The following is a 41,824-nucleotide window of genomic DNA, read 5'->3' on the forward strand; positions in this document are numbered from 1 at the left end:
AGGCCGCCGCTCCTGCGCCGACTGCTGACCCGGCCACCCACGGCTGGGATGCCGTGCGTCCCGGTTCGGGCGGTTCGCCGTCCGGTGCCGCGGCCGCGCCTGCCCCTGAGCCTGCGCCCCAGGCGCAGGCAGAGCCCGTCGCAGCGTCCGCGCCGCCTGCCCCCGCGCAGCCAGCGCCGCCCGCGCCGGCCGCGCCCGCAGCCCCGGCTTCTGCCGCACCTGCTGCCGCGCCTGCGCCGTCCGGCTCCCGCTTCGGTCTGCCCGACGTGCGCGGCCTGTGGCCGACGATGATCAACGAGATCAAGGGCATGCGCCGCCTGACCTGGATGCTGCTCACCAACAACGCGCAGGTGGTCGGCGTCGACGACACCACCCTGACCCTCGGGTTCGACAGCGCGGGCGCGCGCGACAGCTTCACGCGCGGTGACCACGCGGACCTGGTCAGCAAGGCCGGCGTCAAGGTCGTGGGCCACGCCTGGCGCGTCGAGGCGATCGTGTCGCAGGGCGGCCCGACCGCCCCGGCGAGCGCGGCACCGGTGCAGAGCGTCCCCGAGCCGCCCAGCGACGAGCCCGACGACGAGGACGGCGAGGACCGCCGTGCGCTCGGTGCGGAGCAGGCCGCGGGGTCCGTTGCCGCCGGCGAGCGTCCGACCGCCCACGTCGCCCGCGAGGCGCTGCGTCAGGCGTCGTCCGACCCGGGCGCCCCGGTGGACCGCCCCGATCCGTTCGCGGCCGATGCCGAGGCGCACCCCGACGATCCGGACGTCGAGTCCGTCGGGCTCAGCGGCGCCGAGCTGCTCCAGCGCGAGCTGGGCGCCACCATCATCGACGAGATCCGCCACGACGGGTAGGAGCAGAGGACACATGGCTGACGAGATTCAGGGGAACCCGTTCGGGGCCGAGGGCGGCTTCGACATGGCAGCGCTGCTCCAGCAGGCGCAGCAGATGAAGGACGACCTCGCGATCGCGCAGGAGGCACTGGCCAACGCGCAGTTCGAGGGCACGGTCGCGGGCGGAGCGGTCACCGCGACCGTCAACGGCCACGGTGACCTGCTCGGCGTCCAGATCAAGGCCGGCGAGGTCGACGGCTCCAACCCCGACGAGCTGGCCGATCTCGGCGACATGATCGTCGCGGCGTACCGCGATGCGAAGGCGAAGGCCGACGCCACCTCCGAGGAGTCCATCGGCATGATCACCGGCGGACTCTCACGCGGCATGGGCTTCTGAGTTGTACGAAGGCATCGTCCAGGACCTGATCGACGAGCTCGGGCGCCTGCCCGGCGTGGGTCCCAAGAGCGCGCAACGCATCGCGTTCCACCTCCTGCAGGCCGAGCCCGAGGACGTACGCCGGCTGGCCGAGGTCCTGATCCAGGTCAAGCAGCGCGTGAAGTTCTGCACCGTCTGCTTCAACGTCTCCGAAGAGGAGCAGTGCCGGATCTGCCGCGACCCGCGGCGCGACCCGAGCGTCATCTGCGTCGTCGAGGAGTACAAGGACGTCGCCGCCATCGAGCGGACACGTGAGTTCAAGGGTCGCTATCACGTGCTCGGCGGCGCGATCAGCCCGATCGACGGCATCGGGCCGGACCAGCTCCGGATCCGCGAGCTGATCATGCGGCTGGCCGACGGCACGGTCCAGGAGGTCATCCTGGCGACCGATCCCAACCTCGAGGGCGAGGCCACCGCGACGTTCCTCACCCGCAACTTGAAGCCGCTGGGGTTGCGCGTGACCCGACTTGCCAGTGGACTACCGGTGGGAGGCGACCTCGAGTACGCCGACGAAGTGACCCTGGGACGTGCATTCGCTGGACGGAGGTCCGCAGATGGCTGATTCGAACGACGCACAGCACCTCGCGCCGCTGGAGGGTGAGCACGGCGAGTTCGCCGCGCAGATCGCCGACCAGGTCGAGAGCTTCCTGATCGCGGTCAACGCGATCGCCCGCGAGGAGTCGGCCGGTGTGGCGGTGCCGCTGCTCCTCCTGGAGGTCTCGCAGATCCTGCTCGCCGGAGCCCGCCTCGGCGTTCAGCAGGACTTCGCCCCGGTGCAGGAGTTCCAGCCCGACGTCGGTCCCGAGCCCGAGGGCATCGACGACCTGCGCATCTCGCTGGCCAAGCTGCTCGACAACCTCGACACCTACAGCTTCGTCTTCGACCCGTACCTCCCGGACGTCGTGGAGAGCCAGCTCTCCGATGACATGGTGAGCATCGCGGCCGACCTCGACAACGGCCTGCGGCACTACCGCAGCGGCAACGTCGCGGAGGCGCTGTGGTGGTGGCAGTTCTCCTACGTCTCCAACTGGGGCAACCTCGCCGGTGCTGCGCTCAACGCGCTGCTCGCCGTGGTCACGCACGACCGTCTCGACGCGGAGTTCACGGGTGAGGACGAGGAGATCGCGGCGGCCGAGCAGCTGCTCGCCGACTGAGCCCGGCCAAACTGTCAGGCTGACAGTTTCGCGCTGCGTGACAGTTCCGAACTGTCAGTCGGTGCCAAAGTGTCAGGCTGACAGTTTGGCGCCGGGCCCCGCCGTACGTGACTGAGATATCAGGCGGGGCTGCGGTGTGCCGCCGGTAGACTCACGGCCCGTGGGCCGCGCCGTCGCGCGCCCGGGATTCGTCCAGCAGTGGAGTGAGGGAACAACCGTGGGCATTGTCGTGCAGAAGTACGGCGGCTCCTCCGTGGCCGATGCGGCCGGCGTCAAGCGCGTCGCGCAGCGCATCATCGCGACCAAGAAGGCCGGTCATGACGTCGTCGTGGTCGTCTCCGCGATGGGTGACACGACCGACGAGCTGATCGACCTCGCCAACGAGGTCACGCCGCTCCCGCCCGCCCGGGAGCTCGACATGCTGCTCACCGCCGGCGAGCGGATCTCGATGGCCGTCCTGGCGATGGCGATCCAGAGCATCGGCTTCGACGCGCGTTCGTTCACCGGCTCGCAGGCCGGCGTCATCACCGACGCCGAGCACGGCCGGGCGAAGATCATCGACGTCACCCCGGGCCGGATCCAGGCGGCACTCAGCGAGGGCGCGATCGCGATCGTCGCTGGCTTCCAGGGCGTCTCGCAGACCACCAAGGACATCACCACGCTGGGCCGCGGCGGCTCCGACACGACCGCTGTCGCGCTCGCGGTCGCGCTGAAGGCCGACGTCTGCGAGATCTACTCCGACGTCGACGGCATCTTCACCGCCGACCCGCGCATCGAGCCCCGGGCCCGCAAGGTCCCGCGGATCTCCTACGAGGAGACGCTCGAGATGGCCGCGCAGGGCGCCAAGATCCTGCACCTGCGCTGCGTCGAGTACGCGCGCCGCTATGACATGCCGATCCACGTGCGCTCGTCCTTCTCGGACAAGGAAGGCACCTGGGTCGTGAAGGCTGAAGACGTCACCGAGGGAGAGACCATGGAAGCCGCCATCATCACCGGCGTTGCGCACGACCGCAGCCAGGCCAAGATCACGGTCGTCGGTGTGCCCGACAAGGTCGGCGAGGCCGCCGCGATCTTCCGCGCCGTTGCCGAGGCGCAGACGAACATCGACATGATCGTCCAGAACGTCTCCGCTGCCGCCACCGGCCGCACCGACATCTCCTTCACGCTTCCGCGTGCCGAGGGCCAGGCCGCCATGGCCGCGCTGTCGAAGCTCCAGGGCGAGGTCGGCTACGAGCGCCTGCAGTACGACGACTCGGTCGGCAAGGTCTCCGTCGTCGGCGCCGGCATGAGTACGGCGCCTGGCATCACCGCCACGTTCTTCGCCGCCCTCGCGGACGCGGGCGTCAACATCGAGATGATCTCCACCTCGGAGATCCGCGTCTCGGTCGTCGTCGCCGAGTCCCAGGTCGAGGCGGCCGTCAACGCCGCCCACGCGGCGTATAACCTCGGCTCGGACGAGATCGAGGCCGTCGTCTACGGAGGTACCGGCCGATGAGCCCCCGTCCCGTCAACATCGGTGTCGTCGGCGCGACCGGCCAGGTCGGCGTCGCGATGCGCCAGATCCTGCTCGAGCGGAACTTCCCGGTCGACAACGTGCGCTTCTTCGCCTCGGCCCGCTCGGCCGGCAAGGTGATCCCGTTCGGTGACCGCGAGGTCGTCGTCGAGGACCTCGAGACCGCCGACCCGACCGGTCTCGACATCGCGCTCTTCTCGGCCGGTGGCGCGACGTCCAAGGCGCACGCCCAGCGCTTCGTCGACGCCGGCGTGATCGTCGTTGACAACTCCTCGGCGTTCCGCAAGATCGACGAGATCCCGCTGGTCGTCGCCGAGGTCAACCCCGACGCCATGGCGTCGGTGATCGAGGCCCGCCGCGGCATCATCGCCAACCCCAACTGCACCACGATGGCCGCGATGCCGATCCTCAAGCCGCTCCACGACGAGGCCGGTCTCGAGCGCCTCATCGTGTCGTCGTACCAGGCTGTCTCGGGCTCCGGCGTCGCCGGCGTTTCCGAGCTCGCCAACGCTGTGGCTGCTGCTGGCGACAAGGCCACCGAGCTGGCGTACGACGGCTCGGCCGTCGACTTCGGCGAGCCCGGCGTCTACAAGAAGAACATCGCCTTCAACGTCATCCCGTTCGCGGGTGGCCTCGTCGAGGACGGCCTCAACGAGACCGACGAGGAGCAGAAGCTCCGCAACGAGTCGCGCAAGATCCTGGGCATCCCGGAGCTCCGCGTCTCGGGTCTCTGCGTCCGCGTCCCGGTCTTCACGGGTCACTCGCTCGCGGTCAACGCCGAGTTCGCGAACGCCATGACCCCGGCCCGCGCGGCCGAGCTGCTGGCCGACGCCCCGGGCGTCGCGCTCGTCGACATCCCGAACCCGCTCGAGGCGGCCGGCAAGGACCCGTCGTACGTCGGTCGCCTGCGCCAGGACCCGGGCGTCGACGGCGACCGTGGTCTCGCGCTGTTCATCTCCAACGACAACCTGCGCAAGGGCGCCGCGCTCAACACGGTGCAGCTCGCGGAGATCATCGCCGCGCAGATCTGACGCCGAGACGGGCCTCGTGCCGCAACGAGACGGGCCTTGTGCCGTGGACACCCACGGCACAAGGCCCGTCTCGGCGTATCGAGCGGTTTACGGGATGCGGCCCCACTCGTCGGAGGACTGACGCGTCACCCACTGGGAGAGGACGTAGCAGCCCGCGGCGAGCGGCGGGATGACCAGCACCATCCACCAGTTGAAGATCCACGGCGTGAGCACGAGCAGCGTCAGCATGGAGAGCAGGCCGACCGCGAGAAGGCTGGTGCTCGGCGGCTGCGGCACCTGCAGCAGGCGCAGCAGGCCGATGCCCGCGAAGACCAGTGCGACCAGGATCGCCACGAGCACGAGGAAGCCGGGGCCGCCGCAGGAGCTGGTGCCGCGGATCGACTTGCAGCCCTGGAGACTCAGCCAGGTGCCGACGCAGGCGAGCAGGCCGACGAGCGCCCCGCTGAGTGCCGACGCCTTGACCGGGTCGAGCTGGGGGATCGGGATGCGCGGCGCGCGGTCCTTCGGGGGCTTCGGCACCGCGGGTGGCTTGGGCGCCTTCTCCCGGGGTGCCTTCGGCTCCTTCGGCGGTCGCCCGCCGACGCGCTCCTCGACGTACATCGGGCGCTCCTCGGCCTGCGGCTCCGGCGTTGCGGCCGTCGGGGCGACGTACGCCGGTGCCGGCGGTGCCACGGGTGCGGCCGGGGCAACAGGCGCCGCGGGTGCAACGGGCACGGCGGGGGCCGCGGGAGCCGCGGGTGCGGGATCGGTGGCCGCGGGCAGCACCGTCGTGGCCTCCACGTCCGGCTGGGGAGCCGGCGGAGCGACCGGCGTCGGGGCGGGCGCGATCGGGGCTGCCTCGATCGGGGCTGCCTCGGCCGGGGCGACCGCGATCGGGGCGACGGGCGCGGCCTCTGCAGGCGCGGCGGATCGCTGGCCGAAGGTGAACGGTGCCGCGGGTGCGGGTGCCGGCGCGACCGGGGCCTCGGGGACATCGGCGGGAGCGGGCGCCGCGGGAACGCTGGCTTCCGGCGCCGGTGCGGGCGGCGCAACGGGGGCCGCCGGCGCAACCGGCGCGGCGGGCGGCGGTGCGAAGCGCGAACCGGTCTCCGCCGCCGCAGGAGCGGGGGCAACAGGCGCGGGCGGCGCTACCGGGGTCTCGGCCGCAGGCGGCGCGACTGGCGGAGCAGCAGGCGCCACGACCGGCGGTACGACGGCCGCAGGGGCCGCCGGAGCAGGATCAGGCACGGCGGCGGTCGGCGCGGTCGGCTCAGCCGCCTCCGTCACGTTTTCAGCCGGAGCCGCATCGCGGTCCTTGCGCTTGCGGCGCAGTCCGAACGAGGGGAGCTCGAGGTTCACCTCGAGCGGCTTGCCCCCGTCATCTCCCATGTCAGGCTTCTCTCCCATGGCCGCGAGTCTGCCAGATCACACCATTCCGGCAGGATGTTCCGCATGACAACGCCGTTCCGCTGCTCCGTTGCGGCGCTCGACCTGCCGATGGCGGGCACGGCAGCCACCGACACCGGCTTCCTGCTCATCGAGCACCCGGGCCCGTGGGGCAACAAGGCGCTTGCCGAGAGCCGGCTGGTCCCCGAGGCGGCGCGTGACGCGCTGGCCCTAGCAGCAGCCGCACGGGGGATCAGGGTGCAGCTCATCCGTCGCCCCGGCGAGCGGGCTCCGGCGGGCACGACGTTCCGGGTCTTCCTGGCCCATCCGGCAGCCGGTCGCCTCGATGTCCAGGACCTCAACGACCGTGCGGCTCTCGCGGACCTGGACCTCGACCTGGCCACCCGAGGACCCGGCTGGCAGCCGTACGCCGGGTCGCTGCTGCTGATCTGCACCAACGGCCGTCGCGACATCTGCTGTGCGGAGTTCGGCCGTCCGGTGGCGCAGGCGGCAGCGGCGGCGCTGCCCGAGGAGACGTGGGAGACCACCCACCTCGGCGGGCACCGCTTCGCCGTTGCTGCGCTGACCCTGCCCGACGGCATGTCCTACGGACGTGTCGATGCCGACGCTGCGCGCGTGATCGGCGAGGCGGCCGGTGCCGGTGCCGTCGTCCCGGCGTACCTCCGCGGGCGGTCGTCGTATCCGCCGCAGGTGCAGGCGGCCGAGATCGCGCTCTACGCCGCGCTGGGCGTGACGGCGGTCGACGCCTTCACGCTGGTCGACGACACCACCGCGGACGGCGCCGGTGTCGTGACGTTCCGGCTCGGCGAGGTCGAGCACGAGGTCGCCGTGACGGCGTACGAGCAGGCTCCGGCGCGCCAGAGCTGCGCGGATCTTGCCGAGAAGCCCTCGACGACCTGGCGCGTCGAGTCGGTCAGAGCTCGGGCCGGTAGCGACTCAGGATCTCGGTGAACTTCTTCGCCGGCACCATCGTCCCGTCGAGGGCGAACGTCGTGCCGTCCGGGTTGCGCAGGATCACGCGCCACGTGCCCCGCCCCGGCTTGCCGCGCACGTGGTCGACGGGGGAGTAGACACTCGCCAGGTCCCAGACGTAGCGGCGGCTGCCCTGCCGGACCTCGAGGTGCGGCCCCAGCAGCGAGACGTACGTCGGGACGGTCACGACCCGCAGGAACCAGAGCCCCGCGCTGAGTGCGCCGAGGATCAGGGCGATGCCTCCGAGGGTCGCGTCGCGCGTCGTCCAGGCGGCCCATCCGGTGAGGGCAGCAGCCGGCAGGGACACCAGCAGCGCCGCGCCGGCGAGGCGCTTGGCCGTGCGGCGCGGACGGGTCTCGATCCGCTCGAGCGGCGCAGTGCCGGTCCCGGTAGCGGCGTCGGCCGCTGCCGCGCGGGACGTCACGACAGGGCTATGCGTCGTCGCGGCGCTCGGCAGCGCCGTGCTCGGCGTTGCTTCCGGCGCGACGGCCGGTCCTCCGTGCAGTGCCGCGAGCACGTCCATCCCTGCCCGGGCATGGTTCACCTGGTTGTCCATCGGGCCTCCCCTCCCTGCTGACACTGTACGTCCGATCCGTGGCGGCCGGGGGTGCTGTGCGACGATGGCCCGGCATCTGACCCGAGATCTGGAGCAGCAGCGTGGATGAAGAGAACGACAGCCCGGTCGTCAACGGCCTGGTGGCGCTGATCGCGGTCGCCCTCGTCATCGGACTGCTCGCCGCGATCATCGCGATGCTCGGCACCCGTCTGGTGGGGCTGACCGGAGGCAGCGGAGCTTCGACCGACGGCGTGGCCGTCGGTGACTCGCTCGCCCTCCCGCCCCTCGAGCCCACCGAGCTCGACTCCGGCCTGCTCATCACTCTGGCGCCGACGCAGACCCCCACGGCATCCGCGTCGTCGAGCGCCCCACTGGGCATCGGTGAGTCCGCCACGCCGTCCGGCGGCGCGAGCGAGAGCCCGAGCGAGACGCCCGACTCCGACCCCGCGATCCTGCTGCAGGCCAGCGACAACACGGTCAAGACCGGTGACGACCTGATGCTCAGCGGCACGTACAAGGGAGGCGAGGGCGCCGTCCTCGGCATCTGGTACGACTTCGGCCAGGGCTGGCAGGCGTTCAACCTGAACGCCAACGTCTACGGCGGCGTCTTCCAGGCGTTCGTGTCGACGTACAAGACCGGCACCGTCGAGTGGCAGGTCCGCGACCCGGAGACGGACAAGAAGTCCAACGTCGTCACCGTCCACTACGAGGACTGACCGACGCCCCATCGCGACGCGAGCGCCCCGCCGGACCAGGTCCGGCGGGGCGCTCTGCGCATGACCGAAAAAAGTCGAGGCGACCGGGAATCACCCCGATCGACCTTGCGTTGAGCCACACAAGCAAAGTTGAGTTGCAAACACTCAACTTGTTTGCCAGACTGGCGCTACGGCGGCAGGATGGCCGCAACCCACAACTTTCCCGGACCACACGGCTCCGGGTCCGCAACCACGGAGGGATCCAACATGGCCCGCGCAGTCGGCATTGACCTCGGCACGACGAACTCCGTCGTCGCCGTCCTCGAGGGTGGCGAGCCCACCGTCATCGCGAACGCCGAGGGCGCTCGCACCACCCCGTCCATCGTGGCGTTCGCCAAGTCCGGCGAGGTCCTCGTCGGCGAGGTCGCCAAGCGTCAGGCGGTCACCAACGTCGACCGCACGATCCGCTCGGTGAAGCGCCACATGGGCGAGAGCTGGTCCGTCGAGATCGACGACAAGACCTTCAACCCGCAGCAGATCAGCGCCTTCATCCTGCAGAAGCTGAAGCGCGACGCCGAGGCGTACCTGGGCGAGCCGGTGACCGACGCGGTCATCACCGTCCCGGCGTACTTCTCCGACGCGCAGCGCCAGGCGACCAAGGAGGCCGGCGAGATCGCGGGCCTCAACGTCGCGCGCATCGTCAACGAGCCGACCGCCGCTGCGCTGGCGTACGGCCTGGACAAGGGCGACGACCAGACCATCCTCGTCTTCGACCTCGGTGGCGGCACGTTCGACGTGTCCCTGCTCGAGATCGGTGAGGGCGTCGTCGAGGTCAAGGCGACCTCGGGTGACAACCACCTCGGTGGCGACGACTGGGACAACCGCGTCGTCGAGTGGATGGTCGACAAGTTCAAGGCCGCCCACGGTGTCGACCTCGGCGCCGACAAGATGGCCAAGCAGCGCCTGCAGGAGGCCGCGGAGAAGGCGAAGATCGAGCTCTCCTCCTCGTCCGAGTCGCAGATCCACCTGCCGTACATCACGGTCGGTGCCGAGGGCCCGCTCCACTTCGAGGAGAAGCTCACCCGCGCCGAGTTCCAGAAGATCACCGCCGACCTGCTCGAGCGCACCAAGGTGCCGTTCCAGAACGTCCTCAAGGACGCTGGCGTTCCGGTCGCCGAGATCGACCACGTCGTCCTCGTCGGCGGCTCGACCCGCATGCCCGCCGTCAGCGACGTCGTCCGCGACCTGCTCGGTGGCAAGGAGCCCAACAAGGGCGTCAACCCGGACGAGGTCGTCGCTGTCGGCGCCGCGCTCCAGGCCGGTGTCCTCAAGGGCGAGGTCAAGGACGTCCTGCTCCTCGACGTCACCCCGCTGTCGCTCGGCATCGAGACCAAGGGCGGCGTCATGACCACCCTCATCGAGCGCAACACCACGATCCCGACCAAGCGCTCCGAGATCTTCACGACCGCTGACGACAACCAGCCGTCGGTCGAGATCAAGGTCGCCCAGGGCGAGCGCCAGATGTGGTCGCAGAACCAGCAGCTCGGCAACTTCGAGCTGACCGGCCTCCCGCCGGCTCCGCGCGGCGTGCCGAAGATCGAGGTCACCTTCGACATCGACGCCAACGGCATCGTCCACGTCTCCGCCAAGGACCACGCGTCCGGCCGCGAGCAGTCGATGACGATCTCCGGTGGCTCGGCGCTCAGCAAGGACGAGATCGACCGCATGGTCAAGGAGGCGGAGCAGTTCGCCGAGGAGGACGCCAAGCGTCGCGAGGCCGTCGAGGTCCGCAACCAGGCCGACACCCTCGTCTACTCCACGGAGAAGTTCCTCTCCGAGAACGGCGAGAAGGTCCCGGACGAGGTCAAGACCGAGGTCCAGGCCGACGTCGACGCCCTCAAGGCGATCCTCGCCAACGAGGCCGCCACGTCGGAGGAGCTCACCGCCGGCGTGACCAAGCTCGGTGAGTCCTCGCAGAAGATGGGCGCCGCGATGTACGCCGCCGCGGAGGCCGACCAGGCCGCTGCCGGTGGTGCCAGCGAGGCGACCGGCGACGCCGACGACGACGTCGTCGAGGCCGAGATCGTCGACGAGGACGAGTCCAAGTGACCGATCAGCCGATCAACCCCGAGGGGGAGCCGCAGGAGACGGCGGCTCCCTCCCCGGGGGGTGATGCGGTCGCGGCCGACGCAGGTGCGGCTGCGCCGCACAGCTTCGGCGACGAGGCGGCGGAGATGGCCAACGAGACCGAGGTCGAGACCCCGGTCGAGCGGGCCGCCGCTGACGAGCTCGTCGTCGCGAAGATGGCGCTGGAGGAGCGGACGCTCGACCTGCAGCGCCTCCAGGCGGAGTACGTCAACTACAAGAAGCGCGTCGACCGTGACCGTGAGGTAGTGGCCGAGAACGCCCGGTTCAAGGTGCTCAGCCCGATCATCGACGTGCTCGACACGATTGACCGGGCGCGCGAGCACGGTGAGCTCGAGGGTGGCTTCAAGGCCGTCGCCGACCAGCTCGACCGGGTCGTGACGAACCTCGGCCTGACCCGCTTCGGCGAGCCGGGCGACGCGTTCGACCCGCAGTTCCACGAGGCGCTCACGCACCTCGGCACGGATGCGGCGGTGTCGGTGACGACGTGCCAGCACGTTGCCAAGACCGGCTACAAGATCGGTGACCGCGTCGTTCGCGCGGCACAGGTCCTCGTGGTCGACCCGGTGGAGTAAGAACATCTCGACACGCTCGATGAACCGCAAGGGAAGGGAGGTGCGCGCATGAGCGCAAAGGCAGATTGGGCGTCCAAGGACTTCTACGCCCAGCTGGGCGTGAAGAAGGACGCCACGCAGGACGAGATCAAGAAGGCCTACCGCAAGCTGGCGCGCGCCAACCACCCCGACTCCAACCCGGGCGACACGGCCAAGCACGAGAAGTTCAAGGCCGTGGCAGAGGCCTACGACGTCGTCGGCGACGCCGAGAAGCGCAAGGAGTACGACGAGTTCCGCTCCATGCCGGCGGGCTTCTCCGGCGGCGGTTACCCGGGCGGCTTCAGCTCGGGCGGCTTCGACCTGAACGACCTGCTGCGCGATCGCGCCGCGGGCGGCGGGGGCGGTGGCTTCGGCGACATGTTCGGCGACCTCTTCGGTGGTGGCGGGCGGTCCCGTCAGCAGCCACGGCCGCGCAAGGGCGCCGACGCCGAGACCACGGCGACGATCTCGTTCACCGACGCGATCGAGGGCGTGACGATCTCGCTGCGCCTGGCGAGCGACGGTGCGTGCACCACGTGCCACGGCACCGGCGGCAAGCCCGGCACCCGGCCCCACGTCTGCCCGACCTGTGAGGGCACGGGCTATGTCGCGGTCAGCGCGGGCGGCGGTTTCTCCATGAACGAGACCTGCCCGACCTGCCACGGCAGCCGCATGGCGTACGACGAGGCCTGCCCCGTCTGCCACGGCACCGGACGAGGCACCTCCGCGCGGACCATCCAGGCCCGCATCCCGGCAGGGGTCAAGGACGGGCAGCGGATCAAGCTGCGCGGCAAGGGCTCTCCGGGCGACAACGGCGGACCTGCGGGTGACCTCTTCGTCACCGTCAAGGTCCGTCCGCACGCGGTGTTCGGCCGCAAGGACGACAACCTGACGCTCGAGGTCCCGGTGGGCTTCGACGAGGCCGCCTTGGGTGCCGAGATCAAGGTCCCGACGCTCGGGGGCGCTCCGGTCACGCTGCGGCTGCCCGCGGGCACGCCCAATGGACGCACCTTCCGTGTCCGGGGCAAGGGTGTGAAGAAGGCCGACGGCACGCAGGGCGACCTGCTGGTCACGGTCGAGGTCCACGTGCCGGCAGTGCTCGACGCCGCGGCGCGTGAGGCGATCGAGGCCTATCGCTCGGCGACGAGCGACAAGCCGTTGCGCACCAAGCTCTTCGAGGACGCGTGATGGCGGCCGCGCACGGGCGAGGTCCCCAGGGTCCGGCCCCGGACGCGGCCGTCTACGTCATCAGCGTCGCGGCCGAGCTGACCGGGCTGCATCCGCAGACGCTCCGCACCTGGGAGCGCCTCGGCCTGATCACTCCGGGTCGCACGGGCGGTGGTGGGCGTCGTTACTCGGGCCACGACATCGACCTGCTGCGCCAGATCTCCGACCTCACCGCCTCCGGCATCGGTCTGGAGGGCGTGCGTCGAATCCTTGACCTCGAGCATCGTGCCGCTGCGCTCGTGCAGCGCAACGCCGAGCTCCAGGCCGAGCTGGAGCAGACCCGCGAGGCGCTGCGGCAGGTGCTCAACCGTGCCGCAGCCACGCCGGCGGCTCCCGCACCGCCGACGCCAGGTCGGCTGCCGGTGTTGCGGCCCGACACCTCGGCGTCCGTCGTCGTGTGGCGCCGCGACCGCGGCTGAGGAGTCCTACGGCTTCGCGCCCGCGGTCGCGATGTGCTGCGGAATGACGCAACCCTCGGCCGTGTCGGGGCAGGCGGTGACGCTGCGCACCCAGTGGTCGACCACGTCGGTCAGGTCCTTCCCGCTGGCCGGCGGGGCGTAGGAGACGACGTCGAAGCCGGCCCACCACGTCGTGTGGTGCTTCTCCTGACGGGCGTCCGTGAAGACCTTCGGGTGCGAGCGGATCCAGTGGTCGGAGTCGACCGGCGTCTGGAACCAGACCAGGTAGATCGCCCCGTGCGCGGCGACGGCGGCCGGGTCGTCGGCGTTCGTGAGCACGCCCATCACGCGGTAGTCGCGCGGATCCGGAATCGTGACGGCCTTCGCGAGCTGGCGCTGGAAGGCGACGCCGCGCAGCCACGAGCCGTCGCCCCGGCCGGGCCGCCAGTCCTGGCGCACGGTGAGCCCGAGGTCCTCGCCGGCCTGCTGTTCGAGCCGTCGCGCCCACTCGTCGGGGACGGTGCTCGGCGGCAGCTGGCGGTGCACGATCGTCACCCCGGCGTACGGGTCGTCGCCGGCGTCGAGGCCGACCTTGAGGTGCTGGGTCACCCAGCCGTAGGCGAACGGGGCGGCCACCGCAACGGCGACGAGGCCGATGACGGCGAGCAGGACCTTCACGCGGGCAGACACGTCGGCCATCCTGACGGATCCGTGCTGGTCACCGTGTCGTCCGATCGGTCAGTTCTTGGCAGCAACGAGCCGCGCCGGGTTCGGCACGGACCCGAAGGCTCCGAGGGGCTGCAGCCGGAAGTTGAGGACCCCGCCGACGTCGGCCTTCTTCACGAATCCGTAGGTCCGGCTGTCGTCGGAGCCGCCCCAGTTGTCGCCGAGCAGCCAGTACGAATCAGCCGGTACGACGACCTCGGTCGCCGCGGTGCCTGCCGTGCCGTCGGCGTTGCAGCACGGGGCGATCCGGTCGCCGACCTGCTCGCTCCAGCGCGGGTTCACCACGACGTACGCCGTCGAGGAGCCGGCCGGCATGACCGTGACGACGGGCTTGCCGTCCTTGAACCGGATCGCGACGGTGTCGCCCGGCAGGCCGATCACGCGCTTCACGACCGGCGTCTTCGCGACCCCGGCACGCGCCTCGACGAGATCGAACCGCTTCAGGTCGCCGCGCTTCCAGAACTGGACCAGCAGCCGGTCGCCCTGGTGGACCGTCGGCTCCATCGAGTGGCCCTTCACGTGCACCGAGAAGGCGAGGGCGGCCACGATCCCCAGCAGGGCAAGGAGAAACGAGACCAGGGCGGCCCAGCCGACGACGTGGGTGGCCGAGCCGCGCTCGTCGCGAAGAGGGCGCTTCATGGGGATGTCGGCTCCTCGAGCAAGACGAAAGTAGGGGTTTCCGTGCGACGCAGGTCACTTGGACGGTGCGCGAACTGTGTCGTACGTTACCCAGAGCAGCCGAGGTCCGGTTCGTCTGGGGAGAGACGAATGAGCGGATCCGGCCGGGTAGGGAGCCCGGTCGACACCAACGGCTCGGGAGGAAATCGCGACCGCGTGTGCGGCTGCTGTCACCTGCCTGCGCGAGCGCGTGGGCGGGCATGTTCCTGGGAGGGAAACATGAAGGAAAAGGGTATGGGTCGCGTGCGGCTCGGCCGCTTCGCTGCTGTCACGGTGCCTGCCACCGTGGTGTCGGTCGGCCTGGGTGTCGCCATGCTCCAGGGCGCGGTCTCCGCGTCGCTGAGCTCGACGAACCCGTTCAAGGTGACCGCCGCCTCCGGCAGTGGTTCCGGCGTGGAGCTCTCGCTCCGTGCGGCCCAGGCCGCGGCGTCGCAGTCGGACAGCACGGCTGCTGACAAGCAGTCCGCGTTCGTCACGCTGACCGACGGCACGGTCAACCAGGTGTGTCTCGCGGCGAACCAGCCGACGGGCCTGCCGATCATTCCGAACATCGGGCTGAAGATCCAGCTTCCGGGTTCGGTCGCGCTGGGCGACTCCGTCGACCTCAACGCGCAGGGTGTCACCACCGACGCCACGCTGAAGAACGTCAGCGTCGGTGTCGCGCAGCAGGAGCTGAACCACCAGTCGACCGTCACCAACGGTGCGAACCTGGGCGGCTTCGGCATCGAGTCCGGCCAGTCGGCCGGCGGTGCCGCGGGCGACACCAGCAACGTCGCGCTGAACAACGTCGACGCGGACGTCTTCCAGGTCAACCTGGCGTCCATCGGCCTGAGCGGCGTCACGCTCACGCCGACCACCGGTACGGCAACCTGCTGATCCGGATCTGACCGCGTCGGCGTCGGGGTTCCGTCAAGCCCCCTTGCGCCCCGGCGCCGGCGTGGTCGCCATCCGTCCCCGGGAGGGGGACACGTCCTTGGGAGGGGACACCATGAACCAGACCCGACCCTCGCGGATCGCGGCGCTCCGGCACGCGACGTACCGCTACCTGAAGACCCGCCCCACGGCGGGCAGCCTGATCCTCGCTGCGGGCGCCTACTTCGTGCTCCGGCCCGTGGTGGACAGCACGTTCCAGTTCCTCGCCTACCTCGGCACGGGCGGTGCCCAGATCTACATCCTCGGTGGCGGCATGCTCGCGGCCGCCCTGGTGGCGTTCTTCGCACCCACGCAGCGGCACTTCCCGGCGCTGATGGCGATGGCGTTCTCGATCGCGTCGCTGCCGCTTGCCAACCTCGGCGGCTGGCTGATCGGCATGGTGCTCGGCATCGCCGGCAGCGGCATGATCTTCGCCTGGACGCCGTACTCCGAGACCCAGCTGGCGAAGATCGAGGAGAAGGGCCAGCGCCGCCTCGACCGCAAGCAGGCCAAGTCGGCGAAGGACCCGGTCGCGGCATGAAGCGCAAGACCATCCGGATGCGCCTCGCTGACGCCGTACGCCGGCGGCGCGAGGCTGCGGCCGCCCGGCTGCGGGGTCTTCGCGACACCTCCGACGCGATGCTCGTGCGCGCCGAGGAAGGCCCGCGCCGCGGCACGCGCAAGCAGTCGGCGGCGCTCGCCCTGACGGCGTTCGCCGGCCTGGCCGGCATGTTCGTGGCGGTGAGCCAGGACGTGCTCGCGGTGAACTTCACGACCGCCAACACGGCGTACAAGGTCTACACGGACAAGGTCTCCGGCCTGAACGCCGCCGGCTACATCAACGTCCAGGACCTCTATGGCGCGACCGACAAGGCCGTGGCGCAGCTCGGTTTCAAGACCGCCACCCTCAACGGCCTGTGCGCGATCGCGAAGCAGAACCTGCCCGTGCTCGGCGACGTCTCGCTGCTGGTGACGGCTGGTGAGCCCGTCGACGGCACGCTCACCAACCCGGCCGGCCAGGCGATCAACGCCCAGCAGCTCTATCTCTCCTCGGACAACCTCTCGGGCACCGGCGACCAGATCGCCAAGCTCACGCTCGGGCAGTCCGCGGACACTCTGATGATGGACACCGTGCCCTTCTCCGGCACGCCCGGTGCCTTCGGCCTGCAGGCCCAGACCCTCAACGTCTCCAACCTCGACGCCGACTCCTACGGCATCGACCTGCAGGGCCAGATCAACCTGCCCAACCTGAAGATCCGGGTCCTCCCGGGCGCCAAGACGAAGGCGGACTGCGGATCATGATCGCGTCGACTGACCAGCTCGGCCCCAATCGTCGGATCCCGGGCACGGAGGCGGTCCGCTGGTTCCGCGCCTACCGGCGGACGCGTCCCTTCTGGGGTGGGCTCTGGCTCGCCATCGGCGGCCTCGTCGTCATGAAGCTCAACAGCTACTCGCTCGGCATGGCGCTGACCGGTGGCTTCAACCGCAGCGCCGGCTACATCCTCGGCGGCGCGATGGTGCTCTTCGCGATCGTGGCCTGGGCCTCCCCGCTCTACGCGCGCCTCGTCGGCTTCCTGGGCGTGCTCGCGGCGATGGCGGCGTTCGTCGGCTCGAACTTCGGCGGCTTCCTCGTCGGCTCGATCCTCGGCATCATCGGCGGCTCGATGATCTTCGGCTGGGGCGAGCTGCGTCCCCGTCGTCGGGGAGCGCGACGCGGCGCTGCCGGACCGGAGGCGTGACCGGTACGACGCGACGGTGGCAGCGTGCGTGGGTCTTCCTCGCGGTGCTGGCTGTCGTCGTGACCCTCGGGCTCTGGCCGGACTCGCCCCGCGAGGCCGCGCACGCGGCGCAGGCGTGCGGCGCGGGCGACGCCAACCGGGCGACGCTGACCACCAAGGGCGGCGTGACGCTGCACCCGTGCCTGTCGAAGGTCACCACGGTCATGAACATCCCGCGGACCCAGACCTCGAGCCTCGGCTGCGGCACGCTCTTCCTCCAGCCGTGCTACCAGACCAAGTGGCAGATCACCGCGGTCAGCAAGACCAGCGGCCAGACCCTCAAGTACGCCGACGGCTCGACCGAGTCGGGTCTCTACCGGCTCACCTTCCAGCAGTTCCAGGTCAGCAGCTCCGCAACGCTGTCGACGACGGGCGGCGCGGGCTACACGACCACCCTCGCGCCGGACTCTGCTGCGAAGCTGGGCAACGCGAGCGGTCAGACGATCTACACCGACCTCTGGGTGACGGCCGACAGCACGATCAACCTGAGCTTCCTCACCTTCAGCTGCAACGACAACGTCCGTCCGGACAACGGGTTGTGGACCCTCGCCGACCTCTTCATCGATGTGAGCGCAGGCGGCTGCGGGATGAACCTCAAGATCCGGTACGCCGTCACCACCTCGTCCGGCGCGAACGGCGAGATCAGCGGTGCCTACTCGGTCAACCTCCCCAACACCCTGCTGACGGTGTCGTGATGCGGGCGCGGGCGGCCGATGCGGCGGCGTACGGGACGAGGTGGCGGCAGACCGCGCCGCTGCTGCTGCTGGCGTTCCTGATGATGGCGGCAGCCCTGACGCTCCTGCGGCAGAACGTCCTGGCGGCCGTGGTGACCTACCAGGGGAGCACCGCGAAGTTCAGCAGCGGGCGGGTGACCGGCCAGGACGTCGGCTTCGGCATGGCCCAGGTCAACGTGGCCGGTGCCGGGACGAAGACGGTGCTCGCGGCGGGCTTCGCGACCGGAACCCTGGACGGGCTGTGCGTGTCCCAGGTGCAGACGCTCCCCGTCATCGGTGACGTCGTGATCAAGCTGACGTCGGGTGACGGCAACAGCTCGACGCGCGAGATCGAGGCGACCAACGTGCAGCTCGACATCACCCAGCTGCGTGGCTCGGGCACCGGCATCAACCTCGACGGCCGGGTGCAGATCGGCATGGCCAGCCAGGACATCACCACCCTGGCCGGCGTCGACAACCCGCTCTCTGCCCCGACGGGGACGGGCTGGTGGGGGATCGACGCGACGGCCGGCGACATCTTCAGTGCCAAGGGCTATCTGTACGACGCCGAGATCGGTGGACCGATGACCCTGCCCGGGCTCCGGATCAGCGTCACCCCGAAGTCTGCCGGCGGCACCGAGTGCTGGAGCACGCCGGGCGACGCGACGCCCCTTCCGCACTGATAACGGCAGGTCACCGTCGGGGAGTGTCTCTTTCCGCCCGATATCCGGATGCGTATCGGTGGGCGGGTGTCAGCCGCTACCCTCAGCCCAGTGACGGAAACCACAGGGCAGTCGACAGCCCTGGACGTCAGGGGCTAGGTGGTAATTGTGTCGCTCGAAGGCTTCTGGGACTGGCTGTCCCAGCGTGACTGGCTGCTGAGCCATCTCAACACTCCGATGGAGTGGTTCGCCTTCGCGTCCATCCCGTTGTTCACGGCGGTGATCGGCTGGCTGATCAACTGGACCGGCCTGATCATGCTCTTCTACCCGGTCAACTTCCACGGGTTCAAGATCCCGGGCATGCAGGAGATCGCGCGCCTGCTCCCGCACAAGCTGCAGGAAGTCCCCGGCATCCTGCAGGGCGGACTCGGCTGGCAGGGCATCGTCCCCGCGCGTGCCGCGAAGATGGGCTCGATCGCCGTCGACAAGGCGATCGCCAAGCTCGGCACGCCCGCGGAGTTCTACCAGCAGCTCGAGCCGGAGAAGATCGCCGAGCACATCGTCACGATGTTCGAGCAGGACATCCCGACGATCGTCGACAACGTCATGCGGGAGAACAACCCGGCGTTCTGGCGCGACCTGCCGGCGGCCGGCAAGCGCGCGATCATCGCCCGCGTGCAGTCGCAGCTGCCGACCGTCGTGGCCTCGATCACGGACGAGATCGGCATCCACATCGACCAGCTGCTCGACCCGAAGATCATGGTCATCGACCACTTCCGGAAGAACCCCGGCCTGGTCATCAAGGTCTTCAAGGACATCGGTCAGCGCGAGCTGAACCTGATGGTCGCGTTCGGCTTCATCTTCGGCTTCGCGCTCGGCGTCCCGGTCGCCTTCATCGACCACTGGTTCCACACGTGGTGGATGCTGCCGGTCCTCGGCGTCGGCGTCGGATGGATCACCAACGCCCTCGGCATGTGGCTGATCTTCGAGCCGACGGAGCCGAAGCGCTACTTCGGCATCAAGTTCCACGGCCTCTTCCTGCGCCGTCAGGACCAGGCCGCCGAGGTCTACGCGACGATCATCGCGGACGACGTCATCACCCTCGAGCGCATCGGCGACTTCCTCATGGACGGCCCCCGCGGCGACCGCACCCGTCAGATGCTCGCCACCGCGATGATGCCGGCCATCGACCGCGCTGCCGGCCCGGTCCGCGGTGCTGCGCGCATCGCGATCGGCGGGCGGGCCTACGACTCGATCAAGGCGGGCTTCGCCGCCGAGGCCGTCGGCCGCACGATCACGCCGTTCAAGGACCCCGAGTTCTCCCGTCAGCAGTCGGGCAAGATCCGCACGCTGATCGCCGCCCGCACCAAGGAGCTCCCCCCGCGGGACTTCGTCGAGATGATGCGCTCGGCCATCAAGGAAGACGAGTGGATGCTCTACGCTCATGGCGCGATCATGGGCGCCGCGGGCGGCCTGATCCACTACGGGATCTTCGTCGGATTGGGTGCCTCGTGAGCAACAACCTTCCTGAGCGGGCGCCGTCCAGCGAGCTGGTCAGCCCGAAGATCGACGCCCTTCCGGGTCTGGTCCGCCTCGCCGCCACGTCCTGGCTCCGCACCGCGGAGTGGAGCGTCGTCGCGGGTGTGCGCACCACGCGCAAGGTGCTCTCCGTCGCGACGAATCCCGCCAGCGCCCTCGACCTCGTCGCCGGTGTTGCCCAGGCCGGCTCGATCTTCGGCGACGTGGCCAAGGCCGTCGGCAGCGGCGTCTCGCTGCCGCAGGCCGTGATCCAGGTCAGCGCGTCCCTCGGCTCCTCCAACGGCTCCGCGCCCGCGCTCGCCCCGGCCGCTGCGTCGGCTCGCCGCGAGCTCGAGATGCAGGCCTCCCTGCGTGAGCAGGGGCAGGCGCTCCTGGCCCGCTCGCGCGACGTGTGGAACAACGAGCAGGGCCACCCGGCGTACGCCCGGATCCTGTCGGAGATGGCGCCCGACGAGGGCCGCATCCTCCTGCTCCTGCTGCGGGGTGGCCCGCAGCCGGCGGTCGACGTCCGCACGGGCGGCGCCATCGGCATGGTGAGCTCACAGCTGGTCGCGCCGGGCCTCAACATGATCGGTCCGCGCGCCGGCACGCGCTACCTCGACCAGGTGCCGTCGTACCTCAACAACCTGTTCCGCCTCGGCCTGATCTGGTTCTCCCGCGAGCAGCTCCGCGACCCGCTCGAGTACCAGGTCGTCGAGGCGCAGCCCGACGTCCTGGCTGCGATGCACTCGGTGCGCTCGCACAAGGTGGTCCGTCGTTCGATCCACCTGACGCCGTTCGGTGAGGACTTCTGCCGCACCTGCCTGCTCGAGCCCAACGAGGACCTCTCGAAGCTCCCCGAGCACCAGGCGCCGCAAGACCTCGACTGACGCCCGCAGGGCATCACCGTCACGCCGAGAGGGCTGGTACGTCGACGTACCTGCCCTCTCGGTGTTCTCGGGACTCTCGGGAAATTCTCAAAGTTGAGTGGAATGCACTCAACTCTTGCTCTGTTGGGAATGATGACGTCCGGCCCTGTCGCCTTGTGCGCGTAACCGGACATGATCGGTAGTCACGACCCCAAGGAGCACCCATGAGCACGTTTGGAGCCGACACCTTCACCACCCGTAGCCGGGAGGCGATCGAGTCTGCCCAGCTCGCCGCGACGACGGCGGGCAACTCGACCTTCGAGCCCGCACACCTTCTCGCCGCCCTGCTGCGCGACCCCGAGGGCACCGCGCGCACGCTGGTCACCAAGGCCGGCGTCGACGGCGCCGCGCTGTCCGCCCAGGCCGAGCGCCTCGTGGCGGAGCTGCCGCGCGCCACGGGTTCGACCGTCCAGCAGCCGACCGCGTCGGCGTCGCTGACCCGCGTCCTCGGCAGCGCCATCGACCTCGCCAGCAGCATGAAGGACGACTACGTCGCCACGGAGCACCTCCTCATCGCGCTCGCGACGGTGGAGAGCCCGGCGAAGAAGGTCCTGACCGATGCCGGCCTGACGGCCGCCGGACTCCGCGACGGGTTGACCGCGGTCCGCGGCAACCGGCGCGTCACCAGCCAGGACGCGGAGTCGACGTACGAGTCGCTGGAGAAGTACTCCATCGACCTGACCAAGGCCGCGGCCGAGGGCAAGCTCGACCCGGTCATCGGCCGCGACGCCGAGATCCGGCGCGTCATCCAGGTGCTGTCGCGGCGTACGAAGAACAACCCCGTGCTGATCGGTGAGCCCGGCGTCGGCAAGACCGCCGTCGTCGAGGGCCTCGCCCAGCGGGTCGTTGCGGGCGACGTCCCTGACAGCCTCAAGGGCCGGCGGGTGCTGTCGCTCGACCTCGCGGCGATGGTCGCCGGGGCGAAGTACCGCGGCGAGTTCGAGGAGCGCCTCAAGGCCGTCCTCGAGGAGATCAAGGACGCCGGGGGACAGGTCGTCACCTTCATCGACGAGCTGCACACCGTCGTCGGCGCAGGCGCCGGCGGCGACAGCCAGATGGACGCGGGCAACATGCTCAAGCCGATGCTGGCCCGCGGCGAGCTGCACATGATCGGCGCGACCACGCTCGACGAGTATCGCGAGTCGATCGAGAAGGACCCGGCGCTGGAGCGCCGCTTCCAGCAGGTCTTCGTGGGCGAGCCGAGCGTCGAGGACACCATCCAGATCCTGCGTGGCATCCAGGAGAAGTACGAGGCGCACCACGGCGTACGCATCACCGACGCCGCGCTGGTCGCTGCCGCGACGCTGTCCGACCGCTACATCACCGGACGGCAGCTGCCCGACAAGGCGATCGACCTGATCGACGAGGCCGCGTCCCGGCTGCGCATGGAGATCGAGTCCTCCCCGGAGGAGATCGACCAGCTCCGTCGTGCCGTCGACCGGCTGAAGATGGAGGAGTTCGCACTCGCCAAGGAGTCGGACGCCGCCTCCGTCGAGCGCCTCGCCAACCTGCGTCGAGACCTCGCAGACCAGGAGGAGGAGCTGCGCGCGCTCGAGGCCCGCTGGGAGGCGGAGAAGGCCTCGCTCGAGGGTGAGGGTGAGCTGCGTCGCCAGCTTGACCAGCTCCGGATGGAGGCCGAGAAGCTGCAGCGCGACGGCGAGTTCGAGAAGGCCAGCGAGATCCTGTACGGGCGCATCCCCGCCCTCGAGAAGCAGATCGAGGCGGCTGCCGCCGTGGAGTCGGCCGTCGTCGAGCGCCTCGTGGGCGAGGAGGTCGGCGCCGAGCAGATCGCCGACGTCGTCGAGGCGTGGACCGGCATCCCGACCGGTCGGATGCTGCAAGGTGAGACCGCCCGACTGCTGGAGATGGAAGGCGAGATCGGCAAGCGCCTGATCGGTCAGGAGCAGGCCGTGCGTGCGGTCAGCGACGCGGTCCGGCGTTCGCGCGCGGGCATCGCCGACCCCGACCGGCCGACCGGGTCGTTCCTCTTCCTCGGCCCCACCGGCACGGGCAAGACCGAGCTGGCCAAGTCGCTGGCGGACTTCCTCTTCGACGACGAGCGGGCGATCGTCCGCATCGACATGAGCGAGTACGCCGAGAAGCACAGCGTCGCGCGTCTCGTCGGTGCCCCTCCGGGTTACGTCGGGTACGACGAGGGCGGTCAGCTCACCGAAGCGGTGCGCCGGCGTCCGTACAGCGTCGTGCTGCTCGACGAGGTGGAGAAGGCGCACCCCGAGGTCTTCGACATCCTGCTGCAGGTGCTCGACGACGGTCGCCTGACCGACGGCCAGGGCCGCACGGTCGACTTCCGCAACACGCTGCTGATCCTCACCTCCAACCTCGGCTCGCCGTTCCTGGTGGACCCGACCCTGAGTGACGAGGTGAAGCGCGAGTCGGTCATGGGCGTCGTCCGCAGCCACTTCAAGCCGGAGTTCCTCAACCGGCTCGACGAGGTTGTCATGTTCGACGCGCTGTCGATGGACCAGCTCACGCACATCGTCGAGCTGCAGCTCGAGATGCTCGCCCAGCGGCTCGGCGGACGCCGTATCCACCTCGACGTCACCGAGGCAGCGAAGCGCTGGCTGGCGGAGACCGGGTTCGACCCGGCCTACGGCGCCCGACCGCTCCGTCGCCTGGTCCAGACGGCGATCGGTGACCCGCTCGCCCGGATGCTGATCGCGGGTGCGGTGAGCGACGGTGGCACGGTCGTGGTGGACCGCACGGCGGGCGACGAGGAGACGGGCTTGTCGCTCACCGCCACAATGTGAGCATGAGCGACAACACTGACCGGGGAGCGACCGCGGGTCGGCCGCCCCAGGTCACCGTGGCGGGATGGGTGACCATCCTCGGCTCGGTCTTCCTGGTAGCTGGCATGTTCGACGCCGTGGCGCGCCTGCGGTCGATCGAGACCCAGGAGAGCATCAAGGAGTCGCTGTCGAAGTCGCCGTTCGACGGTCTCGACATGGGCGTCGACGGTGTGCAGCAGCTGCTGCACACCGTCTTCGTCGTCGCGGGTGGTCTGGGTGCAGCCGCGTGCATCCTCGGCTGGTTCGTGCTGCAGCGCCACAAGCAGGCGCGCCTCGCGCTCTCCGTGGTGGCGGTGCCGCTCTTCGTGTCGGGCTTCTTCTCCGGGTCGATCGCGGCCTCGCTCGTCGCGGTGTCGGCAATGCTGCTGTGGTCCGGTCCGGCGCGTGACTGGTTCGCCGGGCGCCCCGTGCGCCAGCCGACGTACCTCCTCCAGCAGCGGCCGACGCCGGGCGCCCCACGCATGCCGTCGCAGCCGGTGTCGCCGCCTCCGCCGCCGGTCCCGACGTCGCGGGTCGATGCGCCGCACCTGCCGGCCGCACCGACCGGCGTCGCCTCCGACGCGCCCCCGCCGTACGCCGGCTACGGACTGCCGCGGGCAGCCTCGGCGTACGCGCCGGTCGAGGTGCGACCGCCCGCCCTGGTTGCTGCCGCGGTGCTCACCTGGATCGGGACATCGGTCGTGCTGGCCGTCCTGGCCTTCGGCATCCACTCGCTCCTGACCGACGACACCGTGGTCCGCGAGGCGATCGCCAAGGCGCAGGAGTGGCAGCCGGGCGGCGCGAGCGCCACCGTCACCGTGGCCGAGGTCCGGATCGCGGCGGTCATCGGCTGCCTGCTGTTCGCCCTGTGGGCGATCGGTGCGGCGGTGCTCGCGGTCCTCGTCATGCGTCGGGTCGCCTGGGCCCGCGCCGTGCTCGTCGTCTCCGCGATCGCCAGCGGGATGCTCTCGTCCTTCGGCGTCGCCGCGTACTTCCCGGTGATCACGGCCGTCACCGGTCTGGTCAGCGCCTACCTGCTGCTGCGGCCCGAGGTCGCGCGCTGGGTCTCGCGGCGCTGACGCCCGCTGCGCTGCGCGCGTCGGTCAGCGGGTGAGCTCGGCCGCGCCGAGCCTCCGCAGGCCTTCCTCGAGCACGGCGGTCTCCTTGCAGAACGCCCACCGCACCAGCTGCTCCCCGTCGCGGGAGCCGTCGGCGTAGAAGCCCTGCAGCGGGATGGCGACCACGCCGGCCCGCTCGGGCAGCGCGAGGCAGAACTCCAGACCGTCACGCCAGCCCAGCGCAGAGATGTCCGTGACCGCGAAGTAGGTGCCTTCCGGCCGCCGCGCGGGCAGCCCGAGGGCGTCGAGACCGTCGCAGAGCAGGTCGCGCCGGGCCTCGAGGTCGCGGGCGAGTGATGCCGGCCAGGCCTGCTCGTGAGCAAGCGCCCACGCCACCGCAGGCTGCAGCGGAGACCCGGAGGTGAAGCTCAGCCACTGCTTCGCACCGAGCACCGCAGCGACCAGCTCGGCGGGGCCCGTCGCCCAGCCCACCTTCCAGCCGGTCAGGCTGAACGACTTGCCGACGCTCGACAGGGTCAGCGTCCGCTCGGCCATCCCCGGCAGCGTCGCCAGCGGGACGTGCTCGTGGCCCGAGTAGACGAGGTGCTCGTAGACCTCGTCGGTGACGACGATCAGGTCGTTGTCGACGGCGACGCGAGCGATCGCCTCCAGTTCCTCGCGATCGAGCACCGTGCCGGTCGGGTTGTGCGGGGTGTTGATCAGCAGCAGCTTCGTGCGCTTGGTGACCGCGGCGCGCAGGGCGTCCGCGTCGAGCCGGAAGTCGGGCGCCCGCAGCGTCACGCCGCGCAGGACACCGCCCGCGAACGCCGTCATCGCGGCGTACGAGTCGTAGAAGGGCTCGAGGGCGATGACCTCGTCTCCGGGATCCACGAGTCCGAGCAGGGCGCCGGCGATCGCCTCGGTCGCCCCGGTGGTGACGACGACCTCCGTCTCCGGATCGACGGTGATGCCGTACTGCGCCCACTGGTGGTCGGCGATCGCACGCCGGAGGTCGGCCGTGCCGAGGCCGGGGGCGTACTGGTTGTGGCCGCTCCGCAGCGCCTCGACCGCCTGCTCGACGATGGTCGACGGGCCCTCGGTGTCGGGGAAGCCCTGGCCGAGGTTCACCGCGCCGGTGCTTGCGGCGAGCGCGGACATCCGGCTGAAGACCGTCGGCGGGATGCCGGCGACCCGTGCCGACGTACGCCCGCGGCGGGGCTGGGGACGGAAGGCCGGGAGGCGGCGCAGAGCCATGCCTGCGAGCCTATTGCGTCGGTGTCCGGATGCGTCAGGGGCGGACGCGGTTGCGCCGGTGGCGCCAGTACTCGAACGCGACCGGCACGAGCGAGACGGCGACGACGAGGATGATCGCCTTGTCGAGGTTGTCGCCGAGGCCCGGGTAGGCCTGGCCGAGCAGGTAGCCGAGCAGGGTCACCGAGATGACCCAGCCGACGGCGCCCACGAACGACCAGGTCAGGAAGCGACGCCGCTCCATCTGCGATACACCGGCGACGACGGTCACGAAGGTCCGGACGACGGGAACGAAGCGGCCGATCACCAGCGCCTTGTTGCCGTGCTTCTCGAAGAACGCGTGCGCCTGCTCGAAGTACTTCTTCTTGAGCAGGCGGCCGTTGCGCTCGTAGAGCGGCGTGCCGACGGCACGCCCGATCTCGTAGCCGATCACGTTGCCGGCGAAGGCCGCCACGATGAAGAGCACGATGATCACGCTCAGGTCGACGAGGTGCGGCCCCGGCACGAAGTCGATGCCCTTGGGGTTGCCCGCAGCGTCCACCGTGGCACCCGTCGCGACGAAGAGGCCGATGGCGAAGAGCAGCGTGTCGCCCGGGAGGAACGGGAAGAACAGGCCGCACTCGATCACCAGGACGACGAGGCTGAACCACACCATCTGCGTGCCGAAGTGATCGAGCCACCACTGGGGCTCCATCCAGGACATACCGAGCAGCAGGGGCGTCAGGACCGCGTTCACGCTCGCAACCTACCGGCCGGGCATGAAGGTCCGGTTAACCTCCGGGGCGTGGACGAGACCTCCGAGCAGCGCGCTCCCTATGACCCCATGCCGCACGGGCCCGACGAGGTCGGGCTCGGGCCGTGGGAGGGGGAGTGGCCCGACGGGCCGCAGTGGGACCCGGAGCTGCTCCGTGACGGCGACCGGCGCAACGTCGTCGACCGCTATCGGTACTGGACGCTCGAGGCGATCCGGGCGGATCTGGACACCCGCCGCCACGGTTTCCACGTCGCGATCGAGAACTGGCAGCACGACTTCAACATCGGCACGATCGTGCGCTCGGCCAACGCGTTCCTCGCCGCCGAGGTGCACATCGTCGGTCGCAAGCGCTGGAACCGGCGCGGGGCGATGGTCACCGACCGCTACCAGCACATCCGGCACCACGAGACGGCATCGGACCTCGCCGACTACCTGCACGCGTTGCCCGAGCCAGTGCGCCTGCTCGGCATCGACAACCTGCCGGGGTCCTCGCACCTGGAGACGATGGACCTGCCGCGCAACGTCTGCTTCCTCTTCGGCCAGGAGGGCCCCGGACTGTCGCCCGGTGCCCGAGAGGTGTGCGACGGGACCTTCTCGATCGCGCAGTTCGGCTCGACGCGGTCGATCAACGCCTCCGCTGCTGCGGCGATCGCGATGCACTCCTGGATCCGGACGTACGCCGACCTGAGTGCGGCCGACGGTGGCGTCTGGCGCGGCTGAGCGCGCTCACAGACGCGGGAAGAAGACGCCGTTGCTGTGGCCGCTGATGGTGCCGAGCACGAAGACGATGCTGGCAAGCAGCGCGAGGAAGCCCAGCGGGACCGTCGCCTGGGCGAACGCGCGTCCCCACGAGGACTCGGCCACGGAGCCGACACGCGTGGCCGCCGCCATGGCGAGGGCAACCGGGAGGTCCACGGCGACGGCGATCAGCACGGTGTGGAGGTTGCCGTAGCCCTCGGGCAGGAGGCCTGACGAGGACGCGAGCATCGCGATCTGCTGCCAGCCGCCCAGCAGGACCACGGTGACGAACGTGAAGCAGGCGAGGGCGATCGACTCCGGAGACATCTTCATGGCCGGAATGTACGCCGTGTGGCACACGCCGCGGGCCGCTTCGTGGCAGTCGCTTCCGGCGTACGGAAGACTGGGCGCATGCCCAAGCCGTTGCTCGCCGCGTTCGCTGTCTTCCTGCTCCTCTTCGGAGCCGTCTTCGGCTTCATGGTCGGTGCCAACAAGAGCGAGGCGCAGTGGAAGCAGACCCAGGCGTCCGTCAGCGGTCAGACCGCGAGCTTCGAGGGCCCGACCTGGACCGCGAAGATCGCGACCTCGGTGCCGTGGTTCGACGCCGACGGCACGTTCCACGCGGGCGGCTGGCCGGCCTGCCTGACCGAGCACTCCACCAACGGCTTCATCTACGTCGCGCCGCACGGCATCGACGTCGACGGCCACACGGTGCGGCCGGTCTACGCCGTCGACTGCCGCCACTGACCGCCTGACGGCCTAGAGTTACCGGCGGGCCGCACGCCCCCGACGTACATCCGAGTTCACAGGAGCTTTTCCGATGCCCATCGCCACCCCTGAGAAGTACGCCGCGATGCTGGATGCCGCGAAGGCCGGCTCCTTCGCGTACCCGGCGATCAACGTGTCGTCCTCGCAGACCCTCAACGCCGCCCTCCAGGGCTTCGCGGAGGCGGGCTCGGACGGCATCATCCAGGTCTCCACCGGTGGCGCGGAGTACCTCTCCGGCCCGACGGTCAAGGACATGGTCGCGGGCTCGCTCGCCTTCGCTGCGTACGCGCAGGAGGTGGCGAAGAACTACCCGGTCAACATCGCGCTCCACACCGACCACTGCCCGAAGGACAAGCTCGACGGCTTCGTGCGCCCGCTGCTCGCGGCCTCGACCGAGCGGGTGTCGCAGGGTGGTCTGCCGTACTTCCAGTCGCACATGTGGGACGGCTCGGCCGTGCCGCTCGACGAGAACCTCCAGATCGCCGAGGAGCTTCTCGGCCTCTGTGCCGCGGCCAACGTCGTCCTCGAGATCGAGGTCGGTGTCGTCGGCGGCGAGGAGGACGGCGTCGAGAACGAGATCAACGAGAAGCTCTACACCTCGCCCGAGGACGCCATCGCGACGATCAAGGCGCTCGGCTCCGGCGAGAAGGGCCGCTACCTGACGGCGCTCACCTTCGGCAACGTGCACGGCGTCTACAAGCCGGGCAACGTCAAGCTCCGTCCGGCCGTGCTGCTCGAGGCCCAGGAGGCCGTCAAGGAGCTCACCGGCAAGGACCGCGCCTTCGACTTCGTCTTCCACGGCGGCTCGGGCTCGCTGCCCGAGGAGATCTCGGCGGCCGTCGACTACGGCGTCATCAAGATGAACGTCGACACCGACACCCAGTACGCCTTCACCCGCCCGGCCGCGGACTTCATCCTGAAGAACTACGACGGCGTCCTGAAGGTCGACGGCGAGGTCGGCAACAAGAAGGCCTACGACCCGCGCGCCTGGGGCAAGGTCGCCGAGGCCGGCATGGCCGCCCGCGTCGTCACCGCCTGCCAGAACCTCCGCTCCGCCGGTACGACGATCGGCTGACAGCGCCGAGACGGGCCTTGTGCAACGCCGAGACGGGCCTTGTGCCGGCCGCCGTCCACAGGACGGCGGCGGTACAAGGCCCGTCTCGACGTTGAGGTTCAGTCGACGAGTACCGCGGGGGCAGCCGCGACGGGAGCCTTCGGGCGGATCAGCAGCAGCGCGGCGGCGAAGCCGAGCAGCAGCACAGCGGGCGTGATCAGTAGGGCCTGGCCCATCGACGTGCTGAAGTGGTCGAAGAACCACGCCTTCTGCGCGCTGCTGGCCTGCGCCATCCGCTTCAGCGCCTCGGGGTTGGTCGGGTCGAACGTCACCGCGTTGGCGGAGAGACGTGCGTCCATGAGGACCGCGATCGCTGCCGATCCCAGCACCGCACCGATCTGGCGTGAAGCGTTGTAGACGCCGGCTCCGGCGCCCGCGAGGTGCAGCGGGAGGTTGCGGGTGGCGGTCGCCGTGAGCGGCGCCCAGATGCAGGCGGAGCCGCAGCCCATCAGCGCCATCGGGATCAGCAGGACGACGTACTTCGCGTCGGGGGCGAGGCCGAGGGCCAGCCAGAGCATCGCGCCGGCGAGCGTCACGAAGCCGAGCGCGATCAGGTTGCGGGGGTGCACGCGGTCGGTGAGCTTGCCGACGCCCGGCGCGAGCACGATCGACATCAGCGCCATCGGGACGAGCAGCAGCGCGGCGTGCGTTGGGTTCAGGCCGCGAACGACCTGAGCCCACAGCATCAGCGGGAAGCCGATCGCGGTGAAGGCGAAGCTGACCGTGGCGATGCCGATGTTGGCCAGGGAGAAGTTGCGGTCGCCGAAGAGCCCGAGCGGCACCAGCGGCTCTGCCTTGTTGCGGGCCTGCCAGAACACGAAGAGGCCTAGGACGACGAGGCCGCCGCCGATCATCAGCGGGACGCTGACGAAGCCCGTGACGGTGCCCCAGTCGTAGCGGTGGCCCTCCTGGATGCCGAAGACCAGCAGGAACATGCCCGCGCCGCTGAGGACGACGCCGAGCCAGTCGAAGTGGTGGTCGTGCGTCGGGAGCTTCGGCACGAGGCGCGCCGCCAGGAGCAGGCCGATGATGCCGACCGGGACGTTGACGAAGAAGATCCAGCTCCAGTCGAGGCTGTCGATCAGGATGCCGCCGAGCAGCGGGCCGACGAGCAGCGCGACACCGGCCGTCGCGCCCCAGAGGGCGGTGGCCTGACCGCGGCGCTCGGCCGGGAAGATGCGGGTGATGATCGCCATCGTCTGCGGCGTGATCATCGAGGCGCCCAGTCCCTGCACGATGCGGGCGACGACGAGCATCTCGACGGAGCCGGCGAGGCCGCACCAGAGGCTCGCCGCGGTGAAGACCGCCAGACCGATCATGTAGAGGTTCTTCGGGCCGAAGCGGTCACCGAGCCGGCCGGTGATCAGCACCGGGACGGCGTACGCCAGGAGGTAGGCCGAGGTCACCCAGACCACGGAGTTCACCTCGGCGTGGAGGTCCTCGATGATCGCGGGCGTCGCGACCGAGACGATGGTCGTGTCGACCATGATCATGAAGAAGCCGAGCACGAGAGCCCAGAGGGCGGGCCACGGGTCCTTGACGGGCGCTGTCGGGACGGCACTGTCCGGAGAAGTCATGGGCCTATCCAAGCACCGTGCACCGACAGGCGGATCCTTCCAGGGGAGGAATGTCGGCGGCCCGTGGCAGGGTGTCCGCCATGGATCTTCTCGCCGGCCCTGACCCGGTCCACCTCCCCGAGGACGCCGCCGACGTCGAGCTCGCGCAGGGCGCCGAGCCGATGGACGTCGCGCGTCGCCACCCTGCCTCGCCGGCCGCCTGGGCCGCCCTCGCCGCTGCCGCGCAGCGCGCGGGTGCGCCGGACGTCGCGGTCTACGCCTACTCCCGGGTCGGCTACCACCGCTCGCTCGACATGCTGCGCCGCAACGGCTGGCGCGGCAACGGGCCGGTTCCGTGGGAGCACGAGCCCAACCGCGGCTTCCTGCGCTGCCTCGCCCTGCTCGCCGAGTCCGCGCGTGTCATCGGGGAGGACGAGGAGTGGCAGCGGTGCTCGGAGTTCCTGCGCAGCACCAGCCCGGCGGCGTACGACGCGCTGCTGGGCGACTGAGCCTGCAGACACTGATCCGCCAGATGCCGAAGGGCCCGGCCGCCATGGCAGCCGGGCCCTTCGGTTTCGTGCGTCAGCGGCGCGGGTGCGCGGCCTCGTCGGCGGCGACCAGCTCCGCCAGGGCGCCGCGGACCAGCGCACGGCCGGCGTTGTTCGTGTGCAGGCCGTCGTAGGTGTACTCGCGCAGCCATACGCCGCGCTCGTCGACCATCTGCGGCAGGGTGTCGAGCAGCAGAATCCGTGGAGCGTCGGCGCTGAGCGCCTCCGCCGCACGGTGCATCGCCGCGTGGAGACGGCTCATGCACTCGACCCGCTCCGCGATGGTGCCCACGACCGGGAAGCCGATCTGCTCGAGCGCGATGTCGCTCTCCGGCGACGGCGCGTAGATGACCAGGCGGTCGACACCGCTGACCCGGGCCACCTCACGCATCCGCGCGAAGTAGTCGTGGGTGAAGTCGAACGCACCCGGCTCGTCCATCCGTGGCACCATCCCGCAGCGCACGTCGATCTCGCCGAAGCTGTAGATCCAGACGATGTCGCGAGCGCCCTTGAGCCGGCCGACCTTCGCGAGGATCTTCATGAAGCCGGGCGCGAGGCCCTTCTTCGCGATCGAGTACTGCAGGCGCGGGCCGAGGTGACACGCCCAGCGGCCGTCGGCGACGTGGCGCAGGGGGGCGCCCATCTTGTCGTCGGGGATGAGCTGGGAGTTGGAGTCGCCCGCCCAGACCTCGTTGACCTGGCCACGGCGTACGGCCCAGACGAACTTCGTCGCCATGATCAGGAAGAGCAGCTTCGCCTTGCGCACGCGCAGGAAGTGGCGCAGCTTGTGGAACGGCAGGTGGTGGTTGACCTGACCGCCGTTGGCCGCGGCCTTCGCTGCCGCCTTGGCCTGCGCCTGGTGGCCGGCTGCGATGGCTGCCGCGATGCGGAGAGCCTGCTCCTCCTCGGCGTTGACCTCGTCGACCATCAGGCGCCCAGGGTCGCAGCCGAGACGGTCGTGGTCTCGCCGGTGGTGACGTCGACGACGGGGAGGTCGCCGATCAGCTTCAGGCGGTCCTCGACCGAGCGCATGCGCGACATGGTGCCGTCCTCGTTGCGGGAGGTCAGGAAGCGGCTGGCGACGAAGCCCTCAGCGGCGCTGAGGTTGGGGAGCGAGCCGGCGATGTCGTCGCGCACGAAGAACGCGTTGTTGCCGTTGGAGTTGCAGCCGACGAAGCGGTAGCCCTTCTGGTCGGCGAGGTGCTTGAGGGCCGCGATCGACGTACCGAAGTAGAGCTGCGAGTAGTGGGCCTCGGAGTTCACGAACGCCGGGGCGTAGGGCACCGTGATGGCGGCGTCCGGGCCGAAGAGCGCGTTGTACTCCATGACGACGATGGCCGGGTTGACCACGTCGGTCTTCTCCCACAGCCAGTAGTCGTTGCCGTCGACGTCGATCGACAGCAGGCCGAGGTCGCCCTGGAAACCGGCGTCGGTGATCAGACTGTTGACGTTCTCCGTCGTGACGAACGCCGAGACCGGCTCGACGTCGTGGCGCCAGGCCAGGCCGGTGCCGAGGATGAACTCGACGTGCGACAGGCCGCCGTCGATGGCCGCGCCGCGCCAGTTGTTGTTGAGCGCGAGGAAGCGGGTGTTGGACTCGCGGTAGTCGCCGGTGCCGATCTCGACGAACGTGTCGGAGTGGGCACCGATCGAGCGCAGGATGTGCTGGATGATGCCGTCCTCGCCGAACTGCGAGAAGACCTTGAACTCCACGTCGAAGAGCGACTTCGGAGCCGGGCGCGTGTCGAGCAGGTGGCTCTCGAGCTTGCCGATCGCCATGAGCAGCTCGTCGTGCTCCGCACGGAAGCGCTTGATCACCTGCTTGGCAACCGGAGCCTGGGCGATTCGGCGCATCGAACGGTAGGCAAACGCAGACAACGGGGGACCTCCACGGTCGAGAAGTTGACGCAGGGACGATAGCCGACGGGGGTGTGTCAGGATTCACCCCGACTCGCAGGAAACGGACGGAGACTAGCCGACATGACGGCCACGGGTGCCGGGCAGGCACGCAAGCGGATCGGCGCCATCACACTCGACCAGATCGTCGCCAGCGTGTCGAACCTCCTGGTCCTGATCTGGGCAGCGCACGCCCTGCAGCCGGCTGACTTCGGCCGCTTCAGCCTGGTCTTCCTCGTCTACACCCTGGCCCAGGGCGGCGTGATCCGTTCGCTGGTCGCGGTGACGATCGTCGTACACCCGGAGGACGCGGACTCGCGGCCGCGGGCCGCGCTCGGGGCGACCATGGTGATGTCGGCGGGTGTCGGTGCCTGTTCGCTGATCGCGGCCGGTGTGCTGTGGGCGATGGGCTCGCCGATGGCGTCCTCGCTGGCGGTCGTCGGTGCGCTGACGCCGCTGCTCGCGCTGCAGGACATCGGGCGGTTCGTGGCCATCGCCCGCTCGACGCCGGTCGGGGCGCTGGTCCTCGACGGGATCTGGCTGGTGCTCACGGTGCTGGTCTTCGCGGGCCTCGCGGTCACCGGCGACGACACGCTCTTCGCCCTCGTGCTCGGCTGGGCCGGCACCGGCGCGATCGCCGGCCTCTGGGTCTTCGTGCAGTACGGCGTGCCCCGGGCGCGCGAGCTCTCCCTCGACTGGGTCAAGGAGCGCTGGGACTTCTCGTGGCGCTCGCTCGTGGCCTCCAGTTCGTCGGGTCTCGTCGCCGTCATCGGCTCGGCCCTGCTGGCGCTGGTCAGTGGTCCGGTGGCCGTCGCCCAGGTGCGTGCGGCGCTGCTGCTCGAGCGGCCCTCGACGACCGTGCAGACGGCCGTGGCGACGTCCGCGGGCGCCGACATCGCCCGCGAAGGTGCCGACCGCGCCACGCTGCTCAGCCACCAGCGCCGCACCATGTCGATCTCTGCGGTCGTCGCGATCCTGAACATCGTCGTGCTGCTGGTCATCCCCGACTGGGCCGGCAAGCTGCTCCTGGGCAACGTCTGGCACGTCGTCCAGCCGCTGCTGGTCCTCGTCGGCCTCCGGGTCCTCGCGTTCGCCGCACAGAGCGGTGTGCGGGCTGCGCTGGTCGGCCGCAAGCAGATCAAGCAGGTCATGGTCGTCGACATCGTCGGCACGATCCTGATGATCGTCGGCATGGTCGTCGGCGGTGCGATCGACGACGGCTACGGCGCCATGGCCGGCGGCCTGATCGGTCAGGTCATCACCGTCGTCGCGTGGTGGGTCGTCTTCGCGCGCTACCTGCGCAGCGATCACGCAGATGGCGCGGCTGTTGGCGCCGTGCCTGCCGGCGCGCACGTCGGGACGCCTGCCCCGGAGGAGCCGGGCGCCGAGGCCGTCGCCGGCCGTCACGCCGCGCAGTAAGGCGGGGCGCGCGACTGCACAGGGGCTTCGACGCACTGTGCGGACGTCATTGCATCCGCAGGGTGGGCGCAAAGGGTTGTCCAGTGAGCAGCCGCTGCTGTCGCAGGGGCTCGAGTCGCTCGGCGTACGCCTCGATGTCCGGTGAGAGTGTCGCGCCGAAGCGGTGCTCGGTAGCGGCGTACTCCTCGAGGAGGCGGCGCCGGGCCGCGCTGCGGGCCGGCTCGGGGTAGTCGGCCCAGATGATCCGTGAGACACCGATGCGACGGTTCACGACGAGTCGCTCGCGCTTCTTCTCCTCCCAGACGACGCGCTCGGCCGCGACGTCGCCGTTGGAGGCCGCCTGATACTTGATCCGTCCGTCGACCTCGAACGCATGGCAGCCGACCAGCATGTCGAGCCACACCGTGCGCCCGTCGGGGAGCAGGAGCGGGAACTGCGTGCGTGGTTCGCCCAGACCGAGCTCGCGCACCAGGATGCGTCCGAGTGACTCGGCGGCGGTCTCGGCTCCCGCGTCGGCATCACGCACCGCCGCAGCCGCGGCGCGCGCCCCGGGCCACCGCGTCATGTCACGAAGCTCCAGCGCCAGCTGGGCTCGTGTCACACCTTTGCGCAGCACGGCGTCACACGCTACGAGTCCCGCCGGATAGCCGAACGTGCGTGCCATGTCGACCGCGGTCCGCGCATGTGGCAGCACGGGTACGCCGGAGCGCTCGAGCACGGCGCTCGGGTGATAACCCGCGGCGTGCTCCCGCACACCAGCATGTGCCGAGGTGCGCCTCAGGTCGTTGCGGCTGATGTGCACCTCGTCCGTCGCGCCGGCCAGCAGGGGAATCGCCAGCTCGAGGGCTGCGGAGGAGTGGCTGAACGCGTGCTCGGCATCGAGGGTCAGGTGGGTCGCCCGTGCCAGCAGGCGCGGCTGGCCGACGTACGTGTCGAGCTCGGCCCACCGCTCGGCTTCCACGTAGATGCCGCGTCGAAGGCGGATCCAGCTGCCCTGGCCCACGAGCCTGCGTATCTCCCGGGCCTCGATGCCGGCTTCGCGGGCAGCCCTCGTTGTGATCAGGCCGTGTGCGCGGCTGACCCGTGCTGCTGCTCCGATGTCCATGCGCCGAGCATGGGGAGGGTGGAGGGGCCATCGCGGTGCGTGCAGGCGCGCCTGTGGGCCCAGAGACGTGCGTGCCCGGTGTGGGCGATTACCGGGCAACCACGACGGCGCACTGTGCGGACGTCATTACGTCCGCAGAGTGCGCCGGCGGCCTTGCACAGTGGCGCGGGTCGGGTCAGGCGGAGAGGAGCGCGCGGACCTTCTCCGCGCCCAGCGCGACGATCAGGGTGGGCAGGCGCGGGCCGCGCTCGGCGGAGACCAGCAGGTTGTAGAGCAGCCCGAAGAACGCCTTCTGGTCGGCCTTCACCTCGTCCGTCGGCTGGTCCTCGAGGGCCAGGCCGGCGGCAAGCTTGGGAACGCCGTAGACGAGCGTCGTGACCTCGTCGAGCTCGAGCTCGCCCGTCGGCAGGTGCTCCAGCAGCAGCGACAGCCACGTCTGCTCCGCGGGGCTGAGCGAGCCGAGCAGCTCGACATCGGCGGACGAGCGGACGATGGTCCGCTCCGACTCGGGCACGAACTCCTCGGTCCAGCCCATGGCGCGACCCAGACGCGGCTCCAGATCCGCCACCGACGCGTGCTCGTAGCCGACGTGGGAGACGATGCGGGAGATCTGCTCGGCCGAACCGGCGGTCACGTCTGCCACGCCCGCGAGGACGCGGAAGGGCACCGTGACCGGTGAGACCGGCAGGACGCCGGCGGACGAGGTCGAGGCAGCGCGCTCGTACGCCAGAACGGCGACGTCACGCTTCTCCGGGTTGCCGGCCTTCTTCGCGAGGGCGTCCCACTCGTCGTACAGGCGGACGACCTCGGGGCCGAAGTCGATCGTGAACGCCTGCTTGGGCTGCTTGCGGGCGTAGAGCCAGCGCACCATGGGCGCCTCGAGCACCTTGAGCGCGTCGCCCGGGATCGGTACGCCGCCGGAGGACGACGACATCTTCTGCATGCCGGCGAAGCCGACGAAGGCGTAGGCGACGTAGGCGGGCGCGCGGCCGCCGAAGACCTCGGCGACGAGCTCCTTGCCGACCGTGTACGACGAGCCGGGCGTCGAGTGATCGAGGCCGCCGGGCTCGAAGTTGACGCCCTCGAAGGCCCAGCGCATCGGCCAGTCGACCTTCCAGACCAGCTTGCCGTTGTCCTCCGTGGCGAGGTTCGTCGAGCCCTCGAAGCCGCACTGGGTGCAGGCGTAGACGAGGTCGTGCGTTGCGTCGTCGTACGACGTCACGGTCGTGGTGTCGCGACCGCACTGGCCGCACCACGGCTTGTAGGGGAAGCGGTCGAGGTCCTCGGACGCCGCGACGGAGTCCGCGAGTGCCGCGGCCTCCTGCTCGTCCTCGACCTCGGTGGCCTGCTGGCCGGGCTTGGTGCGGTACTTCGCCAGGACGCCCTCGATGGCGTCGCGGTTGGCGACGGCGTGCAGGATCTGCGACCGGTAGGCACCCGACTGGTACATGGCCGTCTGCGAGATCTCCTCGATCTCGACGCCCATCTCCGCGAGCGCAGCGCGCAGCGGGGCCTTGAAGTGCTCGGCCCAGTTGTCGTGACAGCCGAACGGGTCCGGCACGGCGGTCAGCGGCTTGCCGATGTGCTCGGCCCACTCCGGCGGGATGCCGGCGCCGACCTTGCGGTAGCGGTCGAAGTCGTCCCAGGAGTGCAGGTGCCGGGTGCGGACGCCGCGGCGGCGCAGCTCCTCGGCCACGAAGTGCGGGGTGAGGAACTCGCGCAGGTTGCCGAGGTGGATCGGCCCGGACGGCGATGCACCGGAGGCGACGGTCACGAGACCACCATCGGCCACGTACGCAGCCATGGCTGCCGGGTCGCCGGAGCCGGCAGCGTGCCGGATCGCGTCGTCCGCGGCGCGGGTCACCCAGTCCATGGGCTCCTGCTGTGCCTTGCCGCCGCGTGCCATCACGTGTCTCCCTGCCGTCGTCTGTGCTCGCACGCCAAGCCACCACGTGCCGGCCGAAACGCTACCGGAGTCATACCGACGGTCGACCAAAGTCGGTCCCGCCGGAACGTTGTCAACTGCAACGATATGGACATTCCCGAACTCCAAAGGAGCGCCCACCCATGGCAACCCTGCTCTACCGCCTCGGCAAGACGGCCTACCGCCGCTGGCCCTTCTTCCTCGTCGGGTGGCTGCTCGTCATCGGTGTCGTCGGCGGCGTCGCCGGCACGATGAGCAAGCCGTTCTCCGACGCGTTCACGATCCCGGGCCTCGAGTCCGTCGAAGCGGCGGAGAAGCTGCCCGAGCTGATGGACGGCGCCCAGTCGCCGGTCGACGCGGCCAGCATCGAGGTCGTCGTCGCGGCACCGAAGGGGCACACCCTCACCGAGACGAAGTACGCCGACGGCGTCACGCAGCTGACCACCGCGCTGGCCAAACTCGACGCGGTGCCGGACCAGATCCCGTACCTCTGGACGCCGGCGCAGGCGAAGGCCGCCGCCCCGGCGACCGCGAACGCAATGGGCATCTCCGTCGACCAGGCCGCTGCTGTCCTCAAGGCGCAGCTCGCAGCGCAGCCGTCGCTCTCCGCTGACGGCCGGATCGGCCTGATCTCGACGGCGTTCGACGTGAAGACGGTCGCCGACGTGACCCCCGCGATGCAGACCGAGGTGCTCGACACCGCCACCCAGGTCGCCAAGGAGACCGGCCTCCAGGTCGAGATCCGTGGCGCCGGCATGCAGGCCGCGGGCGGTGCCAACGCAAGTGCCGAGCTGATCGGCATCGCGATTGCCCTCGGCGTCCTCGTCCTCACCTTCGGTGCGCTCGTCGCCGCCGGCCTCCCGATCCTCACCGCCCTCATCGGCGTCGCGCTCGGCAGCATCGGCATCACGGCGTTGACGGCGTTCACCGAGCTCCCCAGCTCGACCCCGATGCTCGGCATGATGATCGGCCTCGCGGTCGGCATCGACTACACCCTCTTCATCCTCAGCCGCTATCGCAGTGAGCTCGAGCACACCGACGACCGTGAGGAAGCCGCTGGTCTCGCCGTCGGTACGGCGGGCTCCGCTGTCGTCTTCGCCGGCCTCACGGTGATCATCGCGCTGGCCGCCCTGACCGTCACCGGCATCCCGTTCCTGGGCTGGATGGGCATCGGTGCGGCGATCACCGTCGCCGTGGCGGTTGCCGTCGCGCTGACCCTCCTGCCGGCGCTGCTCGGCCTGCTGAAGTCGAAGGCCTTCGGCGGCCGGATCCGCCGCTACGTCCCGAAGCGTGACGCTGACGGCGCAGTCCTCAACAACGGCGTCCGCTTCGCCCGGCTCATCGGTCGCAAGCCGGTCGTCTGGGCACTCGCGGTCGTCATCGGCCTCGGCGTCGTCGCCCTGCCGTTCAAGGACCTGCACCTCGGCATGCCGAGCGACGCCACGGCGCCTGCGGACAGCTCGCGCTACCAGGCCGTCAAGCTGGTCGAGGAGGGCTTCGGCCCCGGCCGTCTCGACCCGATGATGCTGGTCGTCGACGCCCGCAAGCTCGACGGTGACGCGGCGAGCAAGCAGGCGGCGTACGCCAAGGTGGCGGACTGGGCGCGCGGCCTGGACGGTGTCGCCCGCGTGGTGGCCCAGCCGGGCACGGACAAGGGCGCGATCATCCTGATCGAGCCGAAGACCGGCCCGGACGACGCCGCGACCGACACGCTGCTCAAGGACATCCGTGCAGGCGAGCCGGCCGTCGAGAAGGAGACGGGTGTCGACCTCGCAGTCACGGGCACCCAGCCGGTGATGGCGGACATCTCCGACAAGCTCAACAGCGCGCTGGTGCCGTACCTCGCGATCGTGATCGGGCTGGCGTTCCTGCTGCTGATGGTGGTCTTCCGGTCGCTGCTCGTGCCGCTGACGGCGACCGCCGGCTTCCTGCTCTCCGTGCTGGCCACGCTGGGCGCGACGGTCGCGGTCTTCCAGAAGGGCCTGTTCGGGATCTTCCCGGAGCAGCCGATCGTCAGCTTCATCCCGATCTTCCTGATCGGCGTGGTCTTCGGCCTGGCGATGGACTACCAGGTCTTCCTGGTGACCCGGATGCGGGAGGCGCACGTCCACGGCGCGACGACGCGGGAAGCGGTCGTCGACGGCTTCCGCAACAGTGCGCGGGTCGTGACCGCGGCGGCCGTGATCATGGCGGCGGTCTTCTCCGGCTTCATCCTGATGGACGACGTGGTCGTGAAGTCGATGGGTTTCGCACTGGCGCTGGCGGTCCTCTTCGACGCCTTCGTCGTGCGGCTCGTGCTGATCCCGGCGCTGATGTATCTGCTCGGCGAGAAGGCCTGGTATCTCCCCGCGTGGCTCGACCGGATCCTGCCGAACGTCGACGTCGAGGGCGAGCAGCTCGTGCGGCGTACGACCGGCTCGCGCGACGACCTCGACGAGGACTCGCCCGTCCTCGCCGGCGTCTGACCCCTGGACCCACGACGGCCCTGCACCCTCCCCGGTGCGGGGCCGTCGTGCCCTCACGGGGTACGCCGGAAATCTGGCGCACGGGACGCATTTTGGTAGCGTGTGGCCGCAAGAGCCCCGGTCTTGCCGGGGCTTGATGCGTTTCTGGACCGGACACTGCACTACCTACAAGCACTCAAATGCGTCGAGCAGCCGCCTAGGCGGAGGGACTCCGTAGGACAAGGAGCACCACATGCCAGCGATCGTGGTTCTGGGCGCCCAGTGGGGCGACGAGGGCAAGGGCAAGGCGACCGACCTGCTCGCCACCACCGACCCCATTGACTACGTCGTCCGCACCAGCGGCGGCCACAACGCCGGCCACACCATCGTGGTCAACGGCGAGAAGTACGCGACGCACCTGCTGCCCTCCGGCATCCTCACGCCGGGCGCGACCTCCGTCATCGCCAACGGCGTCGTCGTGTCGCCGGAGGCCCTCTTCCGTGAGCTCGACGGCCTGATCGCCCGCGGCGTCGACGTGGCCAACCTGGTCGTGTCGTCCAACGCGCACATCATCGCGAGCTACCACGCGACCATCGACAAGGTCAGCGAGCGGTTCCTCGGCAAGAACATGATCGGCACCACCGGCCGCGGCATCGGTCCGGCGTACGCCGACAAGGTCAACCGCGTCGGCATCCGCGTCGCCGACCTCTTCGACGCCGACCTGCTGCGCCAGAAGGTCGAGGCCGCGCTGGACCTGCGCAACCACGTCCTCACCAAGCTCTACAACCGCCGCGCGATCGAGGTCGACGCGGTGGTCGCCGAGCTCACGTCGTACGCCGAGCGGTTGCGGCCGATGGTGGCCGACACGTCGCTGCTGCTCAACAAGGCGCTCGACGAGGGCAAGACGGTCCTCTTCGAGGGCGCGCAGGCGACGATGCTCGACGTCGACCACGGCACGTACCCGTTCGTCACGTCGTCGTCCCCGACGGCCGGCGGCGTCTGCACCGGCGCCGGTGTCGGCCCCACCCGCATCGACCGCGTCATCGGCGTCATCAAGGCGTACACGACGCGCGTCGGCTCGGGTCCGTTCCCGACCGAGCTCTTCGACCAGGACGGCATCGATCTGCAGCGCATTGGCGGCGAGATCGGTGTCTCCACCGGCCGCACCCGTCGCTGTGGTTGGTACGACGCGGTCATCGCGCGCTACTCGGCCCGGGTCAACGGCCTGACCGAGTTCTTCCTGACCAAGCTCGACGTCCTCGACTCCTGGGAGCGGATCCCGGTCTGCGTGGCGTACGAGATCGACGGCGTCCGTCACGACGAGATGCCGATGACGCAGGCGGAGTTCCTGCGGGCGAAGCCGATCTACGAGTACTTCGACGGCTGGAAGACCGACATCTCGGGCTGCCGCACCTTCGAGGACCTGCCGGAGAACGCGCAGATCTACGTCCGCGCCCTCGAGAAGATGTCCGGTGCTCCGTTCTGGGGCATCGGCGTCGGCCCGGGCCGCGAGCAGACGATCGTCCCGCCCCGCGACTGACCCACCTTCCGCCGAGACGGGCCTCGTGCCGCGCCGAGACGGGCCTTGTGCCCGGCACAGGCCCCGTCTCG

General features: G+C 70.1%; 40 protein-coding genes and 1 pseudogene. 29 read left to right on the forward strand and 12 right to left on the reverse strand.

Annotation, left to right across the window (positions count from 1 at the left end; all coding sequences use genetic code 11):
* The 6 genes and pseudogenes from EPD65_RS16355 to EPD65_RS14000 all read left to right on the forward strand — a co-directional run.
* A pseudogene (locus EPD65_RS16355) lies at positions 1 to 851 on the forward strand (DNA polymerase III subunit gamma/tau); the annotation flags it as partial.
* 13 nt (positions 852 to 864) lie between these two features.
* Positions 865 to 1,227, forward strand: a complete 363-nt coding sequence (locus tag EPD65_RS13980; protein ID WP_165873016.1) for a YbaB/EbfC family nucleoid-associated protein — start codon at positions 865 to 867, stop codon at positions 1,225 to 1,227.
* Between the two features lies 1 nt (position 1,228).
* Entirely contained in the window at positions 1,229 to 1,828 is a 600-nt protein-coding gene (gene recR, locus EPD65_RS13985; RefSeq protein ID WP_131585188.1) for a recombination mediator RecR, read from the forward strand.
* On the forward strand, positions 1,821 to 2,420 hold the full coding sequence (locus tag EPD65_RS13990; RefSeq protein WP_131585190.1) for a DUF5063 domain-containing protein: 600 nt from the start codon (positions 1,821 to 1,823) through the stop codon (positions 2,418 to 2,420). The genes recR and EPD65_RS13990 overlap by 8 nt, the downstream gene beginning before the upstream one ends.
* A 217-nt stretch (positions 2,421 to 2,637) precedes the next feature.
* The gene (locus tag EPD65_RS13995; protein ID WP_131585192.1) at positions 2,638 to 3,915 is read left to right on the forward strand and encodes an aspartate kinase; all 1,278 of its coding nucleotides are present in this window, start codon (positions 2,638 to 2,640) and stop codon (positions 3,913 to 3,915) included.
* Complete coding sequence (locus tag EPD65_RS14000; protein ID WP_131585194.1) at positions 3,912 to 4,964, forward strand: aspartate-semialdehyde dehydrogenase; 1,053 nt, start codon at positions 3,912 to 3,914, stop codon at positions 4,962 to 4,964. The genes EPD65_RS13995 and EPD65_RS14000 overlap by 4 nt, the downstream gene beginning before the upstream one ends.
* 87 nt (positions 4,965 to 5,051) lie before the next feature.
* On the opposite strand, the gene EPD65_RS14005 is transcribed toward EPD65_RS14000, so the two are convergent.
* Positions 5,052 to 6,350 carry a hypothetical protein gene (locus EPD65_RS14005; RefSeq protein ID WP_131585196.1) on the reverse strand — a complete coding sequence of 433 codons (1,299 nt, stop codon included), beginning with the start codon at positions 6,348 to 6,350 and terminating at the stop codon, positions 5,052 to 5,054.
* A 45-nt stretch (positions 6,351 to 6,395) separates the two neighbouring features.
* Here EPD65_RS14005 and EPD65_RS14010 point away from each other — a divergent pair, with 45 nt between their 5' ends.
* Positions 6,396 to 7,301, forward strand: a complete 906-nt coding sequence (locus tag EPD65_RS14010; RefSeq protein ID WP_165873017.1) for a sucrase ferredoxin — start codon at positions 6,396 to 6,398, stop codon at positions 7,299 to 7,301.
* On the opposite strand, the gene EPD65_RS14015 is transcribed toward EPD65_RS14010, so the two are convergent.
* Complete coding sequence (locus EPD65_RS14015) at positions 7,264 to 7,878, reverse strand: hypothetical protein (protein ID WP_131585200.1); 615 nt, start codon at positions 7,876 to 7,878, stop codon at positions 7,264 to 7,266. The genes EPD65_RS14010 and EPD65_RS14015 overlap by 38 nt on opposite strands.
* Before the next feature lie 101 nt (positions 7,879 to 7,979).
* Here EPD65_RS14015 and EPD65_RS14020 point away from each other — a divergent pair, with 101 nt between their 5' ends.
* The 5 genes from EPD65_RS14020 to EPD65_RS14040 all read left to right on the forward strand — a co-directional run bounded on the left by EPD65_RS14020 (position 7,980) and on the right by EPD65_RS14040 (position 12,957).
* A complete protein-coding gene (locus EPD65_RS14020) occupies positions 7,980 to 8,594 on the forward strand; it encodes a hypothetical protein (RefSeq protein WP_131585202.1) in 615 nt (204 codons plus the stop codon).
* Positions 8,595 to 8,840: 246 nt separating this feature from the next.
* Positions 8,841 to 10,682: a molecular chaperone DnaK gene (gene dnaK, locus EPD65_RS14025; RefSeq protein WP_131585204.1), complete on the forward strand. Its 1,842-nt coding sequence runs from the start codon at positions 8,841 to 8,843 to the stop codon at positions 10,680 to 10,682.
* Positions 10,679 to 11,293 (forward strand): nucleotide exchange factor GrpE, encoded by a 615-nt coding sequence (gene grpE, locus EPD65_RS14030; protein ID WP_243640605.1) that lies wholly within the window; start codon positions 10,679 to 10,681, stop codon positions 11,291 to 11,293. The genes dnaK and grpE overlap by 4 nt, the downstream gene beginning before the upstream one ends.
* A gap of 48 nt (positions 11,294 to 11,341) precedes the next feature.
* A complete protein-coding gene (gene dnaJ, locus EPD65_RS14035) occupies positions 11,342 to 12,499 on the forward strand; it encodes a molecular chaperone DnaJ (RefSeq protein ID WP_131585206.1) in 1,158 nt (385 codons plus the stop codon).
* A complete protein-coding gene (locus tag EPD65_RS14040) occupies positions 12,499 to 12,957 on the forward strand; it encodes a heat shock protein transcriptional repressor HspR (RefSeq protein WP_131585208.1) in 459 nt (152 codons plus the stop codon). Before dnaJ ends, EPD65_RS14040 begins: the two co-directional genes overlap by 1 nt.
* Before the next feature lie 6 nt (positions 12,958 to 12,963).
* Here the strand turns inward: EPD65_RS14040 and EPD65_RS14045 are convergent, their stop codons facing one another.
* Complete coding sequence (locus tag EPD65_RS14045) at positions 12,964 to 13,626, reverse strand: hypothetical protein (RefSeq protein ID WP_131585210.1); 663 nt, start codon at positions 13,624 to 13,626, stop codon at positions 12,964 to 12,966.
* Between the two features lie 48 nt (positions 13,627 to 13,674).
* Positions 13,675 to 14,301: a signal peptidase I gene (gene lepB, locus EPD65_RS14050; RefSeq protein ID WP_131585212.1), complete on the reverse strand. Its 627-nt coding sequence runs from the start codon at positions 14,299 to 14,301 to the stop codon at positions 13,675 to 13,677.
* A gap of 258 nt (positions 14,302 to 14,559) precedes the next feature.
* Between lepB and EPD65_RS14055 the strand changes: the two genes are divergently transcribed.
* From EPD65_RS14055 to EPD65_RS14100, 10 genes are all read left to right on the forward strand, one after another.
* Positions 14,560 to 15,216 (forward strand): DUF6230 family protein, encoded by a 657-nt coding sequence (locus tag EPD65_RS14055; RefSeq protein WP_131585214.1) that lies wholly within the window; start codon positions 14,560 to 14,562, stop codon positions 15,214 to 15,216.
* Between the two features lie 112 nt (positions 15,217 to 15,328).
* Positions 15,329 to 15,793, forward strand: coding sequence for a DUF6114 domain-containing protein (locus EPD65_RS14060; RefSeq protein WP_131585216.1), 465 nt, complete (start codon positions 15,329 to 15,331; stop codon positions 15,791 to 15,793).
* The gene (locus EPD65_RS14065; RefSeq protein WP_131585218.1) at positions 15,790 to 16,554 is read left to right on the forward strand and encodes a DUF6230 family protein; all 765 of its coding nucleotides are present in this window, start codon (positions 15,790 to 15,792) and stop codon (positions 16,552 to 16,554) included. Before EPD65_RS14060 ends, EPD65_RS14065 begins: the two co-directional genes overlap by 4 nt.
* Entirely contained in the window at positions 16,551 to 16,991 is a 441-nt protein-coding gene (locus EPD65_RS14070) for a DUF6114 domain-containing protein (protein ID WP_207891564.1), read from the forward strand. Before EPD65_RS14065 ends, EPD65_RS14070 begins: the two co-directional genes overlap by 4 nt.
* On the forward strand, positions 16,988 to 17,725 hold the full coding sequence (locus tag EPD65_RS14075) for a hypothetical protein (RefSeq protein ID WP_131585219.1): 738 nt from the start codon (positions 16,988 to 16,990) through the stop codon (positions 17,723 to 17,725). The genes EPD65_RS14070 and EPD65_RS14075 overlap by 4 nt, the downstream gene beginning before the upstream one ends.
* A complete protein-coding gene (locus EPD65_RS14080; protein WP_131585221.1) occupies positions 17,725 to 18,426 on the forward strand; it encodes a DUF6230 family protein in 702 nt (233 codons plus the stop codon). The genes EPD65_RS14075 and EPD65_RS14080 overlap by 1 nt, the downstream gene beginning before the upstream one ends.
* A gap of 147 nt (positions 18,427 to 18,573) precedes the next feature.
* Entirely contained in the window at positions 18,574 to 19,920 is a 1,347-nt protein-coding gene (locus tag EPD65_RS14085) for a DUF445 domain-containing protein (RefSeq protein ID WP_243640606.1), read from the forward strand.
* The gene (locus tag EPD65_RS14090; RefSeq protein WP_131585224.1) at positions 19,917 to 20,813 is read left to right on the forward strand and encodes an Abi-alpha family protein; all 897 of its coding nucleotides are present in this window, start codon (positions 19,917 to 19,919) and stop codon (positions 20,811 to 20,813) included. Before EPD65_RS14085 ends, EPD65_RS14090 begins: the two co-directional genes overlap by 4 nt.
* Before the next feature lie 203 nt (positions 20,814 to 21,016).
* Positions 21,017 to 23,620: an ATP-dependent chaperone ClpB gene (gene clpB, locus EPD65_RS14095; RefSeq protein ID WP_131585225.1), complete on the forward strand. Its 2,604-nt coding sequence runs from the start codon at positions 21,017 to 21,019 to the stop codon at positions 23,618 to 23,620.
* Between the two features lie 2 nt (positions 23,621 to 23,622).
* Positions 23,623 to 24,717 (forward strand): hypothetical protein, encoded by a 1,095-nt coding sequence (locus EPD65_RS14100; protein WP_131585227.1) that lies wholly within the window; start codon positions 23,623 to 23,625, stop codon positions 24,715 to 24,717.
* A gap of 24 nt (positions 24,718 to 24,741) precedes the next feature.
* On the opposite strand, the gene EPD65_RS14105 is transcribed toward EPD65_RS14100, so the two are convergent.
* A complete protein-coding gene (locus tag EPD65_RS14105; protein ID WP_131585228.1) occupies positions 24,742 to 25,950 on the reverse strand; it encodes a pyridoxal phosphate-dependent aminotransferase in 1,209 nt (402 codons plus the stop codon).
* Between the two features lie 34 nt (positions 25,951 to 25,984).
* Positions 25,985 to 26,683: a DedA family protein gene (locus EPD65_RS14110; protein ID WP_243640607.1), complete on the reverse strand. Its 699-nt coding sequence runs from the start codon at positions 26,681 to 26,683 to the stop codon at positions 25,985 to 25,987.
* An 87-nt stretch (positions 26,684 to 26,770) separates the two neighbouring features.
* On the opposite strand from EPD65_RS14110, the gene EPD65_RS14115 reads away from it, so the two are divergent.
* Positions 26,771 to 27,421: a TrmH family RNA methyltransferase gene (locus tag EPD65_RS14115; RefSeq protein WP_131585254.1), complete on the forward strand. Its 651-nt coding sequence runs from the start codon at positions 26,771 to 26,773 to the stop codon at positions 27,419 to 27,421.
* Positions 27,422 to 27,427: 6 nt separating this feature from the next.
* On the opposite strand, the gene EPD65_RS14120 is transcribed toward EPD65_RS14115, so the two are convergent.
* Positions 27,428 to 27,772 (reverse strand): hypothetical protein, encoded by a 345-nt coding sequence (locus EPD65_RS14120; RefSeq protein WP_131585230.1) that lies wholly within the window; start codon positions 27,770 to 27,772, stop codon positions 27,428 to 27,430.
* A 78-nt stretch (positions 27,773 to 27,850) separates the two neighbouring features.
* On the opposite strand from EPD65_RS14120, the gene EPD65_RS14125 reads away from it, so the two are divergent.
* Positions 27,851 to 28,186 carry a hypothetical protein gene (locus EPD65_RS14125; RefSeq protein WP_131585231.1) on the forward strand — a complete coding sequence of 112 codons (336 nt, stop codon included), beginning with the start codon at positions 27,851 to 27,853 and terminating at the stop codon, positions 28,184 to 28,186.
* 73 nt (positions 28,187 to 28,259) lie between these two features.
* Positions 28,260 to 29,282 carry a class II fructose-bisphosphate aldolase gene (fbaA, locus tag EPD65_RS14130; RefSeq protein WP_131585233.1) on the forward strand — a complete coding sequence of 341 codons (1,023 nt, stop codon included), beginning with the start codon at positions 28,260 to 28,262 and terminating at the stop codon, positions 29,280 to 29,282.
* A 98-nt stretch (positions 29,283 to 29,380) separates the two neighbouring features.
* On the opposite strand, the gene EPD65_RS14135 is transcribed toward fbaA, so the two are convergent.
* Complete coding sequence (locus tag EPD65_RS14135) at positions 29,381 to 30,898, reverse strand: DHA2 family efflux MFS transporter permease subunit (RefSeq protein WP_131585234.1); 1,518 nt, start codon at positions 30,896 to 30,898, stop codon at positions 29,381 to 29,383.
* A gap of 80 nt (positions 30,899 to 30,978) precedes the next feature.
* Here EPD65_RS14135 and EPD65_RS14140 point away from each other — a divergent pair, with 80 nt between their 5' ends.
* Positions 30,979 to 31,386 (forward strand): DUF3151 domain-containing protein, encoded by a 408-nt coding sequence (locus EPD65_RS14140; protein WP_243640608.1) that lies wholly within the window; start codon positions 30,979 to 30,981, stop codon positions 31,384 to 31,386.
* A 73-nt stretch (positions 31,387 to 31,459) separates the two neighbouring features.
* Here the strand turns inward: EPD65_RS14140 and EPD65_RS14145 are convergent, their stop codons facing one another.
* Together EPD65_RS14145 and EPD65_RS14150 are read right to left on the reverse strand one after the other, a co-directional pair.
* On the reverse strand, positions 31,460 to 32,353 hold the full coding sequence (locus tag EPD65_RS14145; protein WP_131585238.1) for a hypothetical protein: 894 nt from the start codon (positions 32,351 to 32,353) through the stop codon (positions 31,460 to 31,462).
* A complete protein-coding gene (locus EPD65_RS14150) occupies positions 32,353 to 33,279 on the reverse strand; it encodes a hypothetical protein (protein ID WP_131585239.1) in 927 nt (308 codons plus the stop codon). Before EPD65_RS14150 ends, EPD65_RS14145 begins: the two co-directional genes overlap by 1 nt.
* Positions 33,280 to 33,405: 126 nt before the next feature.
* Here EPD65_RS14150 and EPD65_RS14155 point away from each other — a divergent pair, with 126 nt between their 5' ends.
* A complete protein-coding gene (locus EPD65_RS14155; protein ID WP_131585241.1) occupies positions 33,406 to 34,740 on the forward strand; it encodes an MATE family efflux transporter in 1,335 nt (444 codons plus the stop codon).
* 46 nt (positions 34,741 to 34,786) lie between these two features.
* Here EPD65_RS14155 and EPD65_RS14160 read toward each other — a convergent pair whose 3' ends face one another.
* Both EPD65_RS14160 and lysS read right to left on the reverse strand, forming a co-directional pair.
* Entirely contained in the window at positions 34,787 to 35,845 is a 1,059-nt protein-coding gene (locus EPD65_RS14160; RefSeq protein ID WP_131585242.1) for a type IV toxin-antitoxin system AbiEi family antitoxin domain-containing protein, read from the reverse strand.
* Between the two features lie 175 nt (positions 35,846 to 36,020).
* On the reverse strand, positions 36,021 to 37,751 hold the full coding sequence (gene lysS / locus EPD65_RS14165) for a lysine--tRNA ligase (protein WP_131585244.1): 1,731 nt from the start codon (positions 37,749 to 37,751) through the stop codon (positions 36,021 to 36,023).
* Between the two features lie 161 nt (positions 37,752 to 37,912).
* Here lysS and EPD65_RS14170 point away from each other — a divergent pair, with 161 nt between their 5' ends.
* Positions 37,913 to 40,234: an MMPL family transporter gene (locus EPD65_RS14170; RefSeq protein ID WP_131585245.1), complete on the forward strand. Its 2,322-nt coding sequence runs from the start codon at positions 37,913 to 37,915 to the stop codon at positions 40,232 to 40,234.
* Positions 40,235 to 40,466: 232 nt separating this feature from the next.
* The gene (locus EPD65_RS14175) at positions 40,467 to 41,753 is read left to right on the forward strand and encodes an adenylosuccinate synthase (protein ID WP_131585247.1); all 1,287 of its coding nucleotides are present in this window, start codon (positions 40,467 to 40,469) and stop codon (positions 41,751 to 41,753) included.
* The last annotated feature ends 71 nt before the right edge of the window (positions 41,754 to 41,824 follow it).

Source organism: Nocardioides jejuensis, assembly GCF_004337475.1.
Classification (GTDB): domain Bacteria; phylum Actinomycetota; class Actinomycetes; order Propionibacteriales; family Nocardioidaceae; genus Nocardioides; species Nocardioides jejuensis.

Bases quoted from the DNA above. Each gene is read 5' to 3' on its own strand.
- EPD65_RS13980 (WP_165873016.1), top strand. From the start codon at position 865: ATGGCTGACGAGATTCAGGGGAACCCGTTCGGGGCCGAGGGCGGCTTC.
- EPD65_RS13990 (WP_131585190.1), top strand. From the start codon at position 1,821: ATGGCTGATTCGAACGACGCACAGCACCTCGCGCCGCTGGAGGGTGAG.
- EPD65_RS14000 (WP_131585194.1), top strand. From the start codon at position 3,912: ATGAGCCCCCGTCCCGTCAACATCGGTGTCGTCGGCGCGACCGGCCAG.
- EPD65_RS14005 (WP_131585196.1), bottom strand. From the start codon at position 6,350: ATGGGAGAGAAGCCTGACATGGGAGATGACGGGGGCAAGCCGCTCGAG.
- EPD65_RS14010 (WP_165873017.1), top strand. From the start codon at position 6,396: ATGACAACGCCGTTCCGCTGCTCCGTTGCGGCGCTCGACCTGCCGATG.
- EPD65_RS14015 (WP_131585200.1), bottom strand. From the start codon at position 7,878: ATGGACAACCAGGTGAACCATGCCCGGGCAGGGATGGACGTGCTCGCG.
- dnaK (WP_131585204.1), top strand. From the start codon at position 8,841: ATGGCCCGCGCAGTCGGCATTGACCTCGGCACGACGAACTCCGTCGTC.
- dnaJ (WP_131585206.1), top strand. From the start codon at position 11,342: ATGAGCGCAAAGGCAGATTGGGCGTCCAAGGACTTCTACGCCCAGCTG.
- EPD65_RS14040 (WP_131585208.1), top strand. From the start codon at position 12,499: ATGGCGGCCGCGCACGGGCGAGGTCCCCAGGGTCCGGCCCCGGACGCG.
- lepB (WP_131585212.1), bottom strand. From the start codon at position 14,301: ATGAAGCGCCCTCTTCGCGACGAGCGCGGCTCGGCCACCCACGTCGTC.
- EPD65_RS14055 (WP_131585214.1), top strand. From the start codon at position 14,560: ATGAAGGAAAAGGGTATGGGTCGCGTGCGGCTCGGCCGCTTCGCTGCT.
- EPD65_RS14060 (WP_131585216.1), top strand. From the start codon at position 15,329: ATGAACCAGACCCGACCCTCGCGGATCGCGGCGCTCCGGCACGCGACG.
- EPD65_RS14065 (WP_131585218.1), top strand. From the start codon at position 15,790: ATGAAGCGCAAGACCATCCGGATGCGCCTCGCTGACGCCGTACGCCGG.
- EPD65_RS14070 (WP_207891564.1), top strand. From the start codon at position 16,551: ATGATCGCGTCGACTGACCAGCTCGGCCCCAATCGTCGGATCCCGGGC.
- EPD65_RS14080 (WP_131585221.1), top strand. From the start codon at position 17,725: ATGCGGGCGCGGGCGGCCGATGCGGCGGCGTACGGGACGAGGTGGCGG.
- clpB (WP_131585225.1), top strand. From the start codon at position 21,017: ATGAGCACGTTTGGAGCCGACACCTTCACCACCCGTAGCCGGGAGGCG.
- EPD65_RS14100 (WP_131585227.1), top strand. From the start codon at position 23,623: ATGAGCGACAACACTGACCGGGGAGCGACCGCGGGTCGGCCGCCCCAG.
- EPD65_RS14105 (WP_131585228.1), bottom strand. From the start codon at position 25,950: ATGGCTCTGCGCCGCCTCCCGGCCTTCCGTCCCCAGCCCCGCCGCGGG.
- EPD65_RS14115 (WP_131585254.1), top strand. From the start codon at position 26,771: ATGCCGCACGGGCCCGACGAGGTCGGGCTCGGGCCGTGGGAGGGGGAG.
- EPD65_RS14120 (WP_131585230.1), bottom strand. From the start codon at position 27,772: ATGAAGATGTCTCCGGAGTCGATCGCCCTCGCCTGCTTCACGTTCGTC.
- EPD65_RS14125 (WP_131585231.1), top strand. From the start codon at position 27,851: ATGCCCAAGCCGTTGCTCGCCGCGTTCGCTGTCTTCCTGCTCCTCTTC.
- fbaA (WP_131585233.1), top strand. From the start codon at position 28,260: ATGCCCATCGCCACCCCTGAGAAGTACGCCGCGATGCTGGATGCCGCG.
- EPD65_RS14135 (WP_131585234.1), bottom strand. From the start codon at position 30,898: ATGACTTCTCCGGACAGTGCCGTCCCGACAGCGCCCGTCAAGGACCCG.
- EPD65_RS14140 (WP_243640608.1), top strand. From the start codon at position 30,979: ATGGATCTTCTCGCCGGCCCTGACCCGGTCCACCTCCCCGAGGACGCC.
- EPD65_RS14145 (WP_131585238.1), bottom strand. From the start codon at position 32,353: ATGGTCGACGAGGTCAACGCCGAGGAGGAGCAGGCTCTCCGCATCGCG.
- EPD65_RS14150 (WP_131585239.1), bottom strand. From the start codon at position 33,279: ATGCGCCGAATCGCCCAGGCTCCGGTTGCCAAGCAGGTGATCAAGCGC.
- EPD65_RS14155 (WP_131585241.1), top strand. From the start codon at position 33,406: ATGACGGCCACGGGTGCCGGGCAGGCACGCAAGCGGATCGGCGCCATC.
- EPD65_RS14160 (WP_131585242.1), bottom strand. From the start codon at position 35,845: ATGGACATCGGAGCAGCAGCACGGGTCAGCCGCGCACACGGCCTGATC.
- lysS (WP_131585244.1), bottom strand. From the start codon at position 37,751: ATGGCACGCGGCGGCAAGGCACAGCAGGAGCCCATGGACTGGGTGACC.
- EPD65_RS14170 (WP_131585245.1), top strand. From the start codon at position 37,913: ATGGCAACCCTGCTCTACCGCCTCGGCAAGACGGCCTACCGCCGCTGG.
- EPD65_RS14175 (WP_131585247.1), top strand. From the start codon at position 40,467: ATGCCAGCGATCGTGGTTCTGGGCGCCCAGTGGGGCGACGAGGGCAAG.